This is a genomic window from Rickettsiella massiliensis 20B (assembly GCF_000257395.1).
GTDB classification, from domain to species: Bacteria; Pseudomonadota; Gammaproteobacteria; order Diplorickettsiales; family Diplorickettsiaceae; genus Diplorickettsia; species Diplorickettsia massiliensis.
The window spans coordinates 804,522-861,395 of sequence record NZ_AJGC01000001.1; the positions used below are offsets into that span (position 1 = coordinate 804,522).

Here is a 56,874-nt window from a genome sequence, read left to right on the forward strand (position 1 = left end):
CGCTTCGTTTAACTGGCTCGTACAAGTAATTTTTTCTAAAAGTGGGAACGCACAATCCTCTAACTCCATAGCAACCCCATGCAACATCGGCAAACTGGCTTCCAATTCTAATAATTGTAATTCTATGGGTTGGTCCAATCCAAACATTTGTCCAGAAGCAATGCGAAATAATAGTGCGTAACCAATCTGGCCCGCTGCACCGGTGACCGCCACTTTAATCGTTTTTTTTAACATAGTTGAATTCCTTAAATGCTAAGCATAATTGTTTTTAACGAAATAGATGATTCCAAGCATGATTCCTATCGGCGACCGCTAAAAAAGCCGGCTGTTTGATAGAATGCGATTTATTATAACGCAAGGGTTGACCTTGCTGATCCAAAACAGCCCCCCCGGCCACCTCCAGGATACATTGGCCGGCTGCCGTATCCCATTCACAGGTCGGGCTCAATCGTGGATAAATATCGCCCAACCCTTCAGCTAACCAACAAAATTTCAGAGAACTCCCACAACGAATCAAATTGAATGCTGGAAATTGATGACAAAAAACCATCAGCTCAGAATGATCATGATGGCGACTTCTTAAAATAGTCAGTGCCGTTTCTTCTGACCACGGCCGCGTTTGCAGAGGTTGCGGCGATTGATTCTGTATTTGTTTGAAAGCACCTTGATCACGCTTAGCAAAGTATACTGTTCTCCAAGCGGGAACAACAACCACGCCTAATACAGACTGATGGTTTTCAATCAGCGCTATATTGACGGTAAATTCACCGTTTTTTCCATGTATTCTTTTGTTCCATCAAGCGGATCCACTAACCAATAACGCGAGGTAGATAACGGTTCTATTGGTGGGACAAAAGATTCTTCCGAGATAATCGGGATATCGGGGGTCAGTTGCTGTAAGCCTTGTAAGATACAATGGTGAGCGGCTAAATCCGCAGCGGTCACAGGGGAATCGTTTGCTTTATATTCAATGATAATCTCGCTATGATAGTCTTTGAGAATACAATCCCCAGCTCGGTTCGCCAAAGAGACGATCTCTGAAAGTAAATCACTCATGGCCAGAGTATAGCGTTATCTATTCCTATGAAACAATCCTCCCCCCATAAACAATATGGTTTAGTACAAGGGAAACCAATTTTAGCGTATACCCTAGACTGTATACTCAGCTATCCTGTATTTAAAAAATGTATTTTAGTTTTGCATGAACAGGATCAATATTGGAAAACCTTTGCGATGACGCACCCAAAGTTAGTGGTCGTCCAGGGAGGTACTGAGCGCCATCACTCGGTGTTAAATGGTTTATTAGCCTTGCAAACCTGGGCGTGCGCGAGCGATTGGGTCGTCGTTCATGATGGGGTTCGCCCGATGTTGCAACACAGTGACCTGGATAAATTAATTAAAGAAGTCGGCGACGACCCAGTAGGCGGCCTCCTTGGTCATCCACTAAGCGCGACATTAAAACAGGTAGGTCATGAATCACAAGTGATTACAACGCTGGATCGCACGGCCTACTGGCAAGCATTCACTCCACAACTTTTTCGCTACCATTGGCTCGATCAAGCATTAAAACAAGCGATCATCCAACATAACACGATTACGGACGAAGCCAGTGCAATTGAGCGGTTAGGCCATTCTCCCAAAATGGTAGAAGGTCGCTCCGATAATCTCAAAATAACCTATCCAGCTGATTTTGAGTTGTTTAAACGCTGGGTTTTAGGTGCTTTAACACACATCCCTAAAAAATAACACTTTAATTTTAAGCGTTGTCCCACATCAACCCACCTAAACGATTGATTCGGTCTTGATACAACTCATTTTTAAGGCAGAGGAAATGGTAACTTTAGTCGCAACCTATCCATATTAGTTTTTAGATTGCGGTAAAAGACTCTGAATATACAGGCGATAATCTAATTGCCCAACCTGTTCGGCTAAGCGACTACGCAATTGTTTTTGTTGTTCAGCGGTTTGTGACTGCGAATGGCCTGGCTCAACCGCTAGGAGCTTAATGATGACATAATCTCCATTGGCAAGCAGTTGCCCAGTAAACACAGGGAATAGACTACTTTGTTTAGGATAGATCATTGCAAAAAGTGTTTGGCGTAATCTTTCAGAAAGCTGCGGTGCGTCGCGTTTAATCGGTTTAAATTCACGCCAAGTTAACTTTAATTTATTTATTTCAGAAGTCTTCGCTGTTTTTTTCTGCTGGAAACGTTCCAGTAAACGCTCGCCCGTCTCTTGTGCCTTATCGATAGCGGCTTGTTGAGTTAATTTTGTAATAATTTCTTTTTTAACTTCAGAAAAAGGCGCCACGGCTGCCGCTTTATGTTCTTTAATACGTAACACTAACGTTGTCTTATCATCTAAATCAAGCAAAGTACTATTATTTCCTTGCAAAACGTCTGGACTAAACGCCATCGCCAACACATTAGGATTTTGCGTCAGCGCATCCTTGCCTCCCTGGCGACTAAACAACGAACTAGAGTGAATGGGTGACTTTAACTGCTTCGCTGCGCTTGCCAAGGAATTTGGATAGCGATAACTTAAATCAGCCAATTGATCACGTTGATCTAAAAACGCTTTTTCATCACTCATTCCAGCAGAAGAGAGTTTCAAATAGTCAATAGAAACTTGTTCAGGCACCTTCCATGCATTCTGATGTTGCTCATAATAATTTTTTGCTTGCGTCTCACTGATGGCGGGTTCAGTTTTTAAAAAGAGGCGATGTGGAACCGTGAGTAAAGCAAAGCGCCGAGTTTGATTTTCCCAACGGACGAGCTGTGTCAGTTCTTCAGGTAAAATAAAAGCAGACTGCACCATCCCTTGCTGCACATGCCCAATTAAGAGTGATTTTTTTAAATTATCGAGGAAAGATTTATAACCCGCATGACGCAAAACAGTATGGAATTGTGTACTCGAAAAATGACCGTTTACTTGAAAAGCGGGAATGGATAATAGGACATTATTCAAATTAGCAGCAATTAAACGATAGTTTTGTTTGTTGGCAGCAGCCACTAGCATTTGATCCAAAGACCAACGTGCAATCAGTTGTTGTTTTAGCCATTCTGATAATTCAGAATTCAGTGGTGCAGAGGTGGCTAAGCGTTGTTGTGCTTGCTGATACACTTGTTTAAAGGCGGCATCAAATTCTTGTTGAGATAAAGTTTGTCCTGCACTACGCGCGATAATTTTCTGATTCCCTTGGCCTTGTATTTGCAAATACCCGCGGATTCCCCATAGGACAAACACCAAAACAAGAAGGCCTATAATCGTCCCTGTTAACCAACCTTGTGTTTTATCACGAATCGATTGCAGCATAAACGAACCTCCTCATGTCGGAATCTTCGAAAGCCACTACCCGTTTCCAAGTGAAACGGTTTGGCAGAAAATAAACTTTTTTATGCTTCTTACTGCTGAGTGTTTCTATCTTAAAAAAAAGTTCTAATTATTAAGATAGGTTCACAGATTTGCAAAAACTTGGCGGAGTGGACGGGACTCGAACCCGCGACCCCCGGCGTGACAGGCCGGTATTCTAACCAACTGAACTACCACTCCTGCTGTTTCTGAATGGTGGGTGCTGTAGGACTCGAACCTACGACCCTCGCCTTGTAAGGGCGATGCTCTAACCAACTGAGCTAAGCACCCTATCGGAAGGGTCCGTATTCTAAACTGAATTGAAAAATATTACTACCCTTTTTGCATGGTATCTTTTAATGTTTTTCCGGCTTTGAATCCAACCACACGACTCGCCGCAATTTGTAGTACATCACCTGTCTGCGGATTACGTCCTACACGCGCTTTGCGTTCACGTACGGTAAATGAACCAAAGCCAATTAAGGTAATATCTTCACCTTTTGCTAACGCTCGGGTCATAGAGGCTAATAGTGAATCGAGTGTTTTGGCCGCAACTGTTTTGGAAACACTGGCGGCTTCAGCGATCACATCAATTAATTCTGACTTATTCATAGGTCCTCACATCGGTAAGTATTGCAAGATTCGTCTGTCAAGCGGGTTTATAATTGTTAGTGTGGATTTGTTGTAGGCTGAATTTTTTGTTGTATTTTTTTACTCACGAGTTTAATCGAGGCAAGGTTTTTTTTTCCTTTTTTTAATTTAGATTGCGATCGAGAAAGTGGCTTGGTGGCTTTTTGCAAAGCAATGTCAAGGACTTGATCGATCCAACGCACTGGATAAATTTGCAGTCCTTCTTGAATATTTTTAGGAATTTCTTTTAAATCACGTTTGTTTTCTTCTGGAATAATGACTTCTTTGATTCCTCCACGATGAGCGGCTAATAGTTTTTCTTTCAATCCACCAATCGGCAAAACTTCGCCACGTAACGTAATTTCTCCTGTCATCGCGACATCCGCACGAACCGGATTTTTCGTGATGGCCGAAACCAACGCTGTACACATCCCAATACCCGCACTTGGACCATCTTTGGGCGTTGCACCTTCTGGAACATGCACATGGACATCAATTTTTTCATGGAAATTATGAGTGAGCCCCAGCACCACCGCACGACTACGCACAACCGTAAACGCTGCCTGAATCGATTCTTGCATCACTTCACCTAGATGACCGGTATAACTTGTTTTACCTTTCCCCGGAATCACTGCCGCTTCAATTGTCAACAATTCGCCGCCAACTTCTGTCCAAGCCAAGCCACTGACCTGGCCAATTTGATCATGTGATTCAACTAAACCATAGCGATAACGTCTCACACCTAGATATTCTTCTAAATTCGCTGCGCTCACTTTAACCGATTTTAGGCTAGCATTGCGCTCAATTTCTGTCACAACCTTACGACAAATCTTAGAAATTTCTCGCTCAAGATTCCGTACACCTGCTTCACGCGTATAATGACGAATAATATCACGCAAAGCGTCGTCGGTTACCACTAACTCTTGCTTTTTCGATGTTGTTTTAAGTCCGTTGAGCTTAATTTGTTTAGGAAGCAAATGCTGTTTAGCAATATTAATTTTTTCATCTTCCGTGTAACCAGGGATACGGATCACTTCCATCCGATCAAGCAAAGCCGGAGGAATATCTAAGGTATTCGCTGTCGCAATGAAGAGTACTTCAGAAAGATCGTAACCTACTTCAAGGTAGTGGTCATCAAAGGCGACATTTTGTTCTGGATCCAACACTTCAAGCAAGGCAGAAGCCGGATCGCCTCGAAAATCCATTGCCATTTTGTCGATTTCATCTAGCATAAAAAGTGGGTTTTTGACCCCCGCTTTAGCCATTTTTTGCATGATCCGGCCCGGCATCGAACCAATATAAGTGCGCCGATGGCCACGAATTTCAGCCTCATCGCGTACACCACCTAAAGAGATTCGACTAAACTCTCGGCCTATCGCTCGTGCAATCGACTGGCCTAATGAGGTCTTACCGACACCCGGTGGACCGACTAAACAAAGAATCGGACCTTTTAATTTTTTGACACGTTTATGGACCGCTAGAAACTCAATCACACGCTCTTTTACTTTATCTAAGCCGTAGTGTCCTTCTTGCAAAATTTTTTGTGCAGAATCTAAATCAAACACGACTTTACTGGATTTACTCCACGGCACCGCTAAAATCCAGTCTAAATAATTACGACTCACAGTGGCCTCAGCCGACATCGGTGACATCGATTTCAGTTTACTTAATTCGGAAAGCGCTTTTTCTTTCGCTTCTTTTGGCATTTTCGCTTTTTCTATTTTATCGGCAATTTCTTCAAGCTCATTGCCCAAACCTTGTGATTCACCTAACTCTTTTTGAATCGCTTTGACTTGTTCATTTAAATAGTATTCGCGTTGCGTTTTTTCCATCTGCTTTTTGACTCGACTGCGAATTCGTTTTTGCATTTGCAAAAAATCAATCTCACTTTCTATAAAAGCAAGTAGTTTTTCTAAACGATCCTTAACTAGAAAATCTTCGAGGATTTGTTGTTTATCTTGTATCTTGAGAGAGAGATGTGCGGCGATCATATCAGCCAAACGACCGGGATTTTCAATACTCGACAGCGTACTGAGAATCTCCATAGGGATTTTTTTATTGAGTTTAACGTACTGCTCAAATTGCGCTAAAACGGTTCGTGTAAGGACTTCGATATCTTGATCGGGCTCAGTTTTTGGCATCTCGACGACTTCTATCTCTGCACTGAGGTAATCTGCTTCGACATGAAAGGCTTTAGCACGACCACGCTGCGAACCTTCCACTAACACTTTCACGGTCCCATCAGGCAGTTTTAACAACTGTTCCAACTTGATAAAAACTATCGATGCCGGGATTGTCTTCTGCGGGATTTTTTTGTGCAATTAAGATAATTTTTTTGTCGGTAGAGGTCGCCGTCATCGTCGCTTCTAACGCTTTGATGGAGTGCTTTCTCCCGACAAAAAGGGGAATAACCATATGGGGATAAACAACAACGTCTCTAAGTGGTAATAATGGTAATCGCTCTACTACGTCAGTTGTTTTACCCATAAACTTTTTTCCTGTAATAAAAATATATTTTCGTTAATCCCTACCTGCGGCTAAATCGTCATCTTGTCTATCGATATCTGACTCTTGTCTATAAATGACTAACGGTTTAGCGCCCTTTGTAATGGTTGTCCCTTCAATAACAACCTTATCTGCATTTTGCATGGATGGAAGTTCATACATCACATCTAACAAGGCGTTTTCTAAGATAGATCGTAATCCACGGGCACCGGTTTTTCGTTCTAACGCTTTTTTTGCGACCACGCGCAGCGCTTCATCGCGAAACTCTAAATCGACATTATCCATTTTAAAGAGTTTAACATACTGTTTGATGAGTGCATTTTTAGGTTCTTTTAATATTTTAACCAACATGTCGTCATTCAGCTCTTCTAAGGTCGCGATAACCGGTAATCGACCAATCAACTCAGGAATAATACCGTATTTGACTAAATCTTCCGATTGCAGGCGGCGTAACATTGTTTGCACCGCTTCCTTTTCTTCTTTGCTACGCACATCTGCGGCAAAACCAATGCCTGTTCGTTCGGTACGGTGACGAATGATTTTCTCTAGACCTGAAAACGTACCCCCACAAATAAAGAGAATATTGGTCGTATCGATTTGTACGGTTTCTTGATTCGGATGCTTACGCCCACCTTGGAGGGGAACCGAGGCAACCGTACCTTCAAGTAATTTAAGCAGTGCTTGCTGGACGCCTTCACCGGAAACATCTCGCGTAATCGAAGGACTTTCAGCACGACGACTAATTTTATCAATTTCGTCGATATAGATAATGCCGAGCTGTGCACGCTCTACATTGCCATTAGCAGCCTGGAGTAATTTTTGTAAAATATTTTCAACATCATCCCCGACATAACCGGCTTCAGTCAGTGTCGTCGCATCAGCAATCGCAAAAGGAAGATTAAATAAACGCGCCAACGTTTTAGCTAACAGCGTTTTACCACTCCCCGTTGGACCAATCAATAACACATTACTTTTACTGACTTCCGTTTCATCTTTCGCATTCAAGGGATGGTGCTTGGCTTTTTTCAGCAAGTCCAAACGTTTGTAATGATTATACGCCGCAACAGATAATACTTTTTTAGCGTACGTTTGACCGACCACAAATTCATCAAACACACTGTGTATTTCTGCGGGCTTCGGAATAACAAAGTGCCCTTCTTGACGAGGGACCTCTTGTTGAAACTCTTCTTGCAGAATATCACTGCATAATTGGACACATTCATTACAAATAAAAATGGAGGGCCCGGCAATCAGCTTTGGCACTTCATTTTGACTTTTACCACAAAATGAACAGTGCAGAGGCCCCGAGGCTTTGCCATTAGTTAAATCGGTCATATACGTCACACCTCATAAACTGTTATTAATATTTATACAATGAGTTACTGGGAGATAAATCATTACCTACTTGTACTTAATAAAACCATCCAAAACTTTAGCTGGTCACCGTCGCTTCTAAATCGCTCTTTGCAGACTCGTTAGGAAACCTTTTTGTTAAGACTGAATCAATGAGTCCATAATCGATCGCCTGTTGCGCACCCATAAAGTTGTCCCTATCTGTGTCACGCAATATATCCCCGGCATTCTTCCCGGTATGCTTGGCCATAATGGCATTGATGCGCTCTCTAAGAAGTAACATTTCTCGGGTGTGAATTTCAATATCACTCGCCTGACCTTGATATCCTCCTAAAGGCTGATGAATCATCATCCGTGCATGCGGCAAACAATGACGTTTCCCTTCTTTACCGCCACACAGCAACAGCGCCGCCGCACTGGCTGCTTGACCAATACACATGGTGCTCACATCAGGCTTAATAAATTGCATGGTATCGTAAATAGCCAAACCAGCGGTCACAACCCCCCCTGGCGAGTTAATGTATAAAAAGATATCTTTATCGGGATTTTCAGATTCTAAAAATAGCATCTGAGCAATCACCAGATTGGCCATATGATCTTCAATCGGTCCCACGATAAAAATAATACGATCCTTGAGTAGTCGAGAATAAATATCGTAAGCACGTTCACCTCGACCCGACTGTTCAACGACCATAGGAACAAGTAACGAATTTAATTCCGCTTTTGCCATTTTCATCGTATGCATAATTACTCTCTAAAAAAATAAGTATTGAGAACCGTGCTCGCCTCGTAAATCAATAAACAAAGCCGATTAGCACGATTCAATTTAAGATCAGTTCCGTTTGTTATTGATTTATCTCAGAACTCATAAACTCCTTGTAATCGACTGGTTTTTCTGTGTAGCAGACCTTGTCAAGCAACGTGTCGATCAGTTGATCTTCTAACACCGAAGAACGAAGGTTAAACATCATTCGTTCATCTTTAAAAAGTCGCTCACGCATGGAAATATCAAATTGGAAGGCACTCAAAAGCCGCTCCGCTTGTTGTTTAAGCCGAACTTCGTCGACTTTAAGCTGATATTTTTCGATTAACGCGTTAAATAATAATCCTAATGTAACCCGCCGGCGCGCGAATTCACGTAACTCTTCCTGCTTCTCTGCAGTCAATTCAACCGGCTCTTGCCCGGCTTTTTGGACCATTTTCGATCGGGCATCCGCTTCTAAACGATAAAACTCTTCACCTAACAAATGATCGAGCAGCTGTGTTTTGAGCTTGTCTCGAACTCGCTGATGAATCTCTTCTTGAATTTTTTCCCGAATACGTAAACGCAGTGTTTCGAGATTACCTTCTTCGATACCAAACCCTTTGATCAAGGCTTCGTCTAATTCAGGCAGCTTGGCTTCACACACACGCTTAATTTGCACGGTAACGGTTGTCTCTTTTTTAGCCGCTTCTTCTGCCGTGGTATTCGTGGGTAAAATGGTTGTAAAAGAACCCTCTGCCGCCTGACCGCATAAAGAAGATCAAACGTTACTTGATCACCGTAGCCGGCCGCACGCGGGACTTCTATCCACTCGGCATGTTGCAGACGAATACGCGCGAGCACTTCATCTATATCCGACTCTGCAAACGTTACGACTGTTTTTTCAAGCGTAATCTGACTTTCTTCCGGTGCAGCCACTTTGGGGTAAATCTCAAAATGAGCGATATATTCTAAATCTTGGCCTCGTTCAGCCTTCACTAAATCAATATGCCCCAGCCGGAGTTAATGCGTGTTCTTTCAGTGCATGGGCTAAGCTGTGTTGCAAAGACTCCTGAACCACTTCACTCCAGATACTCTGACCATAAAGCTTTTCGACGACGGAAACAGGAACTTTACCTGGACGAAAACCATCAAGGCGCGCTTTTTTTGCTAAATCCGCAAGACGACGCTTACGGTCTTGTTCAAGCTGTAGCGTGGGAACCACCACACTTAACCGACGATCTAAATGCCCGGTTTCTTCTACCGAAATTTGCAATTCACTCATAAATAAAAAGACTCTTTATCGTTGTTTCCTAGGTCTACTAGCTGGTGCGAAAGGAGAGACTCGAACTCTCACGGGTTACCCCACTGGAACCTAAATCCAGCGCGTCTACCAGTTCCGCCACATTCGCAAGACCATTAATTATACAGGTATCTCAACTGGATGAAAATCACTCCTGTGAATTTGTCAGCCACTGGGCCGCCTGCTTCGCAAAGTAGGTCAGTATAGCATCGGCCCCCGCCCTCTTGATAGCCAACAAGCTTTCTAGTATCGCTGGCCGCTCGCGAAGATAGCCCTGGATCACCGCCATCTTCAGCATAGAATACTCGCCACTGACCTGATAAACAAACGTGGGCACTGCAAACCGTTGTTTGACTCGATAAACCACATCCAGGTAAGGCATCCCAGGTTTTACCATTACAATATCAGCTCCTTCGGCCAGGTCAAGCGCCACTTCATGTAAGGCTTCATGACTATTTGCCGGGTCCATTTGATACGTCTGTTTGCTCAAGCCTTGCAACGTCTTATCCGAACCAATCGCTTCCCGAAACGGGCCATAGAATTGCGAGGCATATTTAGCGGAATAGGCGATAATCTTGTGTATTCACATAAGCTTGTGCTTCTAAAGCTTGACGAATCGCGCCAATCCGACCATCCATCATATCGGAAGGCGCTAAAGCATCGACACCCGCTTCGGCATAGCACAAGGCTTGTTTGACTAACACATCATTCGTTTTATCGTTAAGAATTTCCCCAGTTGTACTCAATAAACCATCATGGCCATGCAGAGTATACGGGTCTAAGGCCACATCGGTAATCACTCCCATCGCTGGAAAATTCGCTTTAATCGCTCGAATTGCGGTCGGAATTAAACTTTCAGGATTATAGGCCTCTGCTGCGTCAGCGGTCCTAAACTCGATCGGGGTGACAGGGAACAGAGCTATCGCTTGAATATCTAATTGCTGTAATATCTGAATTTCTTCCAACAGATGATCCAAAGTAAGCCGCTCAATTCCAGGCATACTCGGAATAGGCTGACGTTGGTTGTTACCAGGTAACAAAAACATTGGGCAAATTAAATCATGGGTACTCAGTCGGGTCTCCGCACTTAACCGTCGACTAAAATCGCGCATGCGCAGGCGACGCAATCGGGTTACGGGAAATTGGCGCATAAAAAACCTTTATTATAGAGTAAGAGGATTGACCTGAGTCTTTGCAGCGAAACTGTTACTAAAAATCGGTGAAAGATCCAGCCTATTCCGTTGGTACGCAGGATAACAAAAAAGCACATGAGGGTCGATTCTTCCCTGTAAATAATTGAAAAAATCGACCCGTTTGAGCGGCTCACCCGACCCAAACCAGTCGAATCCGTGTTATACTTGTAATGTTTCGTCTATTTTTGTTAGAATCGCGCCTCACTGTTTTAGAATCAATCCGCCATATTGTACTATTCACACCACGTGGGCGGCGTGCTGGAGCATCACAACTATGAAGACTTCGATGGCCAAAACCGGTCAGATAGAGCGCAAATGGCATCTTATCGATGCCTCGGGTCAAACACTAGGTCGACTCGCGAGTCATTTAGCGCACCTCTTACGCGGGAAACACAAACCTGAATTCACACCGCACGTCGACACGGGCGATTACGTTGTGGTGATCAACGCCGAAAAGGTCGTGGTCACGGGGAATAAGTTTAGCGATAAACAATACGAACATTACACGGGCTATCCAGGTGGGTTAAAAACGGTTTCGTTCGATAAATTACAACAACGTTTTCCAGCGCGAATTATCGAAAAAGCGGTGAAAGGTATGCTACCTAAAAATACGTTAGGTTATGCAATGCTCACCAAGTTAAAAGTTTACCGGGGTAGTGTGCACCCACATCAGGCACAGAACCCACAGCTAAACGTTAATAATTAAAATTAGGTTGATTTATGGCAACAAGGCAAATGCAAAATTATGGTACGGGTCGTCGTAAAAGATCGGTTGCCCGGGTATTTATGAAAAAAGGAACCGGTCAGATTTCAGTCAATGGCCGTGACCTAGAATCTTACTTTGGTCGTGAAACCGCGCGCATGATGGTTCGTCAACCTTTAGAAGTGGTGAGTCAACTCGATCAATTTGATTTTTCCATCACCGTTTGTGGTGGGGGAAGCAGCGGTCAAGCCGGTGCGATTCGTCACGGAATTAGCCGTGCGTTAATTCAGTACGATGAAGCGACCACAACTCCTGCCGCCGAAATCGACAACGAACTTGAACAAACGCTTTCTTTTCGCCGCATGTTGCGTCGTGAAGGTTTAGTCACGCGTGACGCACGAAAAGTCGAACGGAAAAAAGTAGGGCGCCATAAGGCTCGTAAAGGAACTCAATACTCGAAACGTTAATTAGTCGATCCAACGGAAAACGTTTCTTGTTTCTTCAATTGTCTTCTTGTTTGCCAACCGCGATAAGTCTGCTTTAAATTTATCGCGGTTTTTTTAGCGGTTTATTTTTTGCTTTTTATTTGAGTTCATTATAAGAAAGGCGGATCATGGAAGACGATCGCCGCCATTTTCTGGTTACGCTCACTAAATTAATAGGCAGTTTAGGGATCACCGCCTTTTTCTTTCTTTTTTTAAAATCATGGCCTGCGCCGACTCATACCAACGTGGATTTGCGCCCTTTAGTGCCTGGGGAATCACTGATTGCGGTTTGGAATAATCAACCCGTTTAGATTATTCGTCGAACACAAGCTATGTTAGATACTCTCTTCTCTCAATACGCCCACAATTAGTCGATCCAGATTCATTCACCGCTCAACAACCACCTTATATTCAAAAAAATTATCGTTCATTAAATCCAGAATATTTTGTTGTGATTGCCTTGTGTACTCACCTGGGTTGCGCAACACAATACAAACCTCAACGCGGTGAAGTAAAAAAATTGGCTAGGTTTTTTTGTCCCTGTAATGGGTCAATGTTTGATCTAGCGGGCCGTGTCTTGAAAAATGTTCCCGCAGCAAGCAATTTAAAAATTCCACCGTATCATTTTATGAATCCTTATACCTTGGTAATAGGACAAGATCCGGAGCATATCTAAAAGATGGAGCCGACCGAACCCGAATCTCGCGTCTCTTTTTTGAAACATTCTATCGCTTGGCTGGATGCACGTTTCCCGCTCACCACTTTCATGCAAAAACACGTTACCATTATTATCTGCCAGCGAACTTAAATGGTTGGTATGTGTTTGGCGCGTTAAGCCTTTTTTTCTTAGGTTTACAGGTTTTTTTAGTGGGTTTTGGTTGATGATGTTTTATACCCCGACACCGGAAGCCGCTTTTAATTCGATTGAATACTTAATGAGAGACGTCCCGTGTGGCTGGTTCATTCGTTACCTGCATTCGAGTGGTGCTTCCTTTTTTTCATTTTGCTTTACGCGCATCTATTGCGTGGTTTGCTCTATGGTTCCTATAAAAAACCCAGAGAATTGGTTTAGTTATTAGGGGTGTTACTCTATCTGCTCTCAATTAAGTGAAACCTTTTTAGGTTATCTCCTCCCTTGGGGACAAATGTCGTATTGGCAAGTCAAGCCGCCGCCTCTGCGGTCGGCACGTTCCCCTTTTTCGGTGAAACGCTAAGGTATTGGTTACGCGGCGACAGCCATGTTTCTGCAGTGGCCCTACATCGTTTTTTTCCTTTACATAACGTCGGGTTACCAACACTATTTATTTTTTGGTCGGCTTCCATCTCGTTGCCTTACGTACAGTCAGGTCAACTCGCCCACAAAGAACCACTTCACCGACACGCGCATCACTTCCGTCCACTGATATTCCATTTCATTCTTACTACACCAGCTAAGATTTACTTGCCTTGGCCATCAGTCTATTTATTTTTTCGCTGATTGTTTTTTTTATGCCCGAGATGTGGGGGGGGTATTTTTTAGAAGCATCGAATTTTATCCCCGCTCATCCACACCAAACACCCAACACGATTCGACCACTTTGGTATCTTGCCCCCTTTTACAGCTTACTTTGTGTGATTCCTAATTCATTTTTTGGAACATTCACTGTGTTAGGGGCCCCATTACTTTTCTTTTTACTCCCGTGGCTCGATAAAAGTATGCCCGGTACGGGACAACGAAATTGGCTATTTAAACTGGCTCTAAGTGGTTTTGTTTTCAGTTTTATCGTTCTGGGATTTTTAGGGGCGACGGCCCAAACGATGCAAAATCTAGTACTACTCAGATTCTGTGCGTTACTCTATTTTTTATTTTTTTATTGATGCCGTTTTATACACGACAAACACTTCACTAAAATAGCAGTCGGTGTTATGTGGAAACTTATTTTCATTTTAGGGTGGTGTATCATTGAACACGCTGTTGCATACACTGCATCGCAGTCACTCCATACAAATCAGCCCGCCACCCTGCACGCACCTAAAACGGTCGCGTCATTACAACGTGGTGCAAAATATTTTATGTATTTTTGTTCAGGTTGTCATTCACTCAAACTGATGCGATATGATAAAATGGCCGAAGATTTACAGATAATTGATAAAAAAAACCGCAATGAGGTCAACAACAACTTAAAAAAAATCTCATTTTAACGGGCGTGTCCGCACATCAACGCATTGAGTCGGCGTTGACCCAACAACAAGCATTACACTGGTTTGGAGTGATCCCTCCCGACCTTTGGTTGATTACTCGCGCACGAAGTGTAAATTGGGTGTATAATTACCTCCTTGGTTTTTATGAAGACAACAAACGTCCTTTGGGGTCAATAATTATCTCGTTAATCGTACAGCCATGCCCAACCCGCTGACGATGCTACGCCATCACAGCTTAGATCATTGGGTCTGCATTTCTATCCGAGGTTGACAAGCTCACTCAGGTAAAAACCGCTGGCGGCGATACGCCAAACTGGGTGTTAGAAGATGTTTTAACGGACCTTATCCATTTTTTGGATTATGTCGGCGAAACCACTCGAGCGACTCGTCGATCTTACGGCAAAAAAGTATGTGTTTTTTTGCTGATATTTGTAGGGCTTGCCTATCTTCTAAAAAAACAAATTTGGCACTCCGTTAATCCCTCTTCACGGAGCGATTAACATGAAATGAATGCTTAGAGTTCGACACACGTTTTCATCAATTGCTCAATAAAATGATGATTCTAGGTTGAAGACTTTATTGACTACTATGGAGAAGCATTTCTATGGCGCAATCAGCCGGTAAACGTTCTACAATGAGCTTATATGTCAGTTACGATGATCCCTACAGTCATCGAGTACGTATTGTCCTCGCTGAAAAAGGTATCCATGCAGAAATTTTCGATATCACTTCACAAGAGGTGGTTGAAAACTTTCTAGAAATCAGTCCATACGGCAATGTTCCGGTCATTATTGACCGCGATCTGATTCTGTATGAAGCGAATATTATTACCGAATATTTAGATGAGCGATATCCACACCCGCCCTTACTCCCTGTTTATCCCGTCGCGCGCGCGAAAAGTCGACAAATGATTTATCGTATTGAACGAGATTGGTATCCACTTCTCCATGCGATTGAAAAAGGGTATAAAAATGATGCCAATGCGGCGCAGCAAGAAGAAGCAAACATCGCACAAAAGAAACTAGAAGATAGCTTAAGCCATCTTGATCTCGTTTTTTCCGGCAAGCCTTATTTTATGAATGAAGAATTTACACTCGTTGACTGTTGTATTGCTGCTTTACTGTGGCGCTTAGATTGTTTAGGCGTTAAAATGAACACATTACCAGAAAGTATTTTGAATTATAAGGCACGTATTTTTAAGCGTCCTTCGCTCAAGGCGATTTCAAATGAAACTGAATTTGGAGTGAAAGTTTAAATGATATCAAATCGATCCTATCTATTAAAAGCGTTTTACGATTGGATCAGCGATAATGAGTTAACCCCTTATCTGTTGATCGATGCCGAGTTCAATGAAGGAAAAATAACACTGAACATTTCGAAAGAAGCGATCCTCCATCTTAAAATTGATCAGGCAGCGATTCAATTTGACGCGAGTTTTAACGGAGAATCGACATTAGTGTATGCGCCTATCGGTGCAGTGTTAGCAATTTACGCACGTGAAAACGGTCAGGGCATGGTTTTTGCTGAAGAAGAAGGCGCGGAAGACGAAGGTGACGGAACCCCACCCCCTCCTCCTAAAGTTCGTTCGGGCGCAAAACCAAAACTCTCTATCGTTAAATAACGAATGAAATCGCCGGTGTTGATTGGTTGGCGAGAGTGGGTGGCCTTGCCAGAACTCGGTCTCTCTCGCATCAAAGCTAAAATAGACACCGGTGCTCGTACTTCTGCGTTACATGCTTTTAGTCTCCATACGCCGGATGAACCTGTCCACCATAAACAAAAAGTTTGTTTCAAGGTTCGTTCCCTCACCCGTCAAGGGACTCGACGTGTCATCGAATGCGTAGCGGATTTGGTTGATATTCGAGAAATCACCGATTCAGGGGGGCACAAAGAACGTCGTTACGTCATCTGTACGCCGCTTATTGTCGGTCAATACAGTTGGCCTATTGAAATCACATTAACGAGTCGCGACAATATGCGTTTCAAAATGCTGTTAGGGCGCACCGCATTGAGTAATCGTTTTATTGTCGACCCCGGCCGCTCTTACCTACTACAACACAAAAAATAGCGTTCTTTTATGAAAATTGCGATTTTGTCTCGTTACGCAAAACTCTATTCGACACGTCGTCTTGCTGAAGAAGCGATTAAGCGTGGCCACACCGTCAAGATTATCGATACATTACGTTGTTATATGAATATCACTTCGCAAAATCCATCGATTCATTATAAAGGTAAAATTCTCGATAAATTTGACGCCGTCATCCCACGAGTCGGTTCGTCGATCACGTTTTATGGCGCCGCATTAGTACGCCAATTTGAAATGATGGGCGTGTTCGTCGCCAATGATTCCATCTCCATCACCCGGGCACAAGATAAACTTCGTTCCTTACAATTATTATCTCGCAAAGGAGTGGGTTTGCCGATTACCGGTTTTGCTTATTCACCGGACGATATTCAAGATTTAATTGAAATGGTCGGGGGTCCGCCATTGGTCATCAAAATTTTAGAAGGTACTCAAGGGATCGGGGTGGTTTTAGCGGAAACCCAACAAGCGGCAACCAGCGTAATTGAAGCGTTCTTAGACTTACAAGCACATATTATGGTGCAAGAATATATTAAAGAATCCAAAGCAGCCGATATTCGCTGTTTTGTCGTCAATGGTAAAGTGATTGCTGCCATGGAGCGGCGTGCGAAAAGTGGAGAATTTCGTTCGAATGTCCATCGTGGCGGCACCGTTCATCTTGCCAAACTCAGTACAGAAGAGCGCGCCACGGCGATTCGCGCCGCAAAAATTATTGGCTTAAATATTGCCGGTGTCGATTTATTGCGCTCAAAACGAGGTCCTCTTGTCATGGAAGTCAATTCTTCTCCGGGATTAGCCGGAATAGAAAAAGCGACTCAAAAAAATGTAGCGGAGCTGATCATCCGCTTTATTGAACAAAAACACAGTAAGCACTAGTTTTTATTTATTGAATCCTTAGGTCTATCCGGTTTATAGTCTGAGGATGGTTACGCAAAATCAATCTTTAGCACCGCTTGCCGCGCGGATGCGCCCGCAATCGCTCGATGAGTTTATCGGGCAATCTCATCTCTTAGGTGTCGGAAAAGGATTACGATATGCTTTGTCACACGGTAAACTGCATTCAATGATTTTGTGGGGGCCTCCAGGTACGGGGAAAACTACCCTAGCACGTTTAATGGCGCAACACTCTTCACTCCGTTTTGAAGCCTGTTCAGCACTCTCTATGGGCGTGCGTGAACTCCGTCTTTTAGCGGAAACAGCAAAAGTGGCCTACGAACAGGTTGCACACCCACAACCCACTTTATTATTTATTGATGAAATTCATCGTTTTACCAAATCACAACAAGATGCCTTACTCCCTTTCGTCGAGCCTGGTTTATTCATTCTTGTTGGCGCATCGTTTTGCTTTTAAAACAATGCACTTTTATCACGAACACGTATCTATGTATTAAAAAAACTCGCCTCAGTAGATATTGTACAACTGATTGATCGCGCCTTATGCGATACCGAACACGGTTTAGGAACGTTGACATTGACGATTACAGAAAGCGCCAAACAACAATTAGCGAATATTGCTGACGGCGATGCCCGGCAAGCGCTCAACTTACTGGAAATTGCGGCGGATTTAGCTGAAAACCAATTGATTGATGAATCCATCTTAAAAAAAGTGACACAAACCAATTTGCGGCGCTTTGATAAACAAGCCGACTTTTTTCATGAACAAATTTCAGCACTACACAAATCAGTTCGTGGTTCACACCCGGATGCGGCCCGGATGCGGCACTGTATTGGCTCGCGCGGATGCTGGATGGCGGTTGTGATCCTTTATATCTCGCGCGACGGATTGTCCGGATGGCCAGTGAAGACATTGGTAATGCCGATCCCCGCGCCGTACAACTCGCTTTAACCGCTTGGCAAGTCCAGGAACGTCTAGGCAGTCCGGAAGGAGAATTAGCCCTGGCCCAGGCAGTGGTTTATTTAGCGTGTACCGCAAAAAGTAATGCCGTCTATCATGCGTTGAATACCGCCAAAGCAGAAGTAGCAAAAGGCGGGACATTTGATGTACCTCTGCATTTGCGCAATGCAACCACTCGCTTAATGCGTCAACTCGATTATGGAAAGGATTACCGCTACCCACACGACGAACCCAATGCGTATGCACAAGGTGTCACCTACTTTCCAGAAGCGTTAGGTGAACAAGAGTATTATTTCCCAGTTCCTCGTGGACTTGAATTAAAAATAGGTGAAAAACTCAAAAAATTACGCGAAAGTATCCCTACCAAACCAACGAAGGATGAATAATTCCTTCACGTGCGAGTAATTGGCGTTTGTATTCTAAACCCCATCGATAACCCGTTAAGGCACCTGTTTTGCTGAGAACACGATGACAAGGAATAAACATTGCAACCGGATTCGCGGCACACGCGTTGGCTACGGCGCGTACCGACTGTGGTCGACCGATACACTGTGCTATCGTGCTATAACTCACAGTCTCTCCGCGTGGAATAGTTTGTAGCCGGCGCCAAACCGTTTGTTGAAACAACGTTCCTTGTGGATCCAACCTCACGTCTCCCGCTTGACTCAACCCATTAACCACTTTCAAAACTTTGACTATCAAAGCCGGCCTATTTTTTGTCACCCAATTAATACATTGTTCTGGATACCTTTTCTGAAAGGAAACGAGTAAGCTGTCTACACTTTGCCCAAGAAACAGGACACATAATTTTTGAGCCCGTGTCGCAAGTAAGACATACCCAAAAACACAAGACGTCACCAGAACCGATAAGGGAGATTCAAATGATCGAACGTGTCGTCGCACGCAGTGTTTTGACTGACTTTCTCGAGACATAAAGCTTAATTTCACTTTACAACGTTTTTGTAAATTTCAAACCGATCAAAATGTTTTGTTTTTATTTGCCTAGAAAATGACTCCCTACGCAGCGCCTCATCCACGACTTCATTATTGTTCAGGTACACGTTTCTTCTAAGCAACGTAGTTCTTGATCAGAAAGACCTGTCATTTCTTTAATGTAATCCTGATTTTCTCCTCTATTAAGCATTTTTTTTGCTATAACGAGGGCTTTATCATACTCGCCTTCTCGTCGACCTTCTTGTCGACCTTGCTGTTCAATTTGCGGTGCCAAGGTACTCATAAATTCTTGTTTATATTCTTCTTTAAATTGTTGTGCAAACGTCATAATTGATTTCCTCGCAGATTCCTTCTGGAAAAGCCTGGATGAGTTCTTTAATGAGATGATGAGTCGCCTGTAGCTCATACTCGTCCTGAGTCGTATGGACGATATAGCTTAACATATCCCTCAGATAGGAAATAGGAAGCTGTTTCACTACATTTTGCATCAGCCGGTTTTGCAGCATTTTCCTCATAATCACCATGAAGTTCTTGGCTCGATGGTGTTTGAATAGCATTTCCATCAAAGCGGCCACATGCTGACTGATTTCCTCATCTGAAAAAATCGTCAAATCAATCAGCTTGAAAGGCTTAAACATCACTTGCCGTGCAAAATCCGGCTCATCAAAGTGATCATAGAGATCCGTTGAGTGGGGATAAGGAGAGACTTCGCCATGATAAACACACAACGGTAAAATAATAGGTAACTTTTTATGGCCTTGTTGTAAGTGCTCAGCACTCAAAGAAACCATATACTGTAATAAGCGAAACGCCATGAATTTATTTTTAGCCGTCGATTCATGCTCGACTAAGAAAAAAGATAGCCCGGTTTTTGATGAATGTTGCACTGATAAATGATATCACTATGAATTTCTCGTAACACAGGAATAACAAAACTTTTTTCAGTCAGCTTTAAAGTCTCCAGCGCGATAGACTGATGAATCACCGGGGGGATATAGGCTTTTAAAAAATCGATAGCGATCTTCTTTTCCTTGAGATTTCGTTTAAAAAACTTATCATGAGGATGATTGATCGAAATCGACATCGCTTTGTTATTATTTGCTTTGAATAAAACCAAGTTTAATCATTTTATGATAAAAGATCCGCTTAAATCTTAATTTTAGACAAAAATTAATCAATTTATCAGAGTTTCCTCTAAACTTTTTTTGTCTCGCAAGCGATTTGCTTTGATGTGATTTGCAAACCACGGTTTATTCCGCTAAACGTTCAATGACCCACTGTTTGACTATCGGATAATTGACTTTTCCCGTACTGAGTAACGGTAAAGTTTTCATATAAAATATCTGTCGCGGCAACCCGAGCTCAGGCAATCCGTTGGTTCGGTAAAAATTAGATAACTGATAACGAGTTGCTTGTTCATATTCGGTGACTAAAATTAAATATTCACCTTTTTTTGAGTCCGGTAGATTGATTAACCCATGCTGACAATGCGGCCATAATTCATAAATAGCATTTTCTAATCCAGCTAAAGACAGCATTTCTCCACCAATTTTAGCAAAACGTTTCGCACGATCGATAATCTGTAAATAACCGTCATCTAGACAAACGATATCACCGGTGTCATGCCAACCACCGGGCAACGGAATCAGTTTCCCCGGCGCGTCACTACTTAAATAACCGTACATCACATTTGGACCGGAAATAAATAAACGTCCCCCTCTTTGCAACGACGATACTTTTTTAATTTTATAACGAATTCCCGGTAAAAAATGGCCCACCGTGCCTGGTTTATTGCGCATCGGGGTATTACAACTGATGACCGGTGAAGCCTCGGTCACCCCATACCCTTCAAAAATTCGTAATCCAAATTTTTCCATCCATAGGACTCTGGTTTTTTCCTTAAGTTTTTCACCCCCAGCAAACACATAACGAATACTGTAAAAATCATAAGGATGTGCAAACTGCCCATAACTGGCAAGAAAGGTATCGGTTCCAAAGGTAATGGTGGCATTACAATCGTAAATCGCATTGGGCACCTTGCGATAGTGCAACGGTGAAGGATAAAGAAATGTTTTGATCCCGTGTAATACTGGTAAAATCACACCTGCGGTTAAACCAAATGCGTGAAATAACGGCAAGGCAGTAAATACAATATCTTTTTTATTGAAATCTAACTGAGTAAGCATTTGCGCTAAGTTAGCCTGAATATTTTCATGACTTAATACCACACCTTTGGGCGTTCCTTCCGAACCGGAAGTAAATAAAACCACCGCCGGATCACTTGGATGAAGTCGTTTTTTTGTTTTTTGATAATAAATACTGGGCCAGTAACGCCCAATCATTGCCAAGAACTTTTCCCATCCGTGAATCGTTTGCTTAATCTCCTCAAGATAAAGCAATTCAATGCCTCGTTCACGCAATAACTCGGTATAATCCAATAAATTGGCCTGCTCAATAAATTGATGCGAGGTCAACACACAGCGAATCTGTGCTAAGTGGCACGCCGCGCCGACTTGTGCGGAGCCGGCTGCGTAATTCAGTAAAGCCGGAACACGACCATAGGCTTGTAATGCAAAAAAAACGGTGAGTGTTCCCACCGCTGTCGGTAATAAAAGGCCGATAATCTCTTGAAAATCACTCGCCTGCTCAATCGTTCTCTTTAAACTAAAACATCTTGTGATTAATTGATCGTAACTTATCGGCGTACGTTGAATGTCTTCTAGAATTTTAGTCGAACCGCGATGCAAAACTCGTGCCTCAATCAGTGACTCAAACAGCGTTTTTTGATAATCGGTGCTTAAAAACAACATCTCAACCATCACTTCATACAGTTGCTTCCCCAGCTGTTGTCGGCGAAGACGGTTGGGTAAGGTGGAGTCCACTGAGAACGGTCGCGGAGGCAAAATCGTTAAACTGATTTTTGGAAAAAAGCGAATACGGACTTTTCCGCGTAATCGAGAAAAAGGAGTATATTGCGCACCTTGGATACGGATCGGTAATAATAATGCTTTAGCATGATCGGCAACTAAACCCGGTCCTTCATAAATTTTCATTAATGTACCGGTCGTCGTAATCCGACCCTCTGGGAAAACACACTTTCCTGTTTCCTTCACCCGATGAATCAGGGTTTTTAGCGCTAAAGGATTGGTGGGATCAAGCTCAAACACATCGGCAAAATAGAGAAACGGTTTTATCCACCAAGTTTTCGCGGTAAAGCGATTAATGGCAAATAAAAGAGTATCCGGTAAAAAGGCATACAATAACACTACATCCAAAAATGAGGTATGGTTTGCGACAATTACCACACGATCGCCAGCAAGTTTATAATTTTTCAGTCCCTTACATTGCACATCGTACGCACTCCTGAGTAGAAAGCGTAATAAGGGTTTAAGCAAACTTTCTGGAATAAGAAAAAAAGCGATTCCAGCTAAACCCAGGGTAGCAATACCTAAAAATAAGAAAAATTGAAGGAGCGTGACGTTCAGTTTTAATAATCCGAGGAGAAGAACCGCCGCAATGACGATAAAAAGTGAATTGATAATATTATTTGCCGCAATCGCGCGGGCACGATATTCTAGTCGCGTTTCGAGCTGAATAAATGTATAAAGCGGAACAATATAAATACCTCCACTCAAAGCAATACCGATTAAATCCCAACAAATTCGTGAATGCGCAACAAACTTTAAAAAGAGACTCAAATCCGCTTGGGTACTTAATCTTTGACTGGGGATCGATTGCGCTGCAAAATAAAAATCAACTAAAAAAAGACCCATTAACAACAGACTCAACGGAACCCAACGCATTCCCCGTTGTTTTTTAAAAAGGCAACAAAATAGCGCGCCCAAGGCAATACCAATGATAAAAATAACTAACAACAACGGAGTCTGCATTGGACCGACGCCGAGAAAATCTTTTGTCAGGTTGGGCAACTGGGTTAAAAAAACCGACCCAACTAACCAAAACCAAGAAATACCGATAATTGCTCGAAACACTTTTTTTTCTTGCCGAACGTGTTGCACTACTTGAAAAGTAGACTGTAATATATTGCGATTAATATTAAATGCAGGTCCTTTTTGTGGTGTGGGCGGGATAAAAATACTCGCTAATAGCCCAATAAAGGCTAATAAACCCATGGCCAAACTAATCCACAAAACAAAGTCTTTTTGAAAAACTAAAAAACCACCCCACAATGTACCGAGCAAAATGGCAATAAATGTACCGGATTCAACCAGCGCATTGCCGACAAATAATTCATCTTTTTTTAATAATTCAGGTAAAATTGCATATTTAATCGGCCCAAAAAAAAGTAGAATGAACTCCCATCAAATAACGTGCTTAATAATAAAAATAACTGATGTTGATAAAAACCCACTATAGCGATCAAGACCAGAAAAAGTTCGACTTTTATTGACTTGATCCGCTATTTCACCGGCGAACGCAGAAAAAAAGACAAAAGGTAAAATAAACAGCCCCGCCGCTAACGTCACTTGCCACTGTGGGGAAGAAACGACCTGATAAAGCGTAAACTGATAGACTAGTGAGGTAATCAAGGCATTTTTTAATAAATTATCATTACACGACCCGAGGAATTGGACCGTAAAAAGCGGAAAAAAACGCTGGCTTCGCAATAACGCGAAGGGTGAGAATAAAGACATAAAATGCCCTATCAGCTCAAGTTACAAAAGGCGTTCAGTATAACATATCAAGGAAATACGACTTCATCATTACCCTTATCTATTTATTCTATATTCGTTCAATTTAAATACAGTGGTTCTACTTTTTAGGTATCGAATCCTCTTTCGTTTTGGAGAAAACGAGATTGGGATGATGTAATAAAAGACGTTATTTTATCGCTTATCTGCGCCCACATACCGTCTTAACAGTTGCTATTGAACTTCAGGGCGCGTATTATGCGTACCGCTTTTGGCTCAATCTATTTTGTATGAAATTAGTACTAGACTTGAGTCATTTATTTGTGTAACTTTGCTTTGCATATACGGGGTATAGCGCAGTCTGGTAGCGCACCTGCTTTGGGAGCAGGGTGTCGGGGGTTCAAATCCCTCTACCCCGACCAAGATTATTGTGCCTTGTGTTCACCGTATTGATTGACGCGCAGTCATCTCGAAAAACGGCTTCGTATCTAAACAATATTGTGTGAAAATGTCTGCGGGATAGGCGCCTGTAGCTCATCTGGATAGAGCATCGGCCTTCTAAGCCGAGGGTAGCAGGTTCGAATCCTGCCAGGCGCGCCAATTTGATTGGTCATGATTCCTGTTTATGGTGGACGTAGCTCAGTTGGTAGAGCCCTGGATTGTGATTCCAGTTGTCGCGGGTTCGAATCCCGTCGTTCACCCCAGTTTACTTGACGACATCGCCGTCTAATCAGGATATAAACATAGCCTGCTTTAAGTATTCAAACTTTTTCTCGATAAAACTATTATTCTCCGATAAAAAATGTAATCACTTTTTTGTATTTAACAGCACGTGATCAATCAAACCTGAATTTCTGAACCTGTATCTCTATATATTTCCATATAAAAATTAATTAATTGCTTTTTCATAATAGAAGTAATTTTATTACGTTAAACAAAATGCCTCAATAATTTTAAATTAATGTAACATGATCTATCTTCGTGATAAAAAGCAGCGGATGAGTGTTTAGATGTAGCAATTGATTGGCTATTCTCTTCATCTATTTGATAAAATGAGGCGCGTAAAATAGAGATCAATTTCGTAATCAATCCAATGCCTGTAAACTAAAAATAAATGTATGTCACTCTATCCTTGAGCCAATATTAAAGAATTAATCTTCGATCACTTTTTGAAAACGTTGTTCTCTTTTACGTTTGATTTTATTTTCTATCTTTGTCTCCAAAACATCTTCATTCAAAAAATTGAACGTTTAACTTATGTCCAAGGAAGTATATCACGTGAGAAAAATCACTATTTTGAAAATGTTACTTTACCAGCGCTCACACAGGCTACTTTTCCTTATTGATATCTCTCTATATTTTAAAAAAATAGCCTGTGAACATTTATTAGTAGTTAGATTGAGAAAAACCTAACTGAATATTCCTCGCCGAATTACTCTCTAATTTTTGATTATTATCCATATTTAATACTTTTTTATTAAAAAATTCACTGCCAAGTACTGTTTTATTTAAATCATGTTTTTCGACAATATCTGATTTATCATCATGATAAGAATCTGAATCCTGTATCGAGTCAAAAGAAGACTCTACTTCAATAGAGTTATCATTTAAAATCTTATCAAGATATTTTTTAATAAAATTTCTTTGTTCAGGAGCTGCATCATAATATTCGCTCGAATTCAACCATTTCAAAATATTTGCTTGCTGTTTACAGCAATTATTTGCATCGATAAAGTCGATAATAATTGAATTAAGTTGTTCTTTATTAGGCAAATTATTATTTTTTTCATAGAGCATTCCGATTTGACATAAAATATCGGCAAAGTTTTGAATATTTTCTTCTTTTTCTAAATTTTTTATACAGTCCTGATACTGATTTAGTACTCTCCTGAGGTTATTATACCTAATAATATTTACGAATTTTCTCTTCCAGTTTCCTATTATATCACTGAAAATCGTAAATAAACTTTGGTTCTGAATTAGAATTTATCTTTTTCTCAATCAACGATTCAGCGGTATTTGATGAAAGATTAATACTTGTTTTTTGTTGGCTATCATTTTCAGCATATGATTTAGCTATCTTTCTATCGCCGCCCTCATAAAATTTATCTATAAATGCATTAACATATGTTTTTTTATATAACTTACATTTCTCATCATTATTCAATGATTTATAATTAGGATCGTCTAAACAAGCGAAAACAATATCGTTCTTATTTTTTTTGAAATTTCATTATGCGCTTTGATTAGATTCTTCTCCAAACAACTTAAATCTTGAGGACTTAAACTTAATATTTCTTCTAATCTCGTCTCACAAAATAATTTGTGTTTGTCTAGAACACAGATAATATTAACTATTTTCTCAGGGAACTCATGTTGAAAAATAATATTTATAAACTTTTCCTTACTTAAAGCGCGTTTTTCAAACAAATCATCCAATTTGTAATAAAAAAACAAGTATAAAGCATTTAATCTAAATTTAGGGTTATCTGATTTAATAATCTCACCATAACATTTCCTTGTGAATTTATTTCCTTTCTCATAAACAAGCTTATCAAGGTAAGCTAGTACTATTAGAATCTTATCTACATTTAAATCATTTGATTTAATTTTTTTTATTTCTTTAATAACAGAAGGCAAATTACTCTCTTCATCGTTTTTTATTAGTTAAATTTTCTTTAAATATATTTACAATGATTTTAATTAATACGTTATCTAAAGAATAAACTAAGTGATCTATGTCAAAATAAATATCTTGTTCTGGCATTATCAAACCTTTATTTATAATAAGCAATAAACAGGAAGCACTTGTAATTGATACAGAATTAGCTCTAAATATCTTATTACAAGGAATAAAGTTATAAAATTGAAATATTCATAATAAGATTGTCTTATTTCAAGAAAAAGAATTTTATCTTCTTATTATTAACAAAAACTTAAATTTATATTATATTGTTTATTTAATAATAAAAATTAATTATAGAAAGGTAGGTAAATCAATTGTTTGTCTTCTTACTTGATACGCTACATTAATATTTTATTTTATCTTCATTAAAGAATGATTTAGTTATTTGTCTTCAAATTTTTATAAAGAAAAAAATATTAGAATTTAATATTAAAAACCAATCGGTAAGATACAAAATATCACTGTAAATAATAGTTTAAAAGATGAAAATAAATAAAATAATAAATCTATTTATATTGATTAATTAATTTGAATAGTGTGCTTGATTTATTAATACGTCCTACTTGATAAAAATTACCTAATTTTATGTTAGATACCTTAATTCACTTTACAAACGATAACGGCAAACAATTAAGCCACTCTTGATAAGCAAATTGCTATCTATACCTCCATAAAAATATGTTTCTCATAAACACTCTTACTCCAATAATAGACAGAAAAAAGAAGCCGATTTGATATAAAAAACTCAAGCTGAAGAAAAGATTACCTAGAGAAAATCACTAATTCATTATTATGATTTTTGTCTATAGAATAACATATGTCGATAAAATACTTTTAAAGTATTTTATAAAGTATTCATTGAAAAAGAGAATCAATATGCAAAAATAAAAGTAAAGCACTTGACGTAATATTGCATATATGTACAATTGTGTTATTGCCAAATATAATCCGCCTTAATATGTAAACACGCTTTGAACGATTTGATTATTTGACTGGAGGGAAAAATGCGTAGTGCGAAGTTAAGTCATCACTTTCTAAAAAGTATCTATTCATTACACCTCATCTATTTAAAAATATCTCGACTATACATCATTGCATCCGAATAATTGTTCATTTTCCAAATAAATAGAGCGTAATAACTCCTGACCACCGAGCCATTACTTTATAAGAAAATAAGATTATGCCAAGTTCTTTTAAAATACTTACCAAAAAACTTAACAAGAAAAGTAGATTACAAATTCAATTTATGTCCCTGTTAAGTCGTGACTATTTAAAATTTTTACAAGTGAATCATCCGACTCCCAAACAAATCGCGGTGATGGAAAACTTAATTTTTCGTCGCTATATCCATGATCTCTATGTAATCCAAGATCCCTTGTCGATTATCAGAAGGCTATAATATCCAAACGACTGCTGAATTACTCGATATCAGTCATAGAACCGTAGAACGCTACCGCATGGTAATTAATCAAAAACTAAACTGCAGAAATATTATTCAATCGATAAAGAAAGCACTTGAAAAAGGAATTATTCGATAACAAACAAAAAATTGTGGCGGTTTTTCGCCATGGCTTTTCTTCGGTAGAAATATTCACTTTATGGATTTTATCATCAAATTTAAGAAAAATAGCCCTGATTTTGTGCTAATTTTGGCGGTTTTCTCACACTTACTTTAATTATTTTAATTCTTCATAATGTAAAAAAACAACAGGGCCTATTATGAATAGAAAAAATAATCTTATTTTATTAATTGAAGACAATCAGATATGCCAAAAAGTCACGAAAAGACAACTCGAACTTTTAGGCTATTCGGTTGAAGTGGTTGATGCCGCAAAACCCGGTATTGCTCTGATTAAAAGAAAAGTTTATAGCGTTATTATCACTGATCTTTCTTTACCGGATCTCTCCGGCGAAGAAGTGATTAAAGCGGTACGCAGTAGTCAATTATCTCGCTTCACACCATTAATTATGCATACTGCACAAGAAACTTTTAATGAAAAACAATATTACTTAGAGTTAGGGGTTGATGTGTTTTTAACTAAACCTGTTTCTTCAGAAAATCTTAAAAAATCCATACAAGAAACGATCAAGAAATATAAACTAAAAACAGAGTAATCGATCAGTACGCTAGCCCCTTGAGAAAGCTTGCTTTATCTTTGAATAAAGATTTAAAAAAGTCACCCGACAGGGGCAAGGTTCTAAAAATAAGGAGAATATATTCCAGCGTAGTTTCTTTGAATGGATAATAGAAAACTTAGCGTAAGAATGTAGAATAATTCACATGGGACTCGTTAATAAAATAAGTCCACCCATTCTCTATTGCCCTGCGTGCAATCTCTAATTTAGAACGACATTGCAACTTCCTTTTTAGATCGCGAATAATTGAACGAATGGTTGAAACCGATAATTTCAAAAAAGACGCCGTTTGTGAATCAGTAAAAGCATGTAAAATACATTTAAAAACTTGTAGTTCGCGCTTACTAAGTTTTTTTTCACCAAACGCTTCGCCCAAATATAACTGCTGCTCATCTTCACTAAAATAGCCTTCTTTCTTGGTCACAACATAGCTGTCCATCCGAATTGCTGAACCTAAAATTCCTATTAAATTATCTTGATCATCGCGCAAACCGGTTTTCGTAATTAAAAAATTATGGATACCGTCTACAACTTTTACTGTTTCTAAGTAATTAAACTTAGAACTTCCAGAAATAATTCTTATATCGGCTTGCCTAAATCCGTCTGCACCACAATCTTTCCAAATAAGATCATAATCTGTTTTTCCAAGTATTTCTTGAGGAGAATCACAACCGGCATTCTGTATCTCAACTTCATTCACACTTGTATAACGAAAATGTAAATCCTTTTCAAAAAAACAATGCCTATTTGGTTCATCGCTTTTAAAATATCCTGCTCCATGGTTTACGTGTCTCCTTTTTTTACTATTTAAATACACAAACCGCCAGGTAGCTCATTTAGAACATAGTATAGCGCATACGCTAAAATAAATTAAGTTGGGGATTAACAAAAAATTTATTAATTAAAAGATTAAATACTCAAATACTCTAAACTAAATGTATTATCCCACTTAGCAATCGACTGTCAACGTAAGAATATCCTTATAAACACCGACTCGAATATATTGTGCGGCGAGAATTTTAACAAAAACAAGGTACGTTTTTGGATTATTTCCTTGAATAATTGGATAATCATCATTCACAACATTTGTTCCAACGCTTCCATTTCCCCAAATAAATTGATATGCGCTATCTGTATAGAGATTATATCGTAATTGCCTGGAACCTAAAACCATCGCTCGACTTGAAAAATGACTTCGTCCGGTATTTAATGAAATCGTATAACTGACTTGGCCGCTGTTTGATCCATACAATTTACTGTAATCTTCCCCAACCCCGTAGTCGCTTCAGTTGAGAAAGGGCTATAATTACCAAAATTAACTGGCATTAATTCAACCAAACAAGAACAATTTTTACCTCTACACAACGCATAACTCAATTCAAAAGTAACCAAGCATCCTGTTCCAATCAGGATTCTTAGAATTAAATTAACCCATCTTTTCGAATTTTTTCGCGAGTATTCCTCTCTCTGACATCGATTAGAGTCAAATTTTCTCTTAAATGGATAGGCTCGATCATTTGAATCATTAAAAAATTGATTCGAGGAAACGCTATGATGAATCGTTTTCATTTTTAAATATGGTATAGAACTTCTCCGAGCTCGATAAGTGGATCGGTTGTGTTCGGTATCATCGCCTCAAACGTACAGGTTTCGGTCTTAGTTTGAACTTGTCCATGAATCGTTTTTGTGGTCATATTTTAATGTCCTGGAAAGCGTCGCCGCGAAAGCATTTTGTAGAATCAACACGAAGCAGATCCCCAATACAATACTGGCGCGATAAAACATAATACCCCCTCTGTTATCTTTTTTTTACTATGTTTAGGTTTAAGCGCTCCCTGCCTTGATTTATGAATCACTTCACTTTAAAAGATAGAAGGATAAAGGTAGCGAAGCAAGATAAAAAAATATCCTAAACCCTGCCAACGACCCCTTTTATAGTGTTTTTTTAGGCAATTTTCGGTATGCTTTTTGGTTGAAGCGTGATAACAAGCTCACTCGCCTTAAATAGCTTAAAAAGCGCGCATCTCTTTGCTTGCACGACTGCGTTCACTAAATTTTGATTCTCTAAAAAAGGCTTCTAGCGATGGAACATAGTCAAAATATGAAGACACCCTCTTTTTCTCACCGACTGATTCAACTCACCCATCTCGGCCTATTGCAAATTAGCGGCGCGCGCGCTGCCGAGTTTTTGCAAGGTCAAGTTAGCTGTGATGTTCGCGAAGTCAATGCGACACAAAGTCGTCTAGGCCTGCGTTGCGATGTGAAAGGGCGAGTCCAAGCCTCATTTCGTTTGTTTTATGTGGAAGGAACCTTTTATGCCTTATTACCACGTACCATGGTTGCTGTTTTGCAAAATAGCTTACAGAAATATGCTGTGTTTTCATCGGTTAAATTAAAAGATGTGAGTCAGGATTGGCAATTTAATGGATTGATCTATGCAAACAACATGGATCCATCACCGTCTCCTTGGTTCACGCCTGCCAATACCGTGCAAGCCGATTCCTCTCGCTTCATGTTAAGAGTATTCGGTAAAGAACCGCGGGTGATTGACATAACTCCGTACGCAAATCCGTCTCCTTTTACAGAACAAGATGACACGAAAGCCACGCTTGAAGAATGGCTCCTCCACGATATTCGTGCAGGTCTGGCAATCATTTACCCTGAAACGGTTGGGCATTATACGCCCCAACAATTAAATTACACGACCCTCGGTGCGGTAAGTTTTAATAAAGGCTGTTATCTTGGACAAGAAATCATTGCACGCACCCATTATTTAGGGAAAGCAAAATATGGGCTTTACCACGCATCGTTTACAACCGATCACGCCCCACTGACCACACCCGGAACCGTCATTCAGAATGAACACGCCAACGTTCAAGGTGCCTTAATCCAGTGCGCTCACCCTCCCTCAAGAACGTATGAAGCGCTGGTTTGTTTGCAAAATAGCGCTATTTCCCATACTCTCTTCCTAGGTCATGGGCACGGTCCTCGCTTAACGCTCCTCCAATGACCTTACTTTTTCATTTAAGCAGGTGAATTTTATGCGACGTCATTTTACTAAAAAAATAACACGATTCTTGCTCGTTTTAAGCTTAGTGGGTTTAAGCCTACCTAGCGGGGCGGAAAGAAAATACCGTAGCGAACCCAAATTCTCCCTCCACACAACCATCACCCAACGCATTGCCTAACTCATCGAGTAACTTATCTGAATTGACTACAGGACAAAGCAAAGCGCTTGACTTCGCCCGACAAGCGGGCGTTATTGCGGGCATGGCGCAAGCGTGTAACCAAAACACGAGTGTGTTTAACCAACGTGTTCTCATTGCCTTACAAAAACTCGCAGCTAACCCGACGGAGCTCGCTGGCGCAATATTGATTTTATCAGCAAGTCACGAAAAAATCACAGGTGATCGCTTGCCGTCAAGTCCTCGACGATTATCGTCAATTACCGATTCTCCAAGCCGATTATCAACACAATGTGATTGATCAATTAACACCTTAAAGACGCTGAAGATCTTATTCAGCTTGCTCTTTTTGCTTACCGTGAGTTTCTCTGATAAACAATAAAAGAATCAGGGAAAGCAGGATATAAATCGGCACAACACTGAGCGCATAATGATAATCGGCCACCGAAAAAGTCTGGGTGATCACCACTCCCTCGTGACGGCTATCCAGTAAGCGGCCAATTAAGGGTTCCGTTAATGCGCTAAAAATCACATCACCCGTATTAATCAACGCCATCACCGTCGCAGCCACAACGAGTTTATTTAATTCTCGGCCCAACACAAAACCAAGCATAAAGGCGCCGGTACTAAAACCAAAAATAAATAATAATCCAGCGAGCAGCCACAGTGGTAATTGGGGAACATAAATCACCCAGCTAATACTGAGCAAAGCGATAAAACCACTGATGATCATAATACGCCGTCGATACCCTAAACAATCAGAAAGCAATCCTAATAAGGGGCTCCCTAAGCCCAATCCTAAAAAAAATAAGGGAAATAAATGAGGCCGCATGAGTTTGATTTAAATGGTACGCTTCTTTGAGAAAAGGAATGCTCCACAATCCAGCAAACGCATCAATGGGTGAAAACACTAAGCCACTGTATAAGGTAATTAACCAATTTTGTTTACTTGATAACACGGCCCAAATATCAGACCAAGAAAAGGGTGTGGCGGACTGATCACGTACTGCATTGAGCGTCTGCTTCGGGCCATCCCGAACCAGCGAATAAAACAATATCGCCAAAATTAAACCGATAACCGAACAAATCCATAAACTTTTCCGCCAACCTACAGATTGCACCAATAAGGATAAGGGTGTTTGTCCAGCAATCGCACCCAACATTGCAGCGGACACTAAAAAACCACTCACAAACGCAAATTGTTCGGGCTTAAACCATAAACTGACCATTTTCATATAGCTGACGGTTGCAAACGCGGCGCCCACCCCCATCAATGCCCGAGCACCCATCGCTGGCAATAAACTCCCCGCATTCGAAAAATAGTACGTTCCCACCGCACAACAAAGTAAAGCCGCCGTTGTTAATAAACGGGGGCTATATTTATCAAGTAAAACACCCACAAAAAGCTGAGTAATGAGAAACGAATAAAAAAAAGTAGCCGCTAAATTTCCAAACCCTGCGCCATTAATATGAAAAGCATGTATGAGATCATCGGCCATAATACTTGGCGAAACTTGCAAAACATATTTATAAAAAAGAAAAAAAGACGATAAGGTGATAACGAGCCAGGGATAAAAACGGTGCGCTGTAAAATCATTGTTCTGTAAACGCATAATAAAAAAAACCTTGTTTTAAAAAGATTGTTTTATCAAAAAAGATAATAAAATAACTCATAATTTTCAGTATTTATACCATTTTACACACGCGACGGCTATTTTTTTATTCGACTGGATAGACAGGCCCTAGATATTGAAAATAGGATTTATTGAAAACCAGTGAAATCAAATGGGTACAATCACTTGTTTTTACTAAAAGATTTATTTTTTTTAGAATTTTAATTTTTTTAAATTCAACAATTGCTTTGCGTCGAGACGCCGCCAAATCAACCGTCGGTGCCGGATAAACCCCTTGTCGAACTAAAAGTGGCGCGCGGTGGTGTGGATCATGGATGGCCCAATTATCGAATGCTTGTAATTCTGGACAGTAACGCCGAATAAATGTCCCTTGTGGATCAAAACGTTCACTTTGTAAAACCGGATTAAACACACGAAAATACGGTACGGCATCATCCCCCATTATTCGCGGCTAAATCACCATCGATTAAATGTTGTATAAAATAGGCTTCGCCTAAACGCCAATCTAAAAATAAATTTTTGGTCAAAAACATTTTTGATCCGAACCCCAAGGTAATTGATCGGTTTCCAATCGATACGGTTGATGTTTGGATAGCCGAGGGAAAGCCACTAATAAATGTTTATAAAATTCGCGCCAAATCAACTCATTCATCCAAGCCAATGCGCCGGGATCGCCGCCATCGATTCGCCCCTGATTCGCAGCCAACGCCGCCAAGAAACATCGGACGTGGTGAAATCATTCCTGTACTTAAGTAAGGAGAAAGTTGATGTTGATGGTATTGTTCCAAATGATGGGTTAAGAAATAGTTAAGACGGCGGAGCGCTTCGTCCTCACCGGCTAGCCACTGAATCGGCGATGAAAACTTATCCATGACGGGCACACGATGCGAGGTCAAGGACCAATGACTTTGTTTTTTCGGTAAGGGATACGGGGTATGCAAACCTCTGCGCATGAATTGATTTTGCCAAGCCTTTTTAAAAGGCGTAAACACCGCAAAAGGTTCGTCACTTTTCGTTAATACGGTTCCAGGTGGGAGGATCACTGTATCATCGTAACTTTCCCAAGCACAATCCTGTTGCCCTAACCAGTCTACCACCGCTTGATCTCGTTTTTGTTCATTGACTTCATACTGTCGATTAAAAAATAATTTTTTTAATCGATGCTTTACCATCAACGTACTAATTTTTTTGGAATTTCTTGGGTTGTTTTTACCGTCTCAATGTGTAAAGCAATGCCTTTTTTCTGCAAATTTTGGCTAAGTATTTGTAATCCAGCTAATAAAAATTGGATACGACAATGTGCCATCTGGTGCTGCCGCCAAGCGTGCGGATCAATAATATATAACGCAAGTAGACCACCGTCACACTCTTTGGCCGCATGATAAAGCGCGGTATGATCATGTATTCTTAAATCTTCACGAAACCAAACTAATCCTTTCATTCTCTGTTATTTCCTTGCGGAGAGTATTTTATTCATTTAAATAATCCTCGCTTTTGTATAAAAAGCGCTAAAAATGATTAAATTTAAGGCAAGCATTTTATCAGTATACTAATTTAAGTATTGAAGATACCGTTGATTCAAAGGGAGTGACATCAATAAAAAAATACGGGCTATTCCTAGGAATAGCCAGCCAAGCTTTGCTTAAACATATCAAGTGCCAATACAGTTTATGAATCCATAAAAACTTATACTAGCAAACTTAATTACAAAAGACAACTATCTGTAAAAAAATCGATTACATTTATCAAGAAACACGTGATACGTGGCCGTAAAAAACGATTTACTCAAACGATAAGACAACGCGCACATTGCAAAAATAATAAGAAAAAATACTGTCAAGTTATGTAAACAACGCAACGTGCTCGCCTCAAAAAGGAGTACATACAAATGACTCATAAAACTAAATCGTAACGTTTAATAACATTATTTGAATACATTTTGACAGACAAACATCAAAATTTTTTATGGGCACAGCAACGCTTGGACAAGCCATATCCAGTATGACTAAACATTGTGCACCAATAACTCGCTGTATTAATCAAAATATTGTTTTAGAAAGGTCAGTAATACCTCTGTAACCCGCTGAGGTTATTCCTGATTGCTGATATGCCCAGCATCATGGGTGCAATTTAAAATCTTGGCCATGTGTTCCCCTTTACTGGGTGGACGCGATTTATCTTTTTCGCCTGTAATAACTAAAGAAGGAACGTTTATTTTTGTAAGAAAGGGCAAACGATTGGGCCTCCCAAAAATAAGGCGCCCCAAGGGGGCAATACTACGACGCAATCTATCTGCTGTAAGGTTTATGAGATGGTCACGCAAATGTTGAGCTCGCTCTACTGAATCTTCCTGAGCATAAAACTGGCTCACAATATAATCCAAACGCTCTGGTGAAATGGATCCCTTTTGTTCCATTAAATCAAGCAAACTAACATATGACTATCCGTGCCCCCCATAAGTCCGGTACAAGTACCCGGTAATGTTGCGCTAAACTATCAAGTTGTGGTTACCACATCTTATGATCAAAAAGATAGCTATGGCCTAATAGAAGCGGAAATCCAGCCCCCCTTATCGATATAAAATAATTTGTTTTTTTGTCTCATCTTATACCTGATTATGTCCTATTATTTATTATCTTATCGATGCGAGCAAAACAATATAATAAATTCTATAGTGTCTCTACTCAAACTTCTAATAATAAAATAAATTTTTTATTTTATTATTAACTCAATATCTGTAGTTTACTCTAAATCATTTCTCTCAAGTAATTACGCTGATTTAATTCTTCACCTGTATTTAGCCGATAAAGTGGCCGAGATACTAAGCTAAACATATTAAAAATCTGACTTACTAAAAATAGTAGACAAAATAAATTCATTTATCCACGATACGATAATTTTTTAGCCATTTGATGATGAATAGGCTACACTTATCGTATTCGTTCTTGTCCTTTTTGATTTTCTGTCTTGGGATTGCAGCTAGCCTAAAATGAATAAATATAAACTGATTATCTTTGATTTTGATGGCACATTATTTGCCACCCATGATGCGATTTTATTTGCGATCAAAGCCGCGTATGAACAATTGGGCAAACCATTACCTGATTATGCTTTTGCTAACCAAACCATTCGTGCAGGACTCGGCATGGAAAACAGTTTACGCATATTAAGTCCTGACTCGTCCGAGGAAGAAATTAAACAATTGAATCAAACTTATGAAGCCATTTATGTTCCCAAGTCGGCGCTAAAAAAAGTCACCCCTTTCCCGGTGTCTATCTCCTCTTAAAAACGCTTAAATCCGCAGGTCTTATGTTAACGATTGTGAGCAACAAAGCCGTTGCGGCGATTCATGCGGCATTAAAACATTTTAGACTGAGTACATTTGTCTCGATCGTCGTCGGTGATATCCCAACCTTACGCAAAAAGCCGGATCCAATGGCTTACAATGAGTTTATTCAACCGCAGTTTCCATTGATACCACCACAAGAAATACTTATGGTAGGTGATACGCCCGCTGACTTAGGTTTTGCGCACGCAATCGGTGCAGATTCCTGCTGGGTACAATATGGTTATGGAGATCCAGTACGTTGCCGTGCATTACACCCAAGAATTAATCGATTTACAGCCATTACTTTTAGAATAAGCTTACAGCACATTCTTATTTTTTATCTATCAGGGATTCGATTTGCGCTTCTAAGCGCGATATCCGACCGGCAAGCGGCGCCCAAGTCCGCTGCACACTTTCAACCAATATCTTGGTTTTTATTTCCGGTTCAATATTAACTTCATCGCCTACCGCTTTTTTACCTAAGTGGGTTACACGTAATGTTTCAGGAATAAGATGGACCGTAAAACTATTTTTATCGATATCCACTTCACCGACGGTCAAACTTGAACCATCAATGGCAATAAACCCTTTTTCATAAGTAAAGGAAAGACAACGTGCCGAGCATTCTATCATTAATGTCAGATGATACGGATGTGGCTTGCGTTCAATAATACGCCCTCTCTCAATCTCCCCAACGCATACTTCGTTCTAAGCTAACCTGTCTTCCGATTGCCAGCGTATTCAATGTCGTTTTTTGCAAAGACTGACACACCCCATCGACAGAAACACTGGCACCGATTTGGATATTCTTGACAAAATTCGGAGTACACAAGACCCGATAAGATAACACTTCTAAGTGTTTAGAAAGCGCCACAATCGGAAAAATACCTTGTGTAATTCCCGTAAACATAATTTAAGCCGTCTCGAGCCATTTATCTAACAATTGCCGATGTTTTAACACAGCGCCTTTATTTTCCACAACAAATTTTTTCGCCTTATCACCCATCTCTTGACGTCGTGCAGAGTCAGAAAGCAAGGCGATCACATTTTCAGCTAATTGTGCAGCATTCTCTATTTTTATTTCACCACCACGTGCCAATAATTGCTCAGTAATCAGCAAGAAATTAAACGTATGCGGTCCCGTTAAGATAGGCACACCGACTGCAGCCGGTTCCAATGGATTTTGCCCACCTCGTTCAACTAAACTACCCCCGACAAAAGCCAAATCGGATGCCGCATAAAAAGTTAATAACTCACCCATCGTATCACCCAAGAACACATCGGTTTCCACTGTGCAAGGTTGATGATCGCTGCGCTTCAAAGTTTGATAGCCTTGACGTTGATAAAGTGCTTCGAGACGAGGCACTCGATCAACATGTCGGGGAACTGAAACCAACAGAACACGACGACCCAGTTTCGCGCGCACCTGAGTAAATGCCTCGATAATTTGCTCTTCTTCACCTTCATGCGTGCTCGCGGCAATCCATACCCATCGTTCTTCGCCCCATAAGGCACGAAGCATTTGCGCTTTTTCTGCTAATTGTTCAGGTAACTCTAGGTCAAATTTGATACTTCCGGTAACGTGCGCCCGCTCAGCAGGCAAACCTAAGGCAATAAATCGATTCGCATCTTCTTGCGTTTGCGCAATCACTTGTCCTAACCCAGACAACATTTCTTGCGTGACCGATAAAATACGATGATACCCTAATGCGGATCGCGCGGATAATCGGGCATTGGCAACAACCACTGGAACATTTCTCTGCTGTGCTTCGGCCAACAAATTTGGCCAGAGTTCAGTTTCCATCAAAATAATCAGCCGTGGTTGTAAGGCTTGGAAAAATTTTTTGAGTGCACAAGGTACATCATACGGCGCATACAACTGGTGAACCTGGTCACCTAACGCGGCCTGAATACGTTCAGCCCCACCGATGGTTTCGCCCGTGACCACAATTGGGATTTGTGGATAACCCTGTTTTAATTGTTTAATTAACGGAACCGCAGCGATAGACTCACCGACGGAAACCGCATGCAGCCAAATACACTGCGTTGGCGTCGGCCGTAAACCCAGGCCGAGACGCTCGTGCCAATGTTGCAAAGCCGCTGGTTTTTTACGGTTTTTGATCCATAAGCGTAACAAAATAACAGGAAGGAGGAGATAAAAAACGACTGTATAAAAGTACCGCATGCTTAATTTATTTATACTTAAAATTATATGGTCTTTGATTCTAACGCGCACGTTACTTTATGACAAGATTATATCCTGTTAATCTTAATCAAATTTTTTGGGGTTAGGTTTTTTCTCATGAATATTTGGGGCAAAGTCATCGGTGGTTTTTTTGGGATCTTATTGGCCGGTCCATTGGGGTTAATACTGGGTCTATTTATTGGCCATCTATTTGATAAAGGACTCAGCAATAATCAAAGTTGGTCTTTTTTGAAACAAAATACCAGTGCGGCACAACAAGCCTTTTTTAACAGTACTTTTTTAGTCATGGGGCATTTAGCCAAGCTCGATGGTCGCATATCAGAAAATGAAATTAAATTAGCGCGCCAAGTCATGCGCCGCTTAGGCTTAAACGAAACCATGCGCTATAAAGCGATCGAGTTATTTAATCAAGGGAAACTGCCTTCTTTTAACTTAGAACAAACACTCCGTGGACTGGTAAGTACATGTCAGCGGAACCAAGTATTATTAAAATTTTTTATTGAAATCCAAATACAAACGGTCTTAGCCGAACAACCCATTAGCCGAGAAAAACAACGTGCGTTAGGCCAGATTTGTCAATCACTTGGTTTTTCTCCCCCGGATTTTACTATATTTGAGCATTTGTTCAATTTTGAACAGTCTTTCCGTCAGAATTACCATTCGCAACAAAATAGAGGGTATCAACACGCTTCCCGGCCATCGTCCTCCCTGCATCTTCGGGAGGCGTATGCTATCTTGGGTATTACAGAGAGTGCAACGCCTGCGGAAATAAAAAAAGCCTATCGTAAACAAATGAGCCAACATCATCCCGATAAATTACTGGCAAAAGGCCTCCCTGAAGAAATGATTAAAATGGCCACAGAAAAAACTCAAAATATTAAAGCCGCTTACGAGTGTATTTGCTCGGCAAAGGGGATCTAAATGACAAAAAAACTCATTTCTGCTTCGATTTTGTCCGCTGACTTCGGTTGTTTAGCACAAGATGCGGCCGCCGTACTTAACGCCGGGGCCGATTGGTTACATGTCGATGTCATGGATAATCATTATGTACCCAATTTGACGTTTGGCCCATTCGTTTGTGAGGCACTGCATCGCCACCTGCCCACTGCTTTTTTAGACATTCATCTGATGGTACAGCCAGTTTCTGATTTAATCCAACGCTTTGCCCAAGCCGGCGCACACCAAATCAGTTTTCATCCGGAGGCCAGTCGGGCGGTCAAAACGGATTTACAAACGATTCGTCAATTCGGCTGCAAAGCGGGTTTAGCGATTAATCCTGCTACACCACTGAGTATCGTCGAGGATAACTGGCCAAATCTCGATTTTTTACTCCTGATGTCAGTTCACCCTGGTTTTGCTGCACAGCGTTTTCTTCCCGAAGTCTTGTCGAAGATTTCTGCAGCAAAACAATATATCAAACAAAAAAATATCCTATCCAGATCGGAGTCGATGGTGGCGTTAACCAAGAAACGATTGCACACGTCGCGCAGGCTGGGGCCGATGTGTTGATTATTGGTTCTGCACTTTTTAAATCACAATCTTATTCGAATACAGTCAAGCAGTTTCGCGCTGCCTTGGCACAAGGGGGATATTAATATGCGTTTTGTTACGCTCACTCTACTGATTCTTTTTTTAAGCAGTTGTGCAACAACTGAGGGTTACCGTCGCCAAATCAATCAATGGCAAGGACAATCGATTAATAATTTAATTCGGCAATGGGGCGTCCCGGATTCGGCGATAAAAATGAATAATGGTCATCGCCTTTATCAGTACACTAAAAAAACCGTGATGACCGTCCCATATACAATCAACTCACCGTTTTATAACGATCCATTTGGCGTGTTTCCATTTTATAGTCGGCCGTGGTTCTCAACCCAATTACAAGTGCTGTACTGCCGTAACCTGTTTGAAACCGATGCGCGGGGCCGTATTCTTTCTATCCACTTTAGAGGAAATAATTGTCTTGCCTAGAACGGTAATTAGCTATTTTAAATAAACACAAACATTATTAGTATATCCTTAGATAATAATAATTAAGGAAACAACTATGCTATTTTTGCCAGCTGTAATGTGCGTTTTATTATTGAGTGGGTGCGCAACCACTGCGGGGTATGAAAAAAAATCAACGCTTGGCCCGGTCAACCGGCTGATCAGCTGGTCAAACATTGGGGAAAACCCGACTTTATCTTGATCCTCAAAAATGGCCATAAAGAATATCAATACTTAACCGATCAAACCGTAACCGTTCCGCTGCAGAATCCTGACCCCTTTGCTGATCATCTTGCCTCTTTGAATAAAGCGCTTAATCGTCGGAATGATTCCCTAGCTCCCAAAAACGATTATTGGAGAAACGACTCGGTTAGCCCGTCCTTTTTACTTTCTCGTGCACAAAATCGCGAAACCATCCAAAAAACACTTTATTGCCATACTTTTTTTGAAATTGGCCCAAACGGGGCGTATTATTTCAGTTCACTTTAACGGTAATCATTGTCTTGCTTAATTTTTATCCTTCTTATCGTGCGCTAACAATAATACGGCCCAAACCACCACAGCGGGGGGAGTTTCCTCGTTTATTAAATTCGTTTTTATTATTTTTATTATTTAAATGGAGTTAAATAACAATAAATGCGCAATCATTCCGCTTCGATGATTAAGTATACGTGCTGCGCTTTGGTATTGTTTTTTTCAGGCGCAGCTTCCTCTCGTCAAGCCACAATCTTGTCAGACACATCCCTTGCCAAAGCGTTAGGCTGGGTGGCCAATGGGCAAGGAATTTGTGGTGGCTATTATAAAAATCCACTCCAAGCCTATACTCGAATTCCCTTATTGGATTTTAATGCTGCGACCACGCAGATTCATGCGCAACAAACACATTTATCTTTTTTTGGAACATCGCAGTTCAGTGGTCATGTCACCATTGAACAGCCAGGCCGTTCTCTCTTGGCTAATGAAGTGTATTTTTACCGTGATGCCAAAACCGGGAAAATTACGAATATGGATTTACTGGGTAATATTCGCATTGAAGAGCCCAACTTATTGCTGCAAATGCAGCAAGCACATTTTGCACTCGATACTCAGACTGGTCAGCTCACACAAATTCTTTATCGTATTTTATTACGCAATACGCATATCCATCTCGGCAATAACCAACAAATGCCGGTCTATGCTTGGGGAACAGCGAGTCGCGCTGAACAAACGGCGCAAGGTTTACTGATTTTACGCGATACAAGTTACTCAACCTGTGTACCCGTTCATCCGTTTTGGCAAGTCACAGCAAAAAAAATTGTTTTAGACCGTAATAAAGGTCGCGGCAAAGCGTATGGTGCGTGGCTGCGTTTTCGAGACACGCCAATCCTCTATACACCTTACCTTGGTTTTCCGATTGACGATCGCCGTGAATCTGGTTTTTTATTTCCGAACATCACAATGACCTCGCAATCTGGATGGCAGCTGGGTGTCCCCTACTATTGGAATCTCGCTCCGAATTACGATGTTCTATTTACACCGGTTTTTTTAGAAAAACGCGGCTTACAACTCAATACACATTTTCGTTACTTAACACCGTACCGACGAGGAACCATACATTTAAGTTATTTACCTTACGATCGAGAAGCGGTGGCTTGGGCACAAAATAACGTACAGTTATATTCAAATCTTCCTAAAAAAAATCGGCTCATGTTTTCTTGGCAAGAAAATCATACTTGGTCCTCACGCTGGCATAGCTCAATTGATGTTAACTGGGTCGGTGATGATTACTATCTGGCTGATTTTAATCAACCCTCAACGATCGCAATTAATCAACTGGCCCAACATGCCGAAGTCGAGTATCAAGATGATTTTTGGGATTTTAAAATCCGTATTTTACGTTATCAAACCCTCCATCCCGAAAATCAAGCACAAGTCAGTAATCCGTATAATAGTCTTCCAGAAATCACGCTCAACAGTCGAGAAATGACGTTTCACGGCTTCCATTATCAGTTGAATAATCAACTGACCTATTTTCAACGCGTCCAGGATCCTGGGCAAACGACCGTATCGCCGCGTGGATTTCGTCTTCATTTAACTCCTTCGATCAGTTATCCATTTATCAACGAGGCAGGTTACTTTATCCCGCGTTTACAACTTGATTTAACACAATATCAAATTGCCGAACAAGTCGGAGGATTAGAAAAAAGTATTCAACGTATTTTGCCGATCTTAAACTTCGATACAGGCTTAAATTTTGATCGCATCTTACACGCCTCTCATGGAACCTATCGCCAAACATTGGAACCGCGCCTCTTTTATTTATATGTTCCCTACCGTGATCAAAGCAATATCCCTCTTTTTGATAGCGCACTCATCCCGTTTAGTTACGATAGTTTGTTTCTCACCAATCGTTTCAGTGGTGCCGATCGCCTCGGCGATGCAAATCAGCTTAGCCTGGCGCTCAGCACACGTTTACTCGACGAATTAACTGGCGCAGAGAAACTAAGAGCCAGTATCGGGGTCATTTACTATTTTGTAAATCGGCGGGTCAGTCTCAATGATCCACTCAACGTGGCAGAGCAAAACACCGATTGGTTTGCCAATCCGTCCTATGTCGTCGGCGCAACCTCACCGACCACCACGTTCTCACCGATTGCCGGGCAACTCAATTATAATTTTGCACCGCAATGGAGTACCACGGCAGATATCGCTTGGGATCCAGCGAGTCATTCTGTCGTGAATGCCGCACTGAACTTACAATATCATCCTACACCGCTGCAGGTTTTTAATTTAAATTATGGGCATATTCGCTTTGGTGACCCTTATGTCAGTACCCCTCCGACCCCACCTGATAGCCATAAGAACAATTTTAATCGCCTGGGCTTTTCATTTGCCACTCCACTAAAAAATCGCTGGAGCACCGTCGGTGGCTGGAATTACAATATCAGTCATCGATCTGCACAAAGTTTTTTTGCCGGGTTACAATACGATAGCTGCTGTTGGGCGTTTCGCATTGTCACTGGGCGCACTTTTTATGCGCTCAATCAAGAGGGCGGCCCCATTTTCAGCAATGTTATTTATTTTCAATGGCAACTTAAAGGCTTGAGTACCGTGGGCATCAGTGATATAACCGATTTTCTAACTCAAAATATTCCTGGTTATCAGGATGACTTTCAATCAGGAAGTAATTTTTTATAGTAACTATTATGCGTCGTTTTAGGATTTTTTTTACGATCGTTTTCATATTGAGTAGTTTCGTGGCGAACCTCGCTGCACAAGCGGCGGAACAAACGCTAGATCGCATCGTGGCGGTGGTCAATCAACACGTCATTACCGCACAGCAATTACAAGAAGAATTTGAAATTGCACAACAAACGTTACATGCACAAAATAAACCGCTTCCTTCAGAATCTACAATTAAAAAAAGAGTACTGGATACAACTGATTGATGTCGAATTACAACGTCAATTGGCAGAAAAAGCCAAAATTCAAATTGACGAGGCTGCGTTAGACAAAGCGATTAGTGAAATTGCCACACAGAATCATCTGAGCGTTGACGAATTACACCAGCATCTCGAGCATGATCACGTTCCCTATGCAAAATATCGTCATAAAATACGCGAACAATTGGCCATCAGTCGTTTACAACAAAGTGAAGTGGGCGCAAAAATTACGATTACTCCACAAGAAATTACCGATAAACTTGAACATCAAGCACAATGGGTGGCCCCCGATAATACACGTTATCAGGTAGAAGATTTTTTAATTGCGCTCCCGGATTATCCCTCAGCCGACACTCAGCAAGCTGGGAAAGAAATTGCCTTGCGTTTAAAAAAACAACTTGCAGCCGGAAAAGTCGCTGAAGAGGCAGTGAATCAAACACGAAATCAAACCTTCCCCCTCTCTTGGAATGATTTGGGTTGGCGAACGATGAATGAATTACCGGATCTATTTCAATCGACGATCGCTAAGCTCAAACCAGGACAAATCGCTGGACCCACTCGAGCGGCAAATGGTTTTCACCTTCTTCATTTAGTCGCCATTCAGAAGGCACCGGATCAAGTCCCTCGTTCGATCGATTTCGTTCATCTACGGCACATTCTTATTAAAGTCTCACCGTTACTGTCCGATGCGCAAGCAGAACAACGTTTAAAAGAATTACGCGCGGAGATTTTACGTGGCGCCTCTTTTGCTGAACTGGCCCGTAAATATTCACAGGATCCCGGATCCGCTGCGCAAGGAGGCGATCTGGGATGGCGATATCCGAATTCGTTTGTTCCTGCATTCGAAGCACAAGTGAAAAAACTGGGTCTGAATCAAATTAGCCTACCGTTTAAAACCCAATTTGGTTGGCATATTGTCGAAGTCCTTGCACGAAAACAAAAAACTAGATCGTCTGCGTGAACAAGCGACTCAACTGATTTATCGAAAAAAATTCGAGCAAGGTTTAAAAGACTGGTTACGAACACTCCGTCAACAGTCCTATATCAAAATTATGCTTTAATCGTTTCTACAATAAAAATAATAAACAACGACTTTTTTGCTTGACACTCAACATTGCTTAAAGAGCAGCTTATTTTTAAATAAGTTAGCCGTTCTTTAGGGACTTGAAATCCATCACATTCATTTTTTTATTTACACACTCCGCTATACGATCAATCGGATACTTAAAATAAAGCAAACCATTCACTTTATGAAAAATGGACTGTTCTCTGCGCGAGTCATTTAGAGGGTAAATATCAATCTCAAAGTTTATTCTAAAAAATAAACTTTGATAAAAATAAGGTCCTTCTTTGAGCCTGATTATTCAGAAAAATTTAGGGCTTTAATGACAAAATAACGTAACCATTCTCGAGATCGATTTCCAATGCTTATTTTATTCAATAGCAAAACGTTGGAGTAAGCTTTTAACTTTTTCAATCCGCTGCAGAGCCGTTTCCATTTTTCCAAAGAATCGTAACCGCGAAGTGCCTTCTAATTTATAATCCTTTGGATTTTGATGAATACATTGCAAAAGTGAATTCAGATTAAGCAAGGGTTTTTCTTTAAATTCGATCAAACCACTGTGTTGATTTGCGGTAATTTTCTTAATACCCATCGTTTTTGCTTGTAATTTAAACATCGTAATCTCGAATAAATGTTGCGTTGCTTCGGGTAATAATCCAAAACGATCAATCATTTCTACTTGTAGTGCGGTCAATTCAGTTTTCAGAGTTGCACTCGCAATTCGTTTATATAAGACTAAGCGGGAGTGTACATCCGGTAAATAAGAATCTGGAATTAATGCAGCAAGATGCAAATCAATTTCTACTCCTCGATGAAGTGTTAAATCAATACTTGGTTTTAACTGGCCAGACTTCAAAGCATTCACTGTTTGTTCAAGTAATTCCATGTAGAGTGAAAAACCAATCCCTTGCATATTGCCGCTCTGTTCTTCACCTAATAACGCGCCCGCGCCACGAATCTCTAAATCATGGGTTGCCAAAGCGAAACCGGCACCCAGATCTTCCAAACGACTCAATGCATCAAGACGCTTTATCGCATCACTGGTCATTACTTCTTGAGGAGGAGTCATTAAATAAGCATAGGCTTGATGATGAGAACGACCGACTCGCCCACGTAACTGATGAAGTTGTGCCAAACCTAATTGATCGGCTCGATCAATAATTATCGTATTTGCAGAAGGAATATCAATTCCGGTTTCGATAATCGTTGTGCACACTAATACATTAAAACGCTGGTGATAAAAATCCGCCATAATTTGCTCAAGTTCACGTTCACGTAATTGCCCATGCGCAATCCGAATACGTGCTTCGGGTACTAATTCTTCAAGCTGACGTGCTGCTTTTTCAATCGTTTTCACTTGGTTGTGAAGAAAGTAAATTTGTCCGCCGCGTAATAATTCACGTAATATCGCTTCACGAATGATTCCCGAATGACTCACTTGGACAAACGTTTTGATCGATAAACGGCGCGCAGGCGGTGTTGTGATGATAGATAATTCACGTACGCTCTTTCTGCTGAACTCCAAAACGATGCTCTTCATCGATAATCACTAAACCCAAACGCGGAACGTGGAGTTGCTTATTCAATAACTTATGCGTTCCAATCACCAGATCAATTTTTCCTTCTTTTAGACCCTGTTGAATCTTTTTTTGTTCCGCAAGCGAACGAAATCGCGATAAAATTTCAATCTGTACCGGCCATTCTGCAAAACGATCTTTAAAATTTTGTCCATGTTGTTGCGCAAGCAACGTGGTCGGAACCAATACAATCACTTGCTTATTCGACTGTATCGCCAAAAACGCAGCGCGCATCGCGACTTCCGTTTTACCAAACCCCACATCCCCACAAATAAGACGATCCATCGGTTTTTCAGCAGTCATATCCTCAATTACTTGCTCAATCGCTCGTTGTTGATCTGGAGTTTCGGTAAAGGGAAATTGCGCGGAAAACGCGGCGTAATCTTCATCTGGCTGAGAAAAACAATATCCTTTTTGCGCTTCACGGCGCGCATAAATATCAAGTAACTCGGCGGCAACGTCTTGCATTTGTTCAGCCGCTTTCCGCTTTACTTTTTCCCACTGATCAGAACCTAAACGATGCCAAGGTGCGTTCTCACTCTCTCCACCACTATAACGACTAATCAAATCCAATGAAGAGACAGGAACATACAGTTTCGCGTGATCGGCGTATTCGAGCACTAAAAATTCATTTTCTTGGCCATCCACTTGAATCGGTTGCAACCCGCGATAACGACCAATCCCATGATCAATATGCACCACGGGACTGCCTAACTGTAATTCAGCCAAATGGTGAATCATCGCTTGCACATCAAGTGTTTTACTTTTTCGTTGCCGGCGCGTAACCGGGTGATCCAACAATTCGGCTTCGGTAATCAAGGCAAATGAAGCATCCTTGACAATAAATCCTTTTTCCAAGGGTGCAACAACGATTTGCCGAGTCGGCACAGCACTTTGTAAAAAAGCAGACCATGACGCACAGCGCTCCGGTACAATTCCGGCCGTTTTTAATAAATCCGTTAATACTTCGCGTCGTCCTGCACTTTCCGCACAAAATAAAATTCGTTGAGAGGTCAATGGTTGTGCTAAGAATGCCTGTAAAGCAGCAAAGGGAGTTTCCGATTTTGGATTCGCCGCAATCGGAGGCAACAGCTGGATAGGAAAATCAAACGCAGTCGTGTCGTCAGAACGTGGTGCTGGTTGCAATACCAATCGTGGGAAACGTTTAAACAGCGCAAACAATTCATCCAAACGCTTATACAATTTTGTCGGTGCTAAAATAGGACGTTCGGTATTGTGCCGTAATTGTTCATAGCGTTCTTCAATCTCTTGCCAAAATTGTTCGGCGGCGGGATGAATGGTATTGACTTCGATTAATAATGCTTCTTGCGGTAAATAATCGAGGAGAGTTTGTGTTTCAGTAAAGAACAGCGGTAAATAATACTCAATCCCGGCAGGGGCTCGCCCCTGACTCACTGATTCATACAGTGGACAGTTCAGCGGATTACCGACAAAATTTTCGCGCCATTGTTGTCGGAAATGCTCAATCGCCGTTTCAGACAAAGGAAATTCCCGCGCCGGCAAAAGTTCAATTTGATTTTGGAGGCACGTAGAACGCTGTGACTCGGGATCAAACTGACGAATACTATCGACTTCTTCATCACAAAAATCAATTCGATAAGGAACCTCACTACCCATAGGAAAGATATCGAGAATTGCGCCACGTACTGCAAATTCACCTCGAGTAATCACTTGTGAGACTAAATGATAACCGGATTTCTGTAAATTTTGGCGGAGTGTTTCTAATGAGCGCTTTTCACCGCATTTTAACGATAAACCGATACTTTGAATATAATGTAACGGCGCAATGCGTTGCATGAGTGTGGTGATAGAAACCAGTAAAATACCTTGCTGTAAATAAGGAAGTCGTGTCAAGGTAAAATAAACGTTGTGAAATAATATCTTGGTGCGGTGAAAACTGATCGTAAGGTAACGTTTCCCAATCTGGAAAAGAAAGAACTGTTAACTCCGGAGCAAAAAAATTCAGTGATGTTTCTAACTGATTGGCTGTAAAACTATCGGGCGTCACCACCAAAATAACGCCTGATTGTTGTTGTGCCACTTCACTTAAAAGCAGCGCCAAACTTTCGGCCTGTAAATTCCCTAGCTGTAAGCGTTGTCCAGGCTGTTGCGGAACTGAAAACGGAATCGTTTTTGAGAGAAATGACATTTTTTTAATTAAATTTCAGTAAAAAATAAGTTTTTTATCGATTTACGCACCGTGGTCTAGATCTCTTAGAAGCAATTTTCTCATTATCTTCTGTGGCGTTTTATTGTTTTTTATTCCACAAACCTGAAACGAAACCATTTAAACTGTATCCGTGACGTTTGCTGAGTGATGGCTGGTTCGCTTTTTAAATGTACTAACAGTACCGGAGTCACGCCTGGGATACGCGCGGCTTGACCCAACGTTAAGGGTCGATGACGTATTAATTTTTCTCGCACTTCATTAGATAGACCGGTCACGGTGTTATAATCATAATCACAGGCCAAAGCAAGTTGTTCATATCGGGATTGACGTTCAATTTCAGTTTGCTGTCTTTCGATATAACCTTGATACTTCGCCTGAATTTCAACTTGTTCCCCAACACGTTGATCCGATGCCCCCGGACCAAATTCTGTTATGTTCATCAACGATTCGTAAGTCAATTCAGGTCGCGTTAACAAATCCAGCGCGCGAAATTCACGGGTTAGCGCTTGGTTTAAATATGGCACAACGGATTCGGCCAATGCGGTTCCAGGTCGTACCCACAATTTTTCAAGACGTTGGCGTTCTTGCGCGATCTGCGCTTGCTTTCGACAAACCGCGTCCCAACGTGTCGCAGAAATCAAACCGAGTTGATAAGCTTGTTCGCTCAAACGAAGATCTGCATTATCTTCGCGCAACAGCAAGCGATATTCCGCACGACTAGTAAACATACGATACGGTTCGAGTGTTCCCTGGGTAATCAGATCATCAATCAGCACGCCGATATACGCCTGATCACGACGTGGCCACCACATCGGTTTGTTTTTGGCTTTTTGTGCAGCATTCAGACCTGCAATGAGTCCCTGCGCAGCGGCTTCTTCATAACCTGTAGTGCCATTAATTTGTCCCGCACAAAAATAAAATTTTTCTAAAACACGGGATTCGAGGGAAGGAAATAAATCACGCGGATCCAGAAAATCATACTCAATTGCGTAGCCTGGACGCATAATATGCGCATTCTCTAAACCACGAATACTATGAATCAATTGTAATTGCACATCAAACGGTAAACTGGTTGAGATACCATTGGGATAAACCTCGTAGGTGGTTAAACCTTCTGGCTCAAGAAAAATAGGATGGCTCGTTTTACTCGAGAAACGCACCACTTTATCTTCAATTGACGGACAATAACGTGGCTCCTTCAATCACGCCACTATACATCGGCGAACGATCCAAACCCGAACGAATAATGTCATGTAGTTTTTTGATTGGTTTCCGTGATAAAACAACTTATTTGTGGCGGAGGTTCAGACCGGGGTCTTGAATAAGAAAAAACGGGGAGGGGAAGCTCACTGGGCTGCTCAATAATGGTGCGTCCATCTAAACGCGGCGGTGTTCCTGTTTTCAAACGGCCAACACGTAACGGCAAATGACGTAAGCGCTCCGCTAAAGCGGCGGCAGCTGGATCGCCCGCACGACCACCGGTTGATTGTTTTAATCCTATATGGATTTTGCCGGCTAAAAAAGTTCCCGCCGTAAGAACGATGGTTTTACCACGAAAATAAATACCCGATTGGGTGATTGCTCCGTGCACGTTTGCTCCCTCGATCCATAAGTCATCAACCGATTGCTGAAAAATAAACAGGTTCTCTTGGTTTTCGAGTTGCGTACGGATGGCTTGCTTATAAAGTTGACGATCGACTTGCGCACGTGTCGCACGCACAGCCGGTCCTTTACTCGCATTTAAAATACGCCATTGAATGCCCGCTTGATCAGCGGCTTGAGCCATTACGCCCCCTAACGCATCGATTTCTTTGACAAGATGGCTCTTGCCAACTCCACCAATCGAGGGGTTACACGAAAGTTGGCCCAATGTTTCCACATTATGAGTTAAAAGTAAGGTTTTAGCACCTAGGCGCGCGGCGGCTAAAGCAGCTTCTGTTCCGGCATGACCACCGCCGATGACTATCACTTCAAACTCTTGAGGAAAATGCATAACGTTGTTTATTCTTAGCTGGTATCTGGTTTTCTCGCCCAATATCAGGCAATATGGGGCCTTTCATTCTGTTCCTAAGGGGAAGAATTCAATGATAAGATTATGCGTCCTTTCCGCGCTAACCGCCAGTTTATTTTTAAGCTCTGCGGCATTGGCTGCACAGAGTACCGCTCAATCTACGGCTAATCAACCCACAAATTCTATGCAAAGTTATAAAATATCGCACCCTACGTTAAAAACCAGCCGAGATCAAATTAGTTATAGTATTGGCGCGGATCTGGGCCAAAATTTTAAAGAACAAGGCATTGATGTCGACCCAGTCGTGCTCCTACAAGGACTGAAAGATGCCCTACAAGGTCATATGCTCTTATCCGGCGCACAAATGACAGATATTCTAAAAAATCTTCAACAAGAACTCGTTACCAAAAAAGGGGCTGAAATGAAAGCATTAGGTGAAAAAAATCAACAAGCTGGCCAGGCATTTATGGCTGAATTCAAAAACAAACCAGGCGTGCTGACCACAGCCAGTGGCATTGCTTATAAAATTGATCGGCCTGGTCAAGGTGACTCGCCCACCGACAACTCTGAAGTTAAAGTAAGCTATGTAGGTCGTTTTATTGACGGTAAAATTTTTGATCAATCTAAAGAGCCCGTAACATTCCCTGTTAACCAGGTGATTCCCGGCTGGACTGAAATTTTAAAACTGATGAAACCCGGCGCAAAATTTGAAGTTGTGATTCCCTCTGAATTAGCTTATGGCGAGCGCGGTGCCGGATCAACTATTGGCCCAAATCAAACTTTAGTATTTACCATTGATTTAATTACGATAAAAAAATAGTACGGAATTTGACGAGTCAAACCGCTCGTTTTAATCCTGTGCAATGAGCCCAATGCTTAAAACGATTGGGCTTTTTTATAGCTACCCCCTTGATAAAAAAGCTATTCTTCTGCCAACACCCTCACTTGTATGCCCAGAAACTTCGACTATACTGGAAGTGAAGAAGAAACCTTTTTGACAATTTTATTCAATTTACGCAGGAGTAAAAATTATGAATTCCGATGAATTAAAAGCAAAATGGAATGAAATAAAGGATAAACTCCGCCAAAAATGGTCGCAGCTAAGTGAAAATGATTGGCATCAAACGGGCGGAGACAAAGATAAAATTATTAAAAAAGTACAAGAAAAATATGGGGTTGCCAAAGAGCAGGTAGAGAAAGAATTTCGTGATCTTTTAAATAAAAAAGATGATTCGGATCATCATCATTAAAAATGATCCTGTTTCACTGAAATAAAACATGTATCGTTTTCATTAAGATAATGCCCCAGGACAGTCATTCCTTAACGTAAGTTTTATAAGGCTTTTACGTCAAAAAAAGCTAGCTTATAATTTAAAATTTCTATCGTGTGTCTTCTAAACTCAACACAGTGTTTCTCACTATTTAGCTTTTTCTTTTACATCACTGATCGCCTTGTTACGATTAGATACACCACTTCTCGATATAAGATTTAATCTTCTGTTAAGAATTCAATGATTTAATAATATTAAATCATTGAACAGAGGGGTTATATGACAACCCTGATAAAAACTAGGGCCAAGCTTGATGATCCTCTATCTGGAGATACATCTCAAACAACAATAAACTTAGAAAAAAATGATGTGGGTTCGGGCCCGAGTTCTTTTGGTATTTCTCACAAGATACAGAAAAATCAAGAAAATCAATCAATTAAAAATTTCACGCTGTGCTTACAGTCGTATAGAGATGGAATGTTGTTACTAATAACCAATCTTCCTGACAAGGTGTGGAAAACAAATAATATCTCTGTAAACTTAAAGGATGAAGTCAACTCAATTTATGAAGATTATATCAATAAACTCAAAGGTAAAGCCTTTGGTCAACAAAAACAGCTGTTCTATACCTTCCTTTCAGAATACATTGATCTATTAGAACAACATACAACACTCAATAATCCAGCTGATACACTAATCACTGCTCAACGTTATGCTGTACGCGAGAACGGCACCGGTCCAGTTAAAACCCCTGTTGAAGCCGAGGATTTATTCTCTCCCGATTCTGAAAAGAATATTACGTATATTTTGCAAAATGCAGAATCGACTCTGCCAAGAAATACAAGAAAATATACGACCATGGACAAAAACCTTGAAGACTACGAAAGAGAAGTAATTAAAAACCATAATAAACAATCAGATTCTCGCCAACATATCCTGCCAAGCTCTCTACGCCATATACCCGGGTTAGCCAATTCATTTCTGCATTGTTTAACCATCAATAAAAAGGCAGAACAATCAATAAAGCTAATAGAATTTTTTCGGCATGCTACACAAGTGCCTATTAGCTTATTAAAAATCAAAAACTCAGAAATTGAAAAAGAACTTTTTTCTATCACCTGTGAAAATTCGTTTAAGCTTAGAACACCGTGAAAAAAATCTAGTTAAAACTAACGAATTAGTTATTTTAATTCAATCAATTATATCACCTGGCCGAGCGGCAACAATAAAAAGTAAATTTTTTACCGATAAATCGGACAATGATACGCTTATATATGATACAAAAGAGAAAGCTGTTGAAATTTTCCAAGCTGCCTTAGCGCATCCTACTAAAGAAATAACCGATCAAAATATTATCTCAACTTTCTTTACGCCCTTCGAACAAAACACTCAGCCATATACTTACGCAAATTTACTTGAAAAATTCGCTATTATCTCACCTAAAAATGAAAATATTTCTCAGTCTCCTAAAATCACATTGGTATCAACAAACCATCCTTATAACATACTACGTTACCTTGGAACTTATCCAAAACAAACAACACGTAATCAATTTAATACCACAAAATTATTTGGGTGCATAGGTCGTTACTTACAAGCATACGTTTCAAATGAAATCTCTAACGGTGGAGCAAACCAGAATTCTGAATTAAATAAAAAATTATTAGCTGAGTTATCAACTCTCTTTCAAGAAGAAAAAGATATTTCAATCTTTGCAGAAAAAAAGATACAAATAGAAAACAAACTAAAAGAAATGAAAGAAAAGGAGCTCCGCGTAGAAGATAAAAATATCTTACGCCTATTAGATGCATCTCAAGCGTATTTAACGATTCCTCCAGGACAAGGAAGTATATTGCAGGAAGATAAGCAGCATCGTCAATCTATGCTCAGTGCACTTGAGGTAATTATAGTTCACTGTCTACAAGGCACATCTTGGGTAGCCTGCAAGAGCGGGAAGGATCGTACAGGAGGCGCGGCGGCGGCTATTGATGCAAATGATGGCCAAAAAGAAAGAACTCATTACCTCAATATTTGGGATAAATTATTACAATCCGGTCATCATCAAAACATAGCTTCTTGTAATTCTCCTGGCGCTAAAGGGCTCGTTAATGGTGCGGGCTTTTTGCCTGGTGATATGCGACGTAACCAAGATCGACAAAAGAAAGAAACTCAATTTGCACGTTTAAATAAACCTAACGTTAAAAATATCTATAAAAATTTAAATAAAAAAATTAAAAAGTTTATAAACCTTATAAAAAAATTAATTTACTTAGAAAAAAATATAACCAACCTGTTTTATGATAAAGAATTAACTATAAAAGAAATGCCGAGTAAAGGACAAGAAACTATTAAAGAATTTATAGAAAAACTACAACCACTTAAAATCAATGATATAAAAACAGTAGAATGCGACAAAGGAAGCGATCAAAATTCTAAATATTTAACGTATAGTATAGGCTCTTTACGCTTTTTCTATCTTCGCCAAAAAAATACTAGCCAAAATACTGTACAGAAAAAAGAAGCTGAGAAAATCGAGAGTAGATTATCTCCCCTTAACGCATAGCTACAGATCATTACTCTTTTTATCAAACTCTCCTATATGAGGAAAATCTAGAAGATCTAGATAAAGAAGAGGAAGGTAAAAAACAGGCTACGATTCAATCTAATCATTTTACTTATAATTAAATGAGCCTTTGAAATTTAATATAGATTAACGCAAAGTGTTTACAGGGGCGCTCGACTCTTCAGAAATAGATTTCTCAGGAAACGTGCGCTTAAAAACAGAATAGGTTGGATTATCAAGTAAATTACGTAGTAAATAACGTAAAATACTTCCATCAAAGAGGGGGCTCCATTTTGCGAAAAATGAACATGAAATCGTTTTATAGTATTGCTCTATCATCGAATAAAGCTCTGTACCCACTTGCGCAGTCTTAAGTGCTTGTCGTAAAAAATATAAGTTTTTCTGTCTTACCTGAGAAAGTCGTTGTATTTTAAATTGATATTCTTGTTCATAATCATCTAATATTTTAGTAAGTTGCTGTTTAAATGCTTTCATCAATTCATTCTCCTTTCTTTTTATGATGAGACGTTTTTCCTGTGCTCGTTGCCATAATTCCATATCATTTATTTTCTTCTGAAAAGCTAATAATAAAGAATTTTTATTTTCATCGTAAAGAGGCAAAACCACTTTTATTTTATTTATTAACTGCTTAACCTCATCAAGATTTTCTACTATATCTTCTCTAACGCTTATCTCGGAAAAAAAATTATTTAAAGATTCATACAGAATTATTCTATTTTTTTTAAGATTGCAATTTAACCAACTAAACCATTCTTGTTGTAAAGACTGCTCAAATCTCTGCCACCACGGCACATACGGTTGCTGAGATAATTGAGCTAGCGCCTGTTGAAACAATTCATCACAAAGTAAACAGGCAAATAATTGTATATACATTGACTGATTCGTTTTTACAGTGGACAAGGTCAATTTACGACAAATTATCCATTGTGCAAGCAACGCTTGCTGATTTTCTAAAAATAAAAAACGTTGGCGCATAAATTGAAATAAACAAAAAAACTTTATCCCATATTTAGGAAAAAATTGGACTAAGGATAACGGTGACCATAAAAGATGATCATCCTTCTTAATAAGCATTATTTTTCTAGCAATTTTTGGATAAGGCTTATACCAACTAAATTGTAATAATTGACTTTTCTGTCCCGCATCTCCCCATGTTGCAATCGCCTGTTGCATTTTATGAAAAGTACTCGCTTCACATACGAAATATTCACTGAAAAGAGGAGTTTTTAAGTTTAATGATTGATCTAACTCTTGAACCGGCTTTAAAAGCGAATAACTGACATCGTCAAAAGTAACTTCTTTTTGCTGCTCAGCTATTTTTAAACGAAATAACAGCATATCTACGGTTTGACTACGCCATTTCTGTAAATCTTCTAAATAAGAAGATAAATAGCCCTGATAATTCTTTGCAATCGGAAATGGAATTCTAGAAAACCAAAATCGTTGATTTTGCTGTAACTCTTGATAAGCCTTTCTAAAATGCTGTTGATAAGTGACGCAAACCATTAAGAGAAACAATAAACCTGCGCTTGAATGATATTGAAAAAATAGATTTTTGTTCCATTGCTGATATAAAGCTCGCAAACTTGGATTATCTTTCA

Annotated in this window: 64 protein-coding genes, 6 tRNA genes and 8 pseudogenes (2 of these 78 running past the window's edge); 36 read left to right on the forward strand and 42 right to left on the reverse strand. The window is 40.4% G+C overall.

The features are described 5' to 3' along the window. A protein-coding gene (locus tag S3O_RS0104735) for a malate dehydrogenase (protein ID WP_010597934.1) crosses the window boundary here: on the reverse strand, window positions 1–234 show its 5' portion. It extends 759 nt beyond the left edge of the window; 234 of the gene's 993 nt are visible here — the first part of the coding sequence; its start codon is at window positions 232–234; its stop codon lies off the left edge, out of view. A 34-nt stretch (window positions 235–268) separates the two neighbouring features. Continuing rightward, window positions 269–1,056 (reverse strand): annotated as a pseudogene (cysQ, locus tag S3O_RS20115) (3'(2'),5'-bisphosphate nucleotidase CysQ). Between the two features lie 27 nt (window positions 1,057–1,083). Between cysQ and ispD the strand changes: the two are divergent. Further along, window positions 1,084–1,746: a 2-C-methyl-D-erythritol 4-phosphate cytidylyltransferase gene (gene ispD / locus S3O_RS0104745; RefSeq protein WP_010597937.1), complete on the forward strand. Its 663-nt coding sequence runs from the start codon at window positions 1,084–1,086 to the stop codon at window positions 1,744–1,746. Window positions 1,747–1,860: 114 nt separating this feature from the next. Here the strand turns inward: ispD and S3O_RS0104750 are convergent, their stop codons facing one another. The 13 genes and pseudogenes from S3O_RS0104750 to S3O_RS20670 all read right to left on the reverse strand — a co-directional run bounded on the left by S3O_RS0104750 (window position 1,861) and on the right by S3O_RS20670 (window position 11,035). Beyond that, window positions 1,861–3,315, reverse strand: coding sequence for a SurA N-terminal domain-containing protein (locus tag S3O_RS0104750; protein ID WP_010597938.1), 1,455 nt, complete (start codon window positions 3,313–3,315; stop codon window positions 1,861–1,863). A gap of 160 nt (window positions 3,316–3,475) precedes the next feature. Further along, window positions 3,476–3,552: transfer RNA gene (locus tag S3O_RS0104755), tRNA-Asp, on the reverse strand. Between the two features lie 13 nt (window positions 3,553–3,565). After that, a tRNA-Val gene (locus S3O_RS0104760) sits at window positions 3,566–3,642 on the reverse strand. A gap of 42 nt (window positions 3,643–3,684) precedes the next feature. After that, window positions 3,685–3,963, reverse strand: a complete 279-nt coding sequence (locus tag S3O_RS0104765; protein ID WP_010597939.1) for an HU family DNA-binding protein — start codon at window positions 3,961–3,963, stop codon at window positions 3,685–3,687. A gap of 56 nt (window positions 3,964–4,019) precedes the next feature. Further along, window positions 4,020–6,468 (reverse strand): annotated as a pseudogene (gene lon, locus S3O_RS13855) (endopeptidase La). Between the two features lie 33 nt (window positions 6,469–6,501). Further along, a complete protein-coding gene (gene clpX, locus S3O_RS0104775) occupies window positions 6,502–7,821 on the reverse strand; it encodes an ATP-dependent Clp protease ATP-binding subunit ClpX (RefSeq protein ID WP_010597942.1) in 1,320 nt (439 codons plus the stop codon). A gap of 97 nt (window positions 7,822–7,918) precedes the next feature. Next, on the reverse strand, window positions 7,919–8,584 hold the full coding sequence (clpP, locus tag S3O_RS11470) for an ATP-dependent Clp endopeptidase proteolytic subunit ClpP (RefSeq protein ID WP_010597943.1): 666 nt from the start codon (window positions 8,582–8,584) through the stop codon (window positions 7,919–7,921). A gap of 100 nt (window positions 8,585–8,684) precedes the next feature. After that, window positions 8,685–9,263, reverse strand: a complete 579-nt coding sequence (locus tag S3O_RS15410) for a trigger factor (RefSeq protein WP_010597944.1) — start codon at window positions 9,261–9,263, stop codon at window positions 8,685–8,687. Continuing rightward, window positions 9,221–9,580, reverse strand: a complete 360-nt coding sequence (locus S3O_RS15415; RefSeq protein WP_010597945.1) for a trigger factor — start codon at window positions 9,578–9,580, stop codon at window positions 9,221–9,223. Before S3O_RS15415 ends, S3O_RS15410 begins: the two co-directional genes overlap by 43 nt. A gap of 4 nt (window positions 9,581–9,584) precedes the next feature. Then, window positions 9,585–9,866, reverse strand: coding sequence for a trigger factor family protein (locus S3O_RS15420; RefSeq protein ID WP_010597946.1), 282 nt, complete (start codon window positions 9,864–9,866; stop codon window positions 9,585–9,587). A 42-nt stretch (window positions 9,867–9,908) separates the two neighbouring features. Then, window positions 9,909–9,993: transfer RNA gene (locus S3O_RS0104800), tRNA-Leu, on the reverse strand. Between the two features lie 39 nt (window positions 9,994–10,032). Next, window positions 10,033–10,467: a delta-aminolevulinic acid dehydratase gene (locus S3O_RS20665; protein WP_328264343.1), complete on the reverse strand. Its 435-nt coding sequence runs from the start codon at window positions 10,465–10,467 to the stop codon at window positions 10,033–10,035. After that, complete coding sequence (locus S3O_RS20670) at window positions 10,439–11,035, reverse strand: delta-aminolevulinic acid dehydratase (protein ID WP_010597948.1); 597 nt, start codon at window positions 11,033–11,035, stop codon at window positions 10,439–10,441. Before S3O_RS20670 ends, S3O_RS20665 begins: the two co-directional genes overlap by 29 nt. 316 nt (window positions 11,036–11,351) lie before the next feature. On the opposite strand from S3O_RS20670, the gene rplM reads away from it, so the two are divergent. The 6 genes from rplM (at window position 11,352) to S3O_RS18790 (ending at window position 13,344) form a co-directional block, all read left to right on the forward strand. Next, window positions 11,352–11,783, forward strand: coding sequence for a 50S ribosomal protein L13 (gene rplM, locus S3O_RS0104810; protein WP_010597949.1), 432 nt, complete (start codon window positions 11,352–11,354; stop codon window positions 11,781–11,783). A 14-nt stretch (window positions 11,784–11,797) separates the two neighbouring features. Beyond that, window positions 11,798–12,247 carry a 30S ribosomal protein S9 gene (gene rpsI / locus S3O_RS0104815; protein WP_029463660.1) on the forward strand — a complete coding sequence of 150 codons (450 nt, stop codon included), beginning with the start codon at window positions 11,798–11,800 and terminating at the stop codon, window positions 12,245–12,247. A gap of 146 nt (window positions 12,248–12,393) precedes the next feature. Beyond that, window positions 12,394–12,576 carry a hypothetical protein gene (locus tag S3O_RS15425; RefSeq protein ID WP_010597951.1) on the forward strand — a complete coding sequence of 61 codons (183 nt, stop codon included), beginning with the start codon at window positions 12,394–12,396 and terminating at the stop codon, window positions 12,574–12,576. A 140-nt stretch (window positions 12,577–12,716) separates the two neighbouring features. Further along, entirely contained in the window at window positions 12,717–12,941 is a 225-nt protein-coding gene (locus tag S3O_RS20380; RefSeq protein ID WP_408005644.1) for a Rieske 2Fe-2S domain-containing protein, read from the forward strand. 56 nt (window positions 12,942–12,997) lie between these two features. Continuing rightward, window positions 12,998–13,147, forward strand: a complete 150-nt coding sequence (locus tag S3O_RS18785; RefSeq protein WP_192805896.1) for a hypothetical protein — start codon at window positions 12,998–13,000, stop codon at window positions 13,145–13,147. Continuing rightward, window positions 13,144–13,344, forward strand: a complete 201-nt coding sequence (locus S3O_RS18790) for a hypothetical protein (RefSeq protein WP_235776202.1) — start codon at window positions 13,144–13,146, stop codon at window positions 13,342–13,344. Before S3O_RS18785 ends, S3O_RS18790 begins: the two co-directional genes overlap by 4 nt. Window positions 13,345–13,426: 82 nt before the next feature. On the opposite strand, the gene S3O_RS18795 is transcribed toward S3O_RS18790, so the two are convergent. After that, a complete protein-coding gene (locus S3O_RS18795; RefSeq protein WP_156792751.1) occupies window positions 13,427–13,588 on the reverse strand; it encodes a hypothetical protein in 162 nt (53 codons plus the stop codon). Between the two features lie 165 nt (window positions 13,589–13,753). On the opposite strand from S3O_RS18795, the gene S3O_RS18800 reads away from it, so the two are divergent. The 9 genes and pseudogenes from S3O_RS18800 to S3O_RS13885 all read left to right on the forward strand — a co-directional run bounded on the left by S3O_RS18800 (window position 13,754) and on the right by S3O_RS13885 (window position 18,770). Next, window positions 13,754–14,122 (forward strand): hypothetical protein, encoded by a 369-nt coding sequence (locus S3O_RS18800; protein WP_192805885.1) that lies wholly within the window; start codon window positions 13,754–13,756, stop codon window positions 14,120–14,122. Window positions 14,123–14,170: 48 nt separating this feature from the next. Beyond that, window positions 14,171–14,446, forward strand: coding sequence for a cytochrome c1 (locus tag S3O_RS20385; RefSeq protein ID WP_010597954.1), 276 nt, complete (start codon window positions 14,171–14,173; stop codon window positions 14,444–14,446). Window positions 14,447–14,451: 5 nt separating this feature from the next. Next, a complete protein-coding gene (locus S3O_RS15440) occupies window positions 14,452–14,661 on the forward strand; it encodes a cytochrome c family protein (protein ID WP_010597955.1) in 210 nt (69 codons plus the stop codon). 102 nt (window positions 14,662–14,763) lie between these two features. Then, window positions 14,764–14,946 carry a cytochrome c1 gene (locus tag S3O_RS20390; RefSeq protein WP_010597956.1) on the forward strand — a complete coding sequence of 61 codons (183 nt, stop codon included), beginning with the start codon at window positions 14,764–14,766 and terminating at the stop codon, window positions 14,944–14,946. Between the two features lie 104 nt (window positions 14,947–15,050). After that, on the forward strand, window positions 15,051–15,701 hold the full coding sequence (locus S3O_RS0104860; RefSeq protein ID WP_010597957.1) for a glutathione S-transferase N-terminal domain-containing protein: 651 nt from the start codon (window positions 15,051–15,053) through the stop codon (window positions 15,699–15,701). Continuing rightward, complete coding sequence (locus S3O_RS0104865) at window positions 15,702–16,067, forward strand: stringent starvation protein B (protein ID WP_010597958.1); 366 nt, start codon at window positions 15,702–15,704, stop codon at window positions 16,065–16,067. A gap of 15 nt (window positions 16,068–16,082) precedes the next feature. Then, a complete protein-coding gene (locus S3O_RS0104870; protein WP_235776165.1) occupies window positions 16,083–16,514 on the forward strand; it encodes an ATP-dependent zinc protease family protein in 432 nt (143 codons plus the stop codon). A 9-nt stretch (window positions 16,515–16,523) separates the two neighbouring features. After that, window positions 16,524–17,405, forward strand: a complete 882-nt coding sequence (gene rimK, locus S3O_RS0104875; protein ID WP_010597960.1) for a 30S ribosomal protein S6--L-glutamate ligase — start codon at window positions 16,524–16,526, stop codon at window positions 17,403–17,405. Between the two features lie 46 nt (window positions 17,406–17,451). Then, a pseudogene (locus S3O_RS13885) lies at window positions 17,452–18,770 on the forward strand (replication-associated recombination protein A). On the opposite strand, the gene S3O_RS11505 reads toward S3O_RS13885, so the two are convergent. The 6 genes from S3O_RS11505 to S3O_RS15445 form a co-directional block, all read right to left on the reverse strand. Continuing rightward, entirely contained in the window at window positions 18,745–19,317 is a 573-nt protein-coding gene (locus tag S3O_RS11505; protein ID WP_083827652.1) for a methylated-DNA--[protein]-cysteine S-methyltransferase, read from the reverse strand. The pseudogene S3O_RS13885 and the gene S3O_RS11505 overlap by 26 nt on opposite strands. A gap of 118 nt (window positions 19,318–19,435) precedes the next feature. Beyond that, window positions 19,436–19,666 carry an RpnC/YadD family protein gene (locus S3O_RS18805; protein WP_010597965.1) on the reverse strand — a complete coding sequence of 77 codons (231 nt, stop codon included), beginning with the start codon at window positions 19,664–19,666 and terminating at the stop codon, window positions 19,436–19,438. Beyond that, a complete protein-coding gene (locus S3O_RS18810) occupies window positions 19,644–20,225 on the reverse strand; it encodes an Rpn family recombination-promoting nuclease/putative transposase (RefSeq protein WP_235776166.1) in 582 nt (193 codons plus the stop codon). The genes S3O_RS18805 and S3O_RS18810 overlap by 23 nt, the downstream gene beginning before the upstream one ends. Then, complete coding sequence (locus tag S3O_RS0104910) at window positions 20,186–20,422, reverse strand: Rpn family recombination-promoting nuclease/putative transposase (protein ID WP_010597967.1); 237 nt, start codon at window positions 20,420–20,422, stop codon at window positions 20,186–20,188. Before S3O_RS0104910 ends, S3O_RS18810 begins: the two co-directional genes overlap by 40 nt. Before the next feature lie 166 nt (window positions 20,423–20,588). Then, window positions 20,589–23,651, reverse strand: coding sequence for an MFS transporter (locus S3O_RS13895; RefSeq protein ID WP_328264345.1), 3,063 nt, complete (start codon window positions 23,649–23,651; stop codon window positions 20,589–20,591). Window positions 23,652–23,660: 9 nt separating this feature from the next. After that, window positions 23,661–23,993 (reverse strand): hypothetical protein, encoded by a 333-nt coding sequence (locus S3O_RS15445; protein ID WP_050816839.1) that lies wholly within the window; start codon window positions 23,991–23,993, stop codon window positions 23,661–23,663. Between the two features lie 342 nt (window positions 23,994–24,335). Here S3O_RS15445 and S3O_RS0104920 point away from each other — a divergent pair. The 3 genes from S3O_RS0104920 to S3O_RS0104930 all read left to right on the forward strand — a co-directional run bounded on the left by S3O_RS0104920 (window position 24,336) and on the right by S3O_RS0104930 (window position 24,694). Continuing rightward, window positions 24,336–24,412: transfer RNA gene (locus tag S3O_RS0104920), tRNA-Pro, on the forward strand. 101 nt (window positions 24,413–24,513) lie between these two features. Next, window positions 24,514–24,590, forward strand: a tRNA-Arg gene (locus S3O_RS0104925). Between the two features lie 28 nt (window positions 24,591–24,618). After that, window positions 24,619–24,694 (forward strand) — tRNA-His (locus S3O_RS0104930). A gap of 682 nt (window positions 24,695–25,376) precedes the next feature. Here S3O_RS0104930 and S3O_RS0104940 read toward each other — a convergent pair. From S3O_RS0104940 to S3O_RS0104950, 3 genes are all read right to left on the reverse strand, one after another. Continuing rightward, the gene (locus S3O_RS0104940; protein ID WP_010597968.1) at window positions 25,377–25,787 is read right to left on the reverse strand and encodes a hypothetical protein; all 411 of its coding nucleotides are present in this window, start codon (window positions 25,785–25,787) and stop codon (window positions 25,377–25,379) included. Between the two features lie 148 nt (window positions 25,788–25,935). Further along, window positions 25,936–26,157, reverse strand: a complete 222-nt coding sequence (locus tag S3O_RS0104945; RefSeq protein ID WP_010597969.1) for a hypothetical protein — start codon at window positions 26,155–26,157, stop codon at window positions 25,936–25,938. 20 nt (window positions 26,158–26,177) lie between these two features. Further along, complete coding sequence (locus tag S3O_RS0104950; protein WP_010597970.1) at window positions 26,178–26,630, reverse strand: hypothetical protein; 453 nt, start codon at window positions 26,628–26,630, stop codon at window positions 26,178–26,180. A gap of 1,226 nt (window positions 26,631–27,856) precedes the next feature. Between S3O_RS0104950 and S3O_RS0104960 the strand changes: the two genes are divergently transcribed. From S3O_RS0104960 to S3O_RS0104965, 3 genes are all read left to right on the forward strand, one after another. Continuing rightward, window positions 27,857–28,075: a hypothetical protein gene (locus tag S3O_RS0104960; protein WP_010597971.1), complete on the forward strand. Its 219-nt coding sequence runs from the start codon at window positions 27,857–27,859 to the stop codon at window positions 28,073–28,075. A 28-nt stretch (window positions 28,076–28,103) separates the two neighbouring features. Continuing rightward, entirely contained in the window at window positions 28,104–28,214 is a 111-nt protein-coding gene (locus S3O_RS20395) for a helix-turn-helix domain-containing protein (RefSeq protein ID WP_408005662.1), read from the forward strand. Between the two features lie 181 nt (window positions 28,215–28,395). Continuing rightward, a complete protein-coding gene (locus tag S3O_RS0104965) occupies window positions 28,396–28,791 on the forward strand; it encodes a response regulator (protein ID WP_010597972.1) in 396 nt (131 codons plus the stop codon). A gap of 139 nt (window positions 28,792–28,930) precedes the next feature. On the opposite strand, the gene S3O_RS0104970 is transcribed toward S3O_RS0104965, so the two are convergent. The 3 genes from S3O_RS0104970 to S3O_RS19605 all read right to left on the reverse strand — a co-directional run bounded on the left by S3O_RS0104970 (window position 28,931) and on the right by S3O_RS19605 (window position 30,506). After that, a complete protein-coding gene (locus tag S3O_RS0104970) occupies window positions 28,931–29,629 on the reverse strand; it encodes a LuxR C-terminal-related transcriptional regulator (protein WP_010597973.1) in 699 nt (232 codons plus the stop codon). Between the two features lie 132 nt (window positions 29,630–29,761). Further along, window positions 29,762–30,064 (reverse strand): spore coat protein U domain-containing protein, encoded by a 303-nt coding sequence (locus S3O_RS0104975; RefSeq protein WP_010597974.1) that lies wholly within the window; start codon window positions 30,062–30,064, stop codon window positions 29,762–29,764. A 319-nt stretch (window positions 30,065–30,383) separates the two neighbouring features. Beyond that, complete coding sequence (locus S3O_RS19605) at window positions 30,384–30,506, reverse strand: hypothetical protein (RefSeq protein ID WP_268869417.1); 123 nt, start codon at window positions 30,504–30,506, stop codon at window positions 30,384–30,386. 389 nt (window positions 30,507–30,895) lie between these two features. On the opposite strand from S3O_RS19605, the gene ygfZ reads away from it, so the two are divergent. Beyond that, complete coding sequence (gene ygfZ, locus S3O_RS0104980; RefSeq protein WP_010597975.1) at window positions 30,896–31,822, forward strand: CAF17-like 4Fe-4S cluster assembly/insertion protein YgfZ; 927 nt, start codon at window positions 30,896–30,898, stop codon at window positions 31,820–31,822. A 97-nt stretch (window positions 31,823–31,919) separates the two neighbouring features. Here the strand turns inward: ygfZ and S3O_RS17240 are convergent, their stop codons facing one another. The 8 genes and pseudogenes from S3O_RS17240 to S3O_RS0105020 all read right to left on the reverse strand — a co-directional run bounded on the left by S3O_RS17240 (window position 31,920) and on the right by S3O_RS0105020 (window position 36,059). Then, the gene (locus S3O_RS17240) at window positions 31,920–32,108 is read right to left on the reverse strand and encodes a hypothetical protein (protein ID WP_192805886.1); all 189 of its coding nucleotides are present in this window, start codon (window positions 32,106–32,108) and stop codon (window positions 31,920–31,922) included. 220 nt (window positions 32,109–32,328) lie between these two features. Next, window positions 32,329–32,766, reverse strand: a complete 438-nt coding sequence (locus tag S3O_RS18815) for a hypothetical protein (RefSeq protein ID WP_010597977.1) — start codon at window positions 32,764–32,766, stop codon at window positions 32,329–32,331. Then, window positions 32,756–33,610, reverse strand: a complete 855-nt coding sequence (locus S3O_RS13900) for an MFS transporter (protein WP_010597978.1) — start codon at window positions 33,608–33,610, stop codon at window positions 32,756–32,758. The genes S3O_RS18815 and S3O_RS13900 overlap by 11 nt, the downstream gene beginning before the upstream one ends. A gap of 106 nt (window positions 33,611–33,716) precedes the next feature. Beyond that, window positions 33,717–34,164 (reverse strand): annotated as a pseudogene (locus S3O_RS18820) (FAD-binding domain-containing protein). Continuing rightward, entirely contained in the window at window positions 34,155–34,283 is a 129-nt protein-coding gene (locus S3O_RS19610) for an FAD-binding domain-containing protein (protein WP_010597981.1), read from the reverse strand. The pseudogene S3O_RS18820 and the gene S3O_RS19610 overlap by 10 nt, the downstream one beginning before the upstream one ends. Then, window positions 34,276–34,803, reverse strand: a complete 528-nt coding sequence (locus tag S3O_RS0105010) for a deoxyribodipyrimidine photo-lyase (RefSeq protein ID WP_010597982.1) — start codon at window positions 34,801–34,803, stop codon at window positions 34,276–34,278. The genes S3O_RS19610 and S3O_RS0105010 overlap by 8 nt, the downstream gene beginning before the upstream one ends. Beyond that, window positions 34,803–35,072 (reverse strand): deoxyribodipyrimidine photo-lyase, encoded by a 270-nt coding sequence (locus tag S3O_RS0105015; protein WP_010597983.1) that lies wholly within the window; start codon window positions 35,070–35,072, stop codon window positions 34,803–34,805. Before S3O_RS0105015 ends, S3O_RS0105010 begins: the two co-directional genes overlap by 1 nt. 648 nt (window positions 35,073–35,720) lie before the next feature. Next, complete coding sequence (locus S3O_RS0105020; protein ID WP_010597984.1) at window positions 35,721–36,059, reverse strand: alpha/beta fold hydrolase; 339 nt, start codon at window positions 36,057–36,059, stop codon at window positions 35,721–35,723. An 18-nt stretch (window positions 36,060–36,077) separates the two neighbouring features. Between S3O_RS0105020 and S3O_RS19615 the strand changes: the two genes are divergently transcribed. Continuing rightward, entirely contained in the window at window positions 36,078–36,212 is a 135-nt protein-coding gene (locus S3O_RS19615) for a hypothetical protein (RefSeq protein WP_268869419.1), read from the forward strand. A gap of 408 nt (window positions 36,213–36,620) precedes the next feature. Then, window positions 36,621–37,168 (forward strand): annotated as a pseudogene (locus S3O_RS20400) (HAD family hydrolase); the annotation flags it as partial. Window positions 37,169–37,289: 121 nt separating this feature from the next. On the opposite strand, the gene S3O_RS18825 reads toward S3O_RS20400, so the two are convergent. The 3 genes from S3O_RS18825 to waaA are packed head-to-tail and all read right to left on the reverse strand — an operon-like array spanning window position 37,290 to window position 39,144. Continuing rightward, window positions 37,290–37,646, reverse strand: coding sequence for a riboflavin synthase (locus S3O_RS18825; RefSeq protein WP_328264348.1), 357 nt, complete (start codon window positions 37,644–37,646; stop codon window positions 37,290–37,292). Next, on the reverse strand, window positions 37,642–37,869 hold the full coding sequence (locus S3O_RS0105035; RefSeq protein ID WP_010597988.1) for a riboflavin synthase family protein: 228 nt from the start codon (window positions 37,867–37,869) through the stop codon (window positions 37,642–37,644). Before S3O_RS0105035 ends, S3O_RS18825 begins: the two co-directional genes overlap by 5 nt. Window positions 37,870–37,872: 3 nt before the next feature. Further along, window positions 37,873–39,144, reverse strand: a complete 1,272-nt coding sequence (waaA, locus tag S3O_RS0105040; RefSeq protein ID WP_010597989.1) for a lipid IV(A) 3-deoxy-D-manno-octulosonic acid transferase — start codon at window positions 39,142–39,144, stop codon at window positions 37,873–37,875. Window positions 39,145–39,261: 117 nt separating this feature from the next. Between waaA and djlA the strand changes: the two genes are divergently transcribed. The 7 genes and pseudogenes from djlA (at window position 39,262) to S3O_RS0105080 (ending at window position 45,537) form a co-directional block, all read left to right on the forward strand. Then, window positions 39,262–40,086 (forward strand): co-chaperone DjlA, encoded by an 825-nt coding sequence (djlA, locus tag S3O_RS0105045; protein ID WP_010597990.1) that lies wholly within the window; start codon window positions 39,262–39,264, stop codon window positions 40,084–40,086. Further along, window positions 40,087–40,634 (forward strand): annotated as a pseudogene (rpe, locus tag S3O_RS11525) (ribulose-phosphate 3-epimerase); the annotation flags it as partial. It abuts the gene before it with no gap. Window positions 40,635–40,761: 127 nt separating this feature from the next. Then, the gene (locus tag S3O_RS0105055; RefSeq protein ID WP_010597992.1) at window positions 40,762–41,136 is read left to right on the forward strand and encodes a hypothetical protein; all 375 of its coding nucleotides are present in this window, start codon (window positions 40,762–40,764) and stop codon (window positions 41,134–41,136) included. Between the two features lie 216 nt (window positions 41,137–41,352). Next, window positions 41,353–41,643: a hypothetical protein gene (locus S3O_RS0105065; RefSeq protein ID WP_010597993.1), complete on the forward strand. Its 291-nt coding sequence runs from the start codon at window positions 41,353–41,355 to the stop codon at window positions 41,641–41,643. Between the two features lie 147 nt (window positions 41,644–41,790). Then, window positions 41,791–44,331, forward strand: coding sequence for an LPS-assembly protein LptD (locus S3O_RS0105070; RefSeq protein ID WP_010597994.1), 2,541 nt, complete (start codon window positions 41,791–41,793; stop codon window positions 44,329–44,331). A 59-nt stretch (window positions 44,332–44,390) separates the two neighbouring features. Beyond that, window positions 44,391–44,582 carry a SurA N-terminal domain-containing protein gene (locus S3O_RS0105075; RefSeq protein ID WP_192805888.1) on the forward strand — a complete coding sequence of 64 codons (192 nt, stop codon included), beginning with the start codon at window positions 44,391–44,393 and terminating at the stop codon, window positions 44,580–44,582. After that, on the forward strand, window positions 44,515–45,537 hold the full coding sequence (locus S3O_RS0105080) for a peptidylprolyl isomerase (RefSeq protein WP_083827655.1): 1,023 nt from the start codon (window positions 44,515–44,517) through the stop codon (window positions 45,535–45,537). Before S3O_RS0105075 ends, S3O_RS0105080 begins: the two co-directional genes overlap by 68 nt. Before the next feature lie 472 nt (window positions 45,538–46,009). Here the strand turns inward: S3O_RS0105080 and S3O_RS20405 are convergent. Continuing rightward, a pseudogene (locus S3O_RS20405) lies at window positions 46,010–49,386 on the reverse strand (transcription-repair coupling factor). 110 nt (window positions 49,387–49,496) lie between these two features. Continuing rightward, window positions 49,497–51,400: pseudogene (gene mnmG, locus S3O_RS19620) on the reverse strand (tRNA uridine-5-carboxymethylaminomethyl(34) synthesis enzyme MnmG). Window positions 51,401–51,491: 91 nt separating this feature from the next. On the opposite strand from mnmG, the gene S3O_RS0105095 reads away from it, so the two are divergent. From S3O_RS0105095 to S3O_RS0105110, 4 genes are all read left to right on the forward strand, one after another. Further along, window positions 51,492–52,238 (forward strand): FKBP-type peptidyl-prolyl cis-trans isomerase, encoded by a 747-nt coding sequence (locus S3O_RS0105095; protein WP_010598000.1) that lies wholly within the window; start codon window positions 51,492–51,494, stop codon window positions 52,236–52,238. 211 nt (window positions 52,239–52,449) lie between these two features. After that, window positions 52,450–52,668, forward strand: coding sequence for a CsbD family protein (locus S3O_RS0105100; RefSeq protein ID WP_010598001.1), 219 nt, complete (start codon window positions 52,450–52,452; stop codon window positions 52,666–52,668). 300 nt (window positions 52,669–52,968) lie between these two features. Beyond that, the gene (locus S3O_RS0105105) at window positions 52,969–53,841 is read left to right on the forward strand and encodes a hypothetical protein (protein WP_010598002.1); all 873 of its coding nucleotides are present in this window, start codon (window positions 52,969–52,971) and stop codon (window positions 53,839–53,841) included. Continuing rightward, window positions 53,810–55,252, forward strand: coding sequence for a hypothetical protein (locus S3O_RS0105110; RefSeq protein ID WP_010598003.1), 1,443 nt, complete (start codon window positions 53,810–53,812; stop codon window positions 55,250–55,252). Before S3O_RS0105105 ends, S3O_RS0105110 begins: the two co-directional genes overlap by 32 nt. Before the next feature lie 147 nt (window positions 55,253–55,399). On the opposite strand, the gene S3O_RS0105115 is transcribed toward S3O_RS0105110, so the two are convergent. Next, window positions 55,400–56,874 carry the 3' portion of a hypothetical protein gene (locus tag S3O_RS0105115; RefSeq protein ID WP_010598004.1) on the reverse strand. The gene runs 361 nt beyond the window's last position, so only the last 1,475 of its 1,836 coding nucleotides appear in the window; the start codon falls outside the window, past its right edge; the stop codon is at window positions 55,400–55,402.

Bases quoted from the DNA above. Each gene is read 5' to 3' on its own strand.
- rimK (WP_010597960.1), top strand. From the start codon at position 16,524: ATGAAAATTGCGATTTTGTCTCGTTACGCAAAACTCTATTCGACACGT.
- S3O_RS0104750 (WP_010597938.1), bottom strand. From the start codon at position 3,315: ATGCTGCAATCGATTCGTGATAAAACACAAGGTTGGTTAACAGGGACG.
- S3O_RS0105105 (WP_010598002.1), top strand. From the start codon at position 52,969: ATGACAACCCTGATAAAAACTAGGGCCAAGCTTGATGATCCTCTATCT.
- S3O_RS18800 (WP_192805885.1), top strand. From the start codon at position 13,754: ATGCCCGAGATGTGGGGGGGGTATTTTTTAGAAGCATCGAATTTTATC.
- S3O_RS15420 (WP_010597946.1), bottom strand. From the start codon at position 9,866: ATGAGTGAATTGCAAATTTCGGTAGAAGAAACCGGGCATTTAGATCGT.
- S3O_RS0104940 (WP_010597968.1), bottom strand. From the start codon at position 25,787: ATGCTCTATGAAAAAAATAATAATTTGCCTAATAAAGAACAACTTAAT.
- S3O_RS0104965 (WP_010597972.1), top strand. From the start codon at position 28,396: ATGAATAGAAAAAATAATCTTATTTTATTAATTGAAGACAATCAGATA.
- ispD (WP_010597937.1), top strand. From the start codon at position 1,084: ATGAAACAATCCTCCCCCCATAAACAATATGGTTTAGTACAAGGGAAA.
- S3O_RS0105015 (WP_010597983.1), bottom strand. From the start codon at position 35,072: ATGAAAGGATTAGTTTGGTTTCGTGAAGATTTAAGAATACATGATCAT.
- S3O_RS0104860 (WP_010597957.1), top strand. From the start codon at position 15,051: ATGGCGCAATCAGCCGGTAAACGTTCTACAATGAGCTTATATGTCAGT.
- rplM (WP_010597949.1), top strand. From the start codon at position 11,352: ATGAAGACTTCGATGGCCAAAACCGGTCAGATAGAGCGCAAATGGCAT.
- S3O_RS0105095 (WP_010598000.1), top strand. From the start codon at position 51,492: ATGATAAGATTATGCGTCCTTTCCGCGCTAACCGCCAGTTTATTTTTA.
- S3O_RS18805 (WP_010597965.1), bottom strand. From the start codon at position 19,666: ATGACGTTTGCACAACAATTTAAAGAAGAATATAAACAAGAATTTATG.
- S3O_RS0105035 (WP_010597988.1), bottom strand. From the start codon at position 37,869: ATGTTTACGGGAATTACACAAGGTATTTTTCCGATTGTGGCGCTTTCT.
- S3O_RS11505 (WP_083827652.1), bottom strand. From the start codon at position 19,317: ATGTCTCGAGAAAGTCAGTCAAAACACTGCGTGCGACGACACGTTCGA.
- S3O_RS0105070 (WP_010597994.1), top strand. From the start codon at position 41,791: ATGCGCAATCATTCCGCTTCGATGATTAAGTATACGTGCTGCGCTTTG.
- S3O_RS15425 (WP_010597951.1), top strand. From the start codon at position 12,394: ATGGAAGACGATCGCCGCCATTTTCTGGTTACGCTCACTAAATTAATA.
- S3O_RS18795 (WP_156792751.1), bottom strand. From the start codon at position 13,588: ATGGAAGCCGACCAAAAAATAAATAGTGTTGGTAACCCGACGTTATGT.
- clpP (WP_010597943.1), bottom strand. From the start codon at position 8,584: ATGCATACGATGAAAATGGCAAAAGCGGAATTAAATTCGTTACTTGTT.
- S3O_RS0105080 (WP_083827655.1), top strand. From the start codon at position 44,515: ATGCACAAAATAAACCGCTTCCTTCAGAATCTACAATTAAAAAAAGAG.
- S3O_RS13900 (WP_010597978.1), bottom strand. From the start codon at position 33,610: ATGCGTTTACAGAACAATGATTTTACAGCGCACCGTTTTTATCCCTGG.
- S3O_RS0105010 (WP_010597982.1), bottom strand. From the start codon at position 34,803: ATGGTAAAGCATCGATTAAAAAAATTATTTTTTAATCGACAGTATGAA.
- djlA (WP_010597990.1), top strand. From the start codon at position 39,262: ATGAATATTTGGGGCAAAGTCATCGGTGGTTTTTTTGGGATCTTATTG.
- S3O_RS0104960 (WP_010597971.1), top strand. From the start codon at position 27,857: ATGCCAAGTTCTTTTAAAATACTTACCAAAAAACTTAACAAGAAAAGT.
- ygfZ (WP_010597975.1), top strand. From the start codon at position 30,896: ATGGAACATAGTCAAAATATGAAGACACCCTCTTTTTCTCACCGACTG.
- S3O_RS15445 (WP_050816839.1), bottom strand. From the start codon at position 23,993: ATGTCTTTATTCTCACCCTTCGCGTTATTGCGAAGCCAGCGTTTTTTT.
- S3O_RS20670 (WP_010597948.1), bottom strand. From the start codon at position 11,035: ATGCGCCAATTTCCCGTAACCCGATTGCGTCGCCTGCGCATGCGCGAT.
- S3O_RS0105100 (WP_010598001.1), top strand. From the start codon at position 52,450: ATGAATTCCGATGAATTAAAAGCAAAATGGAATGAAATAAAGGATAAA.
- S3O_RS0105055 (WP_010597992.1), top strand. From the start codon at position 40,762: ATGCGTTTTGTTACGCTCACTCTACTGATTCTTTTTTTAAGCAGTTGT.
- clpX (WP_010597942.1), bottom strand. From the start codon at position 7,821: ATGACCGATTTAACTAATGGCAAAGCCTCGGGGCCTCTGCACTGTTCA.
- waaA (WP_010597989.1), bottom strand. From the start codon at position 39,144: ATGCGGTACTTTTATACAGTCGTTTTTTATCTCCTCCTTCCTGTTATT.
- S3O_RS0104910 (WP_010597967.1), bottom strand. From the start codon at position 20,422: ATGTCGATTTCGATCAATCATCCTCATGATAAGTTTTTTAAACGAAAT.
- S3O_RS20385 (WP_010597954.1), top strand. From the start codon at position 14,171: ATGTGGAAACTTATTTTCATTTTAGGGTGGTGTATCATTGAACACGCT.
- S3O_RS19610 (WP_010597981.1), bottom strand. From the start codon at position 34,283: ATGAATGAGTTGATTTGGCGCGAATTTTATAAACATTTATTAGTGGCT.
- S3O_RS0104765 (WP_010597939.1), bottom strand. From the start codon at position 3,963: ATGAATAAGTCAGAATTAATTGATGTGATCGCTGAAGCCGCCAGTGTT.
- S3O_RS0104865 (WP_010597958.1), top strand. From the start codon at position 15,702: ATGATATCAAATCGATCCTATCTATTAAAAGCGTTTTACGATTGGATC.
- S3O_RS19605 (WP_268869417.1), bottom strand. From the start codon at position 30,506: ATGACCACAAAAACGATTCATGGACAAGTTCAAACTAAGACCGAAACC.
- rpsI (WP_029463660.1), top strand. From the start codon at position 11,798: ATGGCAACAAGGCAAATGCAAAATTATGGTACGGGTCGTCGTAAAAGA.